The organism is Methylophilus sp. 'Pure River' (assembly GCF_046765995.1).
In the GTDB taxonomy this organism is placed as follows: Bacteria; Pseudomonadota; Gammaproteobacteria; order Burkholderiales; family Methylophilaceae; genus Methylophilus.
Genome location: NZ_JBKOUE010000007.1, coordinates 114,823 through 172,493, shown reverse-complemented (window position 1 = coordinate 172,493; position 57,671 = coordinate 114,823). Strand labels below are relative to the sequence as shown.

The following is a 57,671-nucleotide window of genomic DNA, read 5'->3' as shown; positions in this document are numbered from 1 at the left end:
GTTGCGAGATGCGCTCATCAGCTTCTGGCGCCAGGTGGTAGATACGGCCTTGGTGGTCAGCGCCGCCATGGGCTTTTTATTCTGGTATGACTTCTGGCTGGGCCTGGTGCCGCTGCTGTTGTGCTTGATTGGTTTTGGTATTTTACTATTGCAAACCGAACACCTGGTGAAACTCGATCGGGCAGTGGGCGAGGCCTACGATGCCGTGAACCAGGACCTGACCGAAGGCGTCAATGGCGTACGCGTGATCAAGGCCTTTGCGCTGGAAGCCAGCCGTATCAAACGTTTTGAGCAGCAGGTGCAGGGGTTTATGACACAGGCGTTTGCCGCCCTGTCGTTTTATACGTCACGTATTCCCTTGCCGCAATTTGTGGTCGCGCTAGGGCAAGTCTGGGTGCTGGGGTTTGGCTGTCACCTGGTCTATACGCACGCGCTCAATCTTGGTCAGTTGATTGCTGCTTTACTCATGGTGAATACCCTGGTGTTTCGGGTAGAAGGTGTGGGGCGGGTCATGCAGGTGTTCGCCGATGCACGCTCTTCGGCAGCCCGCATCTGGGATCTGCTGGATGCTGAGCCAGATATCACATCTGGTACGCAGGCCTTACCGGCCGGGCCATTGTCACTACGCTTTGAACAGGTATCGGTGTTGCCGCCAGAAGGCGGTAATCCGGTACTCAGTGATTGCACATTTGATATCGAAGCCGGTGAAATTGTGGCGCTGGTGGGCACCACCGGATCGGGAAAAAGTACGCTGGCCGGTCTGGTGCCCAGGCTGGCAGAAGTCAGTCATGGCCGGGTCGAAATTGCGGGAAGTGATGGCCAATGGCTGGACGTCAAAGACCTGCAACTGGCCGAATTGCGCAAACAGGTCCATACCGTACCGCAGGAGGCTTTTTTGTTCTCCGATACGCTGGCGGCCAATATGCGGCTGGCGGCGCCTGAAGCCACTGACGACGACCTGGAATGGGCACTGCAAATGGCGAGTGCATCAGAGTTGCTGCTGAGTTTGAGTGACGGCCTGGAAACCCGCATTGGTGACCGTGGCGTGACTTTGTCTGGTGGTCAGCGGCAACGTGTCTGCCTGGCGCGCGCCTTGCTCGGGCAGCCGCGTATCCTGGTGCTGGATGACGCCACCAGTGCGCTGGATGCGGTGACTGAGCGCAATGTATTAAACAATATCCGCGCCCTGAAAACACAAGGGCGTGCGACGACGGTACTGGTGATTGCCAGCAAGTTGTCTACCATTTTGCTGGCAGATAAAGTGTTATTCCTGGCAGGTGGCAGCATTATCGCTGCGGATACACACCAGGCGCTGGTGAAAAATAATGCACGTTATCGTGCACTGATGGGGTTGGATGATGGCCGCTGAACGTAACCCGAATATTAAGGCCATGTCTGATATCGAACTCGAAGAAACCCTGGCCAAGCAGCAACTGAACCGCAATATGTTCTGGCGCCTGCTGCCGCTACTCAAGCCGGTGCGCAAGTATATTGTGAGTGCCATGCTGCTCGAACTGGCCCTGGTTTGCTTTGTGTTCTTGCGCCCTTATTTTATTCAGCAGGCCATTGATTTTGGGTTACTGTATGAATCACAGGCTACGGCTGACCGTGGTGCCGTGGTTGGCTTGAACTGGCAGGTGATTAATGTCGCCATGCTTGGCCTTGCCGGTATGTGGGCCGCACGTTTTGTGCTGGCAGGCTTGTCACAATATTTTTCCGGCACGGCAGCTATCCGCATTTTGAACCAGTTGCGCATAGACCTGTTTAGCCACGTACAGCAATTAAGCGTGGCTTACTTTGACCGCACCAAATCTGGCCGCATCATTTCCAGAGTCGATCGGGATATTGATGCCCTGGAACCCCTGCTGATTCAAGGGCCGCCGGAGATATTTTCTGCCTTGCTCAGGTTCGTCATGGCCGCTGGCATATTGTTGTGGGTATCGCCGACGCTGTTTTATCACCTGGCGCTGGTGATTCCCTTGCTCATCCTTTCCAGCACGCTATTCCGGAAATTATCCAGCCAGCATTTTGCGCGTGTGGCTGAAAACCGTACCCGTTTTACCGCGCACCTGGTCGAGACCGTGGCAGGCGTGCGCATTATCAAACAAACCGTGCAGGAAGAGAGCAACTTGCAGCGCTACCGCGCGCTGGTCAATGCCTTTATTCATTCACTGGTGCGCAGCAATATTGCCTCGGGCTGGTTTACGCATTTCACTGGCGTGTTGACGATATTGGGCCTGATGCTGCTGTTAGTTGCCGGTGGTGAAGAGGTCACGCTGGGCCATCTCACTCTAGGCCAATTTGCCGCCAGCCTGTTTTATGTCTATATGTTTTTGGGGCCGTTGCAAGAATTGGGTGACCTGGTTGAGCGCTATACCAATGGGGTTGCCTCGGCACAGCGCGTGTTTCTATTGCTGGATACCAAGCCGGAAATTGTAGACCACGTAGATGCTATTGCCTTGCCGACGATTCAGGGCGAGGTAGCGTTTAAAGACGTGAGTTTTTCTTATTTACCAGACCAGTCCAAACCTGTTATCAAGCATCTCAATTTAACGGTCCCGGCTGGGCAGGTGCTGGCCATTGTTGGCCCCACTGGTCATGGCAAAAGCACCCTCATCCAGTTATTGACGCGCTTTTATGATGTGCAGCAAGGGCAAGTGCTCATCGACCAGGTCGATATTCGCCAGCTGAGCCAGCGCAACCTGCGCCAGCATGTAGGCGTGGTGCTGCAAGATAACGTGCTGTTCAGCGGTAGCATTATAGATAACCTGCATCTGGCCAAACCAGAGACCACGCTCGCCGATTTTGAGCAGGCCGCGGCTGAGCTGGGCATCGATGATTTAATCCGCCGCCTGCCGCACGGATACCACACCGAAGTTGGCGCATTAGGCTCACATCTCAGTCATGGCCAGCGCCAACTGGTGTGTTTGCTACGTGCCTATCTGGCCAATCCCACTATCCTGATTCTCGATGAAGCCACGTCGGCCGTCGACATACAAACCGAACGCCGTATCCAGCACGCGTTGCGGCGTTTATGCGAAGGACGCACTGCGATCATTATTGCGCACCGACTGGCCACTATACGCGATGCTGACCTGATCGCTGTCATTCACCATGGTGAATTGGCCGAGCTAGGCCCACACCGGCAACTCATACAGCAACAAGGCAAATATGCCGAGCTCTATCACGCGTATGAGGCAGGTGAGCAGCTTTAATCACGTTGACGATGACGATCAAATCCGGGAGAGAAGATGAAAAAACTATGCCTTGCCATGTTATGCCTGTTTGGGGCAGCGGTTGGTCATGGCGCAGATGAGGTGAAAGCCGCCTGGATTAGTGATGACGATGACTGCAAAGCCTATAGCTGGTTACCGCAGCCTTTAGAATCCATAGAGTGGACAGGTGGTTGTAAAGATGGCTATCTGGATGGTAACGGTACCCTGAACTGGTTTCACGATGGTATTCATAAATATGCATACACCGGCCGTTTTGAGCAGGGGAAACTACAGGGCAAGGGAGTCATGGAACAGTTTAACAATATTAATCATGGCTCTCGAACGGAGGTTGATTTTGTGGATAGTATTCCACACGGTCAAGGTATCCAAACCTGGCCAGATGGCAGACGCTATGAAGGAGAATTTCAGGAAGGCTATAAAACGGGTAAGGGTGCCAAAGTATGGCCTAATGGAGCTCGCTATGAAGGAAGCTTCAAATTGGGGAGTCCCGTAGGGGAGGGGTTTCAACCGGTAAAAGTCAATATTCCAGAGCAGACTTCCTATCCTAATGAGCTAGTCAGGTATGGCAATAGCGGTACCTTTCTTGCCCAGATGCAAGTGTCCGAAAAAGCCAGCGTAGGCGCTATCGAGGTGCTCAGAAGTAATCATCCAGCTTTTGAAAAGGCCGCAATACGTGCATTGAGAAGTGCAAAGGTGACGCCTGCGCTGGTATATGGCGCACCGGTTCCTGAGCGGGCTTTTGCACAGTTTAGTTTTATATTGTCAGACAGAAGCCTACGCAGAGTGTTGCCGTTTACTTATCCTGCCAAAGCCAGTAGTCAATTGCCTCAAGAGTTTCAATACGATAAACCGCCGGCCGATCAAGTGGTGGCACCATTAGTCTATCCATTGGACTTATTGCGGCAACGGGTAAAAGGTTACGCGAAAGTGGCCGTGGTCATTGATCCGCAAGGATTACCTACCCAAGTGCAATTACTTGAAAGCAGCGCGCCTGCATTTGGTGAAGCACTTAAAGCAAGCGTTGCTTCCTCGAGTTTTTCCCCCGCGCGTAAAAATAAACAACCTTCCTGGTCGGCTTTTACCATCTCGCGCGAGTTTTCTGAATATGAAAGCCGGGAGACTGTCATTGACGAAAATGGCCGTCGAATTCTCAATAAATTGAAAGACGCTCAGCCAAAAATCTTCACGGCTGCGCAACTGGATGCTGCGCCAAAACGGTTCTATGCGCCATCGCCAGTCTATCCGCCAGAGCTGGCCGATCAAGGTGTCACGGGAAGTGTATTGGTCGAGTTTTATATCGATCGCGAAGGCGCGGTGCAGTTTCCGCATACGCTTAAAACAGACAATGAGGCGTTGGCCTGGCTGGCCTTGACGGCAGTCTCGCGCTGGCAGTTCTACCCGCCAACTGTGAAGGGTGAACCTGTCGATGCAGTCGTCACTGTGCCCATCGCATTTAACCTGAAGAATTAACCGGCATTAGCAACACAAATGGGGCCTGAACAGGCAATGGAGAAAATAAACATACAACTGTTGAAATTAAATCAGTCGGCTGTTTAATAGCGGTCACCGGTAGGTCTTGAGGTGTTGCTGGTGACTTATAACTCATTGAATTATATTGGATATTTAAGTTTATTTGCATTTGGCATATTTTGTGCAAAAGACTGCTTGAACTGCTCAACAAGTGTACCGCTGGATAAGACATGCTTCTCAGCAGCGATGATCCAGATGGCGTATGAGGCTTGTTTGCAGAGGGTAATCATGTGCGACCTGCTGACAGGTTAAATACAAGTATTTGGCCGGCCATGAAAACAATTTAATTCACTAAAGGAATGTATTATGAGTAACCAACAACAACTCCCAGACAATACGCTTTGGTTTACGCGTTGCGCTGGTAATGGTCAAGGTGGCGTACCGACGGCTTCCGGCATTGCGTTTAAGCTGGGCTGGCTGCAAGAAGAGTTTGCTGCGGACAATATTCGCCTGCGTGCCTTGCAGGACGAGGACAGTGCTGATTTCAGGCATCACCATTACGACCACGGTCTGCAAACATTGATTCGCGAAGGCGGCAACCTGTTTGCCATCCCGGCCAAGGCGCAGGGCGCTGAAACCCGTTTAATCGGCTTGACCTGGATCGAAGAATCGCAATCCATTATTGTGCGCCCAGATTCCAATATCCGCCGCCCGGAAGACCTCAAGGGCAAGCGCCTGGGGTTGCCTGCCTATAACCCCAAAGATGTGATTGAGAACAAGCGCGGCCGGACCATCACACGTCATAGCAGCCTGCATGGTTACAAAGGCGCACTGGATTCCGTTGGCCTGACACTGGATGATATTCAGCTGGTCGAGGTTGGTCAAAACGAAGTGACCGCGTCTGGCCGTCGTTATGGCGGCTGGCAGTCCAGTTTTAATGCCTTGCTTGAAGGCAAAGTAGATGCGGTGTACGTGAAAGGTGCTGCGGCACAAGATGGTGCCCGTGACCAGGGTCTGCTGGTGGGCATTGATCTCGATGCCTTGCCGGAAAAGCGTTTCCGCGTGAATAACGGTACGCCACGCCCGATCACAGTCCACCGCTACCTGTTGGAAAATCACTACGATTATGTCGTGCGCTTTTTAACGCAAACCTTGCGCGCGGCAGAGTGGGCCAAAACCAACTTGGCCGGTGTGCATGAAATCCTGCAAAGCGAAACAGGCGGCACCGCTGAGGGCGTAGCTGCCGCTTACCGTAACGGCTTCCACCTGTCACTGGCACCTGATTTGTCCGCTGAGCGCATCGAACTGTTCCGTCAGCAGAAAAACTTCCTGCTCACCTATGGCATTCTGGACCGCGACTTTGATTTTGATGCCTGGATAGACACCAGACCGCTGGCCGATGCGCAGCAGGCGTTACAACAACTGTTGGCTAACGAACAGGGTGGCAAACTGGCTGCTTAACACAATGATGGCGCGTGTCTTGCACGTGCCATCTTTCTTTTTCAGGAGCAAGCATGGCTTTTACAATTGATTCTGTCGCGCAGCAGGTGCGCACTTTTTTGCTGGAAGATAACGGTCCAGCCGGACGTGAGCGTGTACGTGTCTATCTGCAAGACGTGGTGTCTGACCAGGCGTTTGCAAGTGCATATCTGGATGATACCCAGCCACAGCGGCGTGTGTTGTATGAAGACACGGACTTAGGCTTTGCAATTTTGGGCCACGTGTTTAAAGAGGCCAGAAGAACGCAACCGCATGACCACGGTGTCTCCTGGGCGATTTATGGCCAGGTCGCAGGGGTCACCACCATGGATGGATGGGATGTGATTGAGCCAGCCGAACCTGGCGGCAAGCCCGGCACCGTCAAACTGCGGGATTCTATTGAACTCAAGCCTGGCAATGTCCGCGTCTACAACGAAAACGAAATTCACTCACCACGACGCGATGGCCCGGCCAAGCTGATCCGCATTGAAGGTAATCCCAACCAGAGTGCCCCCGGCCGTGTCTGGCAAGCAGTATAATCAAATGGCAGTTAAGCAAATCCTTCAACCACATAAAGGATAAAAATCATGTCAGAGCATATTTATAAAGTTGTTGAGCTGGTCGGATCCTCACCCATCAGCAGTGATGATGCCATTAAAAATGCCATCGAACGTGCAGCAAAAACGCTGCACCACCTGAACTGGTTTGAGGTCGTAGAAACACGGGGCCACATAACCGATGGCAAAGTCGCGCATTTTCAGGTCACGCTTAAAGTTGGCTTTAGGATCGAAGAATAATAATACCCAAGCGATGTATTTTGATAACGGCCTGAGTCTGTAGCTCAGGCCGTTTTTCTCGAAAGTGTTGGTTGAGTATTGACTGCAAGAGTTGTTAGCTGCTTTATTTATTTGAGCCAGACATTGAGAGGTTGAACTTATGGTCATATGGCTAACACTGTTAGGCATCGGGTTTTAAATGGATAGGCTCTGCGTCATTTTTGATTTGGATGGTACGCTCGTCGACAGCGAGGGGCTATGCAACCAAGCTTTTCTCAATTTACTACCGCAACTCAATGATACGTTAGACACTTTGATTCAGGGCTACCGGGGCAAGAAACTGGCGCCTATTTTGACGGATATTGAGCACCGTCTTGGGCACACATTACCAAATACATTTGAGCCGGATTATCGCCAACATGTGGCTGATCTTTTTTCACGGGAATTGAAACCTATACCTGGAGTGTTAGAGATGCTAAATGCTATCCATGTCCCGAAATGTATTGCCTCAAGCGGGCCACTTCTTAAAATTCGCCAAGCGTTACAAGTAAGTGGTCTCGCCTCTTACTTTGATGACAACCTCTTCAGTTCATATGACGTTGGCTCCTGGAAACCAGAGCCGCACCTATTCTTGCATGCAGCACATGCGATGGGGTTTAAGCCTCACCAGTGTGTGGTTGTAGAGGACAGTGATGTTGGAGTTGAGGCCGCAACAGCCGCAGGGATTAAGGTATTGCAATACTCAAAGCATGGTGAATCGCGCTTATATCCAACCAAAGCCCATCTATGTTTTGACGATATGCTAAAGCTGCCTGCGCTACTTACAGACTTGGCGAATATGCCCGCAACCCTATCCTACACTCGTGACTAAGCGCGACTCCAGTATTGGTGGCAGGTAATGCTTACGATATGAGTGAATTCTTTTTTTCAGCACTTTCGTTTGGGTTGGCTGCCGGGCTCAAGCCTGGTCCGCTTGGAGTTATTGTTATTCAGCAAACACTTGCAAAAGGGCTACTCAGTGGATTTCGAGCGAGCTTAGCGCCACTTATCACGGACGGTCCAATTATCATTGCAGCTTTGTGCTTACTATCAAACTTCAAAAGCATTCATCTATTTGTGGCCTTGTTGAGTTTGGTTGGCGGGGTATATTTGATTTGGTTAGCCAGGAAGATACTAGCAATTAAAGAGATACTTTTGGCAGGAAAGCTTTCAACAGAAAGCTCAATCCTCCAAGCGGTAAAGGTTAACTTGCTAAATCCGAGCCCCTACTTGTTTTGGTTCACCGTTGGTGGAGCTTACATACTCAGAGGTAGTGCGCTGGAAAGTACAGTGTTTGTGAGTACTGCCATATTGACACTCATTGCATCAAAATTTGCTATGGCATTGCTTGCTGCTTTCTTCAGGCCAGTGCTTGAAAGTCGAGGCTATCTGTTAGTGATGAAAGCGTTGGGATTATCTATGGTATTTTTTGGCATGGCGTCGATTTGTCAGGCTTATGTGCTTTTACAGACTAGTGGTTCAAGCTTCTAATATGATGTGGTTTTTACGGCAAACCAGTCGGTATTTCGTAGATAGTTACGACCTCTGCGGGCTAGTTTTTGCAACGATGGTGCGCTTTGGTGGCTAGAGTATTGATATACAACGGGTCGCATCAAGGATCTATCTTTGCTTTTATTCGATCTATAAAGTGCGCCCAAGCCCGAGTAACACTCTATCTTTTACAGCAAGCAGCTCGGTTTTAAAGTTATCCAGATCAGTGTCAAAACGACAGCTTGGAGTGACGATTGCAATGACGTAATTTCCCATAAAGGTTTCTAGTGCTATACCTATTGCGCTGATGCCTATAATGTATTCATTGCGGTCAATCGCAAATCCTGTCTCCCTGGTTTGTTTCAAGTCTTCAAGAAGGCTTTGCAAGTCCTTAGTATGTTCTGTGTGTTTGGGGTATTTTTTTCCAATTCTCTGAACCACTTCTTTGTCAGATAGGCTTGCAAGAAGAAGCTTGCCATCTACTGCCGTATAAAGTGTATGTACCGCTCCCAGTGCGGCAACTACGCGTAACTCCCTTTCAGCGACTATACGATCAATTACATTCGTCTGTTGCGATGAAAAAGAAGATAAGACAACTGTCTCGTTGACCTTTTTTGATAGTTGCTCCAGATGAGGGCGCATCACAGAGATGATATCAATTTGCGTCTCATGAATGAGTTGGCCAAAAGTCATGCCCAATTTGAATCCTCTGCCGCCATCCATCATGGCTACCAGCCCTTCATGCTCTAACGCTTTAACAATTCGTTGGACTGTTGAGCGGGGAAGATCAACCAGCTCTGAGATTTTCCCAAGACTAAGCCCGGCTGGATTTTTTGCCAATACCCGAAGAATGGTTGAGGCGCGGTTGATTACTTGGATGCCATTAGCAGATTCACTATTCATTTTTATGATTTTTACGAAAACAATAGTCCGAATTATCCGCCTATCTAGTGCGCTATGCCACCTCTAAATATAACCGTATGTTGGTGTGTTGTATTGCTATGTGGTACATAATTTGCAATCAGTAATTTTGATGGATATTTTATTTATCGCTTCTGGCCGTGAGCATGTATAAAAAAGTACAGGATGTTTGATGCGCAACTTTTACTGTTTGCTGGCAAACATTTTTGTCAGATCTGCAGAGGCAATTTTTGGTGATTTTTCCAATTCATGAGTATGAAACCAACACGAGAACTGATAAAAGTTTCTGACAAATCCCAGGATAGTTTTTTAAGGGCTGTACAAATTGCCCGTAAAACAAAAGATTTATCTCAACTAAGGCAGGCACAAGCATTTTTGTTGACCTGTGTTCATGGGATGACAGTAAGTGAGGCCGCCTCCTTATTAGGAATATCAGTCAATTGGGTCTATAAACTTCGTCAGGATTTCCTGAAAGGTAATCTGGTACTTAGTCGGAAAGCTTCTTCATCGGGTGGTAGGCGCCGCGAAAATATGACCTTAGCGCAGGAAAATAGGTTTTTGCATCCATATTTCCAAGCTGCTAAGAATGGCGAGGCTATCAGAGTATCTGAGATTAAGGTGGCCTTAGAAGAATACTTAGGCCGGAAAGTAGCATTGTCCTCAGTATATAACCTTTTAAAACGTCACAAGCTAATGCAGATAGCTTCGAAAGTTACCAAATAGTTTTTGAGCAATCTCTAAATTTCTTCGATGTTCTTTTATTAATGAAATAGAAATTGGCGCTAACGGGCGCTTAGGCATGTATGTTGCCATTTGAAGCCCACAGAAATTAATAAAACATTAGTTTCGATTTTTTCATTAATTTTAAGGGTGAAGAAGGAATGTCTCACAACATTATTAAGAAACCTGCCATTAAAAAGCTCACACTGGCAGTCTACGGTGCCATGTTTCTCTCTGGGGCGGGAGTTGCTCTGGCGGAAGACAATCAGGGTAACAGTGAAGAGTCGGCAGATTTGGGGGCTGTCGTTGTTCAAGGCAAGACTCAGCCGCTTGTCGGAGATACACCTAAAGAAACCATCGCAGAATCAAGGGCAACTTTAAGTAAGTCCCAGCTTGAGAAGTTCGTCGGCCTAGATTCAGCTGTCACAGGCGCGTTGAAGTATTTGCCCGGCATCCATTTTAGTGGTGGTGATACATCAGGTATCAGTGAGGGTAATTTATCTATTAGAGGGTTTTCTCAAGATCAAATTGGTGTGACCAGAAATGGTATTCCTTTGAATGACCCACTATACCTGACCCCTCACAGCGATTTCTTCGGAGACCCAGAGAATTACGAATCCATTAGCGTCATATACGGTGGTCAGTCGATTAATGCACCTACACTTACGGCTAGTGGCGGCAGTATAGAAATTCAAACTGTCAAACCTACCAAAGAGGCAGGTTTACTCGTCAAGCAAGGCTTCGGTAGTAATAATACTCGTCGTTCATTTGTACGAGCGAATCTCGGCGAAAAGAATGGTTTCTCTGCTTGGGTATCGGCCTCCAGAACAACGGCTGACTTATGGACTAGTGGCACCGGTGCCGTCGAATCGAACCGTTTCGAGGGGAACCTGCAATACGAATGGGGAAATAACAATAGCATCAATGCTATCTTCTCTATATTTAGTATGAGAAGTAACAGTTACTTTCACCCAACCCTTGCTCAATATAACTCTCAGCCATACGACACAAACTATTCAAGCGCCGTTAACTCCACCTATGGTGGAACAAACGGCGTTGCTGATATTTCTGCGGCAACATCCAATAGTGCGAAGTTACAGCGAGCAGACTTCAAGATTCAGACCTACGGCCTTAATGGGTTATTCAACCTGACTGATAATGTGCATCTACATGTCGACCCATACTTCGTTCGAGTAACAGACGGTACGGCAACAGTGTTCGCATCAGCGATTCCCGAGTCCGTGCTGAATGCTGATGTGAACGGGGACGGCGATCTTCTTGATATCAGGCCATTTGCTGGCGGAGTATTCCCAACGCAATATCGCGTTGGTTCATCTCAAAAGATCGACTTTGATCTGACTGATACCAATGTATTACAGGTTGGTGCCTGGTTTGATTACACCCATGCGACTAACCAAATGGCGGCGATTCCTTTAAGAAGCGATGGTAAGCCTGTTGCTATTGATGGAAGCAAGATCATTCGAGATGTGAATGGCAAAGAGATCTTCTTCACCGATCAGAGAAGCAGGATGACAACCCAAAAACTCTGGGTACAGGACTCTTGGAACTTTGCTTCGCAATGGAATGCGAAAGGTGCGCTTGCGTGGCAGCATACTGAGTATGAAGGTGAGAACATCGCTGGTGTATTAAGTGGGTCAGCTTTCAAACGATCGGCTGATTACTATAAGCTCCTCCCGAGTTTCAGCCTTGATTATCAGTATGATCAAAATAATCAGATTTACTACAACGCGACCACCAATATTCGTGTACCGGCTGTTGCTTCTATCTATGGTAACAACACGGGTGGTGATCAGAAGGCTGAAACTACCTTCAATCAGGAAATCGGCTGGCGCTACAGTACGCCTGATGTATTAGTGAGTGCTGCACTTTTCTACGATCAATTTAAGAATCGTCAGGTTTCATACACGTCGTTGGGAACTACGTCCTATATCAATGCTGGTGCCGTGACGACTAAAGGCCTTGAGTTGGCACTGAATGGTAAGTTGCCACACAACTTTAACTATCGTGGCTCCTGGACATACGTAAAAGCAGAACAGGAAGACAACTATGCTGCTGGAGGCCTGGAAGAAAATACCAAAGGTAATCAGCTATTCAACACGCCTAAGAATCTTTTATCCCTTGGTGTGGGATATGACGATGGTCGCTTATATAGCAATTTGCTAGCGCGCTACACCGGTAGCTTTTATGGCGATTTGGCGAATACAGAAAAGTTGAGTGGGTATACCGTTGTCGATCTTAATCTTGGTTACAAGTTTGATCTCGGTAGCAAGATCGTCAAGAAAAGTACCATTAGCCTGAACGTGAATAATCTGTTTGATAAAGAGGCACTTTCAGGGCTGTATGCAGGCACTGTTTCTGCTAATGCATCAAGCGCATTCTTTGCAGCCCCTACCTATAACAGACTTCAACCACGAAGTGTGTTCGCTAATCTGACGTTGGAATTCTAAAAGAATAGAAAACACAGTTAGTGAAATCTCTGATGACATTGGGGATTTGACGTAGGTGATACCTGTCAGTTGGGAGCGTTTTCCTGACTGGCAGGCCTGACAAGGAAAGTGATGATGACAGTACAAACATATGATTATGTGATCGTTGGTGGCGGCACAGCTGGCAGTGTATTAGCCAACAGACTATCAAAAGATCCATCAACCACGGTGCTATTGATAGAAGCAGGTATTGATACACCTGAAGACAGCATTCCGCCCGAGATTAATAATGGTTTGCAACCATGGTTGCCAAGGCTATCTGGAGATCGATTCTTTTGGCCAGGGCTGAACGTATATAGAACCGCTCTGCATCCTGATATTGATCGTGAATTACAGTTTATCGAACAAGGCCGGATTCTGGGCGGCGGCTCTAGCGTCAATATGGTCGTTTCGAATCGTGGATTGCCGCGGGATTATGATGAGTGGGAGGCGCTTGGGGCTGAAGGATGGGGCTGGGATGGTGTATTGCCTTATTTTAAGAAAGCGGAAACCGATAAAACCTATGGTTCGCATGAGCTACATGGCGACGATGGTCCTATCCCGATTGACCGGGTAGATCCCGATCATTGGACCGACTTCACGCTATCTGTGACAGAGGCTTTACAAAGTGTCGGTCTCACAAATATTCATGATCAGAATGCAAATTTTGAGGACGGTTATTTCCCTCCTGCATTCACCTTGAAAGGTGACGAACGATTCTCTGCTGCGCGTGGCTACCTTAGTCAGGATGTGAGAGCACGCAGGAATCTGACATTATGGACTGACTCTCAAGCCCTAGACCTGATATTGGATGCAGGGACAGTCAAAGGTGTAACGGTCGATCGTGGCGGCAAGGTAGAAAAAGTTTTTGCTTCTGAAGTGATTCTGGCTGCCGGGGCATTGCAGTCCCCAGCATTTCTTTTAAGGGCTGGGATAGGGCCGGCGGAGGACCTGAATAAACTTGGTATCGAGGTTGTTGCAGATCGAGATGGCGTTGGACAGAACCTTTGGGAGCACTCTTCTATCGGGGTCGTTGCTGAGTTATCTGATAAAGCCAAAGCTGCAGCAAGAAACGAGTTCTCTACTGGTCGTCATCAATTAGGAATCAGAATCTCATCGGGGATTGATCCAAATACGCCTTCTGATCTTTTTCTGCATATAGGCGCAGATGCTAACTCTGGACTTGCGTCTGCAGTCTTTTGGGTTAATAAACCTGATTCGATCGGTCATTTGAAACTGAAAGATAAAGACGCCAGGACTTATCCTGAAGTCGACTTTAATCTTCTTTCCGATGAGCGTGACCTTGAAAGAGTAAAAGCAGGATTACGACTAATTGATCAATTATTCAAGCACCCATCCTTGGCCAAGTATGAACTGTCTTTGACGTTATCACGCTTTGCCGCCCCTCAATCTGGAGGGCCTTTGTTATCCGAGCTTCTGAATGATAGCACTGCATTGGAGCGTTACATTCGCGTCAATATTGGCGGGGTATGGCATCCAAGTGGCACGGCAAAAATCGGTTCTGAAGATGATCCACTAGCGGTAGTTGATTCACATGGAAGAGTCTACGGCGTTTCGGGTCTTCGAATCGCTGACGCGTCAATCATGCCGGTCGTGCCAACTGCCAATACCAATCTACCAACACTCATGGTTGCCGAAAAAATAGCTGATTCCATCTTAAGTGGAAATTAAGGAACATATATGTCTGAATATTCGTTGTACATCGATGGTGATCTTGTTTCTTCTGATCGCTATTACGATGTGATTAACCCTGCAACAGAAGAAGTTGTTGCTCAGGCGCCTTACGCCAGCAGCGCCCAAATAGACGCAGCTATTCAAGCTGCACATAAAGCATTCCCTAGCTGGACCAAAGACGAAAGCTCACGAAGCGTCGCGCTTAAACTGGCGGCTGAGGCGATTCGGAAACGCAGTGAGGATATTGCAAAGCTCATCACGCTTGAGCAAGGACGGCCAATTCACTTCTCGATTGGTGAAGTCGCTGGGGCCGCTGCTACGTTAGAGCACTATGCGAGTTTCGATGCACCGCCACCTTTACCACTACGTTCTGATAACGACAAATTTGTTGCTATTGAGCGTAGGGCATTGGGCGTAGTGGCTGCGATAACACCTTGGAACGTGCCAATTATCCTGCTCATTCTGAAGGTTGCACCAGCACTCAAAGCGGGTAACACAGTGGTGATCAAACCATCAGAGTTTACCCCGCTATCAACATTACTGTTGGGCGAAGTCCTGAATGGAATATTCCCTGCTGGTGTGTTGAATATCATCTCCGGAGATGGTGAGGTGGGGGCACAGTTAAGCCAGCATCCCTTGGTAAAGAAGATCACATTTACAGGTAGTGTTGCTACCGGTAAAAAGCTCTATGCAGGTGCAGCATCAGATGTTAAGCGGCTGACGCTTGAGCTTGGTGGTAATGACGCAGCAATTGTGCTTGATGATGCCGATCCTAAAGCGATCGTGGAAAAGATCTTCTGGGGAGCATTCTGGAACAGTGGGCAAATTTGTTTCGCCATCAAGCGTGTGTATGTGCATGAGCGGATCTTCCCGCAATTGCTGGAAGCATTGATTGAGCGAGCCAAAGCAGCAAAGGTAGGAAATGGGTTTGAAAAAGGTGTTGAACTTGGACCTATCACCAATGCTATCCAATTCGAGAAACTGAAATATTTTGTAGCAGATGCATTAAAGCATGGTGCAAAAATCCACACTGGTGGAGCTGCACTCGCCGGCCCGGGCTACTTCTATCCCCCAACCATCGTCACCGGTGTGGGTGAAGGGGTTGCTCTGGTTGATGAGGAGCAGTTCGGTCCGGTTCTCCCTATCATTCCATTCGCTGATGAAAAAGATGCTATCCGGCAGGCTAATGCAAGCCCTTTTGGCCTTGGCGCTTCTGTGTGGACTGCGGATCCCCAACGTGGGCTTGCTGTTGTGCGCCAGTTAGATGTTGGACTGGCTTGGGTGAATCAACATGGCGATATTCATCCTGGAGCACCAAAAGGCGGGTTCAAATGGAGCGGACTTGGCTATGAAGGTGGACTCAGAGGCTATGAAGAGTTCAGTGAGCTGCAAGTGGTAAATGCCGCGCTTAACTAATCAGAAAATTATTCAATAAGGAAATAAAAATGCGTGCTGGAAGTTGGCCATCTATCGCTTTAACACTCGCTTTTGCAGTCATCATTGCCGCTTGTCACGGCAAAACCATTGTCTTGGTCGGTGATATTGCACATGCTTTCTCAGTGACCCCTGCCCATGCCAGTTGGGTAGTCTCAGCAGTAGCGTTGGTTGCTGCTTTAGCTTCTCCTATCGTGAACTGGGCAATTGCACATGTTGGTGAGCGCAGATCCATTATTCTTGGGTTGGTGATTGCTGGGACATTCAGTTATCTGGATAGCCTAGCCACGACTTTTCAAGGTCTTTTAATCTTAAGGGTTCTTGAGGGGTTGGGTTATATCCTCGTTGTATTAGCTGCTTTGGCGTTGATTCTGCATACGACTGACGGCAAACGTAGAACCTCGGCGCTTGCGTTCTGGTCAGTTGCATCTCCACTAGGTGGCGCCATCGCTATTTTCTCGGTTTCACCATATGTTGGAGTAGATTGGAGAATCGTTTTTTCTGGCCATGCGTACATCTTGTTCGGACTTTTATTGCTGACGCCATTACTTCCAGGCGGTAACCTAGTTCATAAAACAGAGCGAAAACCGTTGTCCAAAGTTTTTGACATTTATTCTGATCCTTCATTGATCAGACTGGCTGCAGCGGTAGGTGCGCCACTAACCTTGGCATTAGGCCTGGTTGCAATTGTGCCGGTATATTTCATTACAAAGCTGCATGTTGCTCCCACAACGATTGGTGTCATCTCTACTGTGGGCATTCTCTCTAGTGTATTGGCTGGGATTTTTGCTGGATTTATCTTGAATATAAAACGGCTGGGCCCTTGGGTTGTGGTGTCGAGTGCTGTAATCGGTCTTGCGTTGGAATTTGTAGTATTTCTTCCTGGGACCAGTCCATCAGTGGCTATCGTGGCAAAAATAGCGCAGGGATTCTTTGGGAGTTTCGTTGTTGCGTGGATATTTACCAGTATCCCCAAAATGTCTACCCATGGAGATGTCATGGGTGCGGGAGGTATCGCAGAACAATTTCTGTATATTTCCATGTTCTTGGGGCCGGTTATTTTATTTCCGCTGTTCGTGCTGCCTACATTGATTCCGTTCTTTATTGTTGTGGCAATTGCACATTTGCTCCCACTCTTTTTGCTCCCACTGGATATACCAATTCGGAGATTACTGAGATTGGGCGCTAAAGCCGCGTGACATTTTCATCCTAGGCATTCTTTTTTCAGGAGTGATGGTTACTTAATGAGTTCCTGGTAATCATTCAAACAGCAAGGCATCGGACTTCTAAATAAGACAACGAAGTATTGCGAGTTCTGTTTTGTAAATCCAAGCGATTCCTTGCTGCCTGAATCTGTCAGTAGAAAATTCAATTTTTGAAGTATCGAGCATGTTGAAGATGCTTGATGACATAGACGTTGAGTGTTTCAGCTTAACGATGTATCCCGCATCAGCCCCAAGCGACCTTGTGATGATGCGCTAACAACCTGTATTTAGCTTGTATCAAAGTAAGTGTTTTCATTGAAAAGATAAAATGACCATGTCTAATCTTACTAATTACCCAGTTTCTGAGCCACTGCAGAATATCGAAGAGGGTCTGAATCCAGTAAAAGATGTTGATTCAAAGGCAGCTACCGACAGTGGCGAGCAATTTGATTTTTTTCAGAAGAGTGCTCGTCAACAATTCGATAGGCCAAGTAGGTGGATCAGCCGCCGTAATCTCAGTATTGTTCTGCTTGTGATCGGATCACATGTCGTTGCATTTGCTGCATACTTATATGCGCAGCATGACCCGGTTGTGATTCCCAAGAAAAAGGAAGTCTTGATTGAGTTTGTTAGGCCTGTGGTGCCAGAGAAGAAAACAGAGCCACCACCACCTCTCCCTTCCAAAGTGGAGCATAAGCCGCAACCAGCGAAATCAACTCCTGCGCTAAAGACTCAACTTGCGCAGCAAGATATTCGCCCTGATGATATTACCGTGCAAGAAAATACCACGGCCCAGACTACACCAGGGCCTGTAGCTGCAGCACCAACAACATCGACTGAGCCTGTGGCAGCAGGTCCGGTAGTGCAGCCACCGCCAGTACCTAAGGAAGAGCCTGTGACTGAGGCTACTGGCTATGCAGGATATTTAAATAATCCTGCACCTGAATATCCTTTATTTGCACAGCGTCAAGGTTGGGGGGGGCGAGTAATTTTACGTGTTCGTGTGCTTGCCAATGGTAAGGCCGGTTCAGTTGAGGTAAAACAGTCAAGTGGACGAAAAATTCTTGATGAAGCGGCTCAAGAAGTTGTGAAGACATGGATGTTTGCACCAGCTAAACGAGGTAATACGCCTATTGATGGATGGGCCACTGTTCCGATTGAATTCAGGGTATGAAAATAACTTGTGTAGGGAGTGAGTGTCTATTCTGCCTCATTCCATTTCATGAATTGCGATCGGAGGGGGTTGTGTACGTTCAGGATCGTGTACTGGAAAGTAAAGTATTTGTGATCACAGCGATCTTGACGCTTATTACATCAACGTTTACCTTGGTATTAGTTACTGATTTCTTCAAGCCAGCGTTTGAAAGTCACGCCCTTGTGTTAATGATAAAAGTGTTGGCTATTTGATGGTTTGGATATTGACCTCAATTTTCTTCAGGCCTATGTGTGCGTGCAGATTAGTGTTTTTTAGATGATGGCTAACGTAGTTTATTCAAGGCGAAAATAAATTGAGTACTATTGCTGAGTTATGGCGTTATCCCGTGAAATCCATGCTGGGGGAACAGTGTGAGGCACTTTGTTTAGAGTCTAGAGGAGTTGTTGGTGATCGCCAGTACGCGATCCGAGATGCCTTTGGCAAGTTGGGAAGTGGCAAAAATACAAGGCGATTCAGAAAAATTGATGGGCTCTTAGCATTTTCTGCCCGCTATTCTGGGGATGTTCCTGAGCTTTTTTTCCCTTCGGGGGGAATGATGCGAGGGGATGCTCCTGCACTGAATGAATCTCTCTCGGCGACGCTGGGGCAACACGTGATGTTGTCAAAAGAGTCGGATATTTCACATCTTGATGCGGGGCCTGTGCACCTCATAACATCAGCCTCTTTGCATTGGCTACAGGCTGCACTCCCAGATGAGATGATTACTGCTAGACGGTTTCGTCCCAATATAGTCATTCAATGGCCTGGCGCCGAACGAGTGGAAGAGCGATGGATTGGCAAAGAAATCCGATTAGGTCGTGAGGTGCGTTTGCTGATTAACGCTCAAACTGAACGCTGCGGCATGGTTGCTTTTGCTCAAGGGGCGTTACCGGAGCAACCTGGCATATTACGAAAAATCAGTCAGCTTGCCGATCTGAAGTTTGGTATTTATGCTCAAGTAATCACACCTGGTATCGTTCGAGTAGGAGATGAGGTGAGTTTGCATGCGTGACACATGCTGTAGTGAGCCTTTTCGATCTTCGCTGGTGCCGCCAAACAACACAACAATTTTTAATTTGCGCATGGCATATATTTCTTTATTTGATTGCCGCTGATATGAAGTCGGCAGACAGTTGTGCTGTCAGTTGGCTGGTCGGTCCTGTTGCCAGACCATGATCGCCAATCACAATCGCAGCCCTGGCAGGGCCTCCGGCGCGCGCGAGCAAGCTATAAAGTGTTTTCGGGTTGCATGCGGAATCTGCATCGCCAGCGATCCAAAGTGAGGGTCTGCGCTCGTTGGCAATGTCTGGGTGTAGTTGGTCGGCAGTAAAGCCTTCTTTGCTGCAAACTGGTGTCAGTTGCAAGATGCCTTTGAGCGTTGGGTCGTTGCGCAGAATCTGCCAGGCGATGACCGTCCCGCGGGATTTTCCGCCGACAATGATGGCGTTGGGATCCACGCGTTTGTCGGCTTTGGCGAGCGCGACGACGGTCGTAAAGTCTTCAATCTCTGGTGAGCGGTCAGTATCTGAGGGCTTGCCGTTTTTGTCTTTCACATAGAATGCCCACTCGAAACGGAACACGGCAATGTTGTGCTTTAGCAGTTCGCGTTCCACCACTTCATTGATTTTTTGCTTCATGGTACCGGTGCCTGGCCCCAGAATCACTGCTTGAAAAGGGCCTTTCCCTTCAGGGAAATTCACAACCACACTGATTGGTGCGCCACGTGGGGTATCGACGTTCACTGCATCGGCTGCTTGCACTGGTAGGCTGAGTAAGCATAAAACGGCGATCAATAATGGTGTTAATCGTGTCATGAATAGGTTCTCGGCAATACGTGTGGGTGGGGAGGGCCGGAGGTAACACCGGCCCGTTGTATCTACCGCTTATTTATTCGGTTGTGGTGTCAGGCGTAAGTAGGGCTTGACGGTTTTGTAGCCTTTGGGGAATTTGGTTTCAAGCACCACAGGGTCGGTGATCGACGGCAAAATCACGACATCCTGGCCGTCTTCCCAGTTGGCCGGGGTGGCGACGCTGTGGTATTCAGTCAGTTGCAATGAGTCGATGACGCGTAATAGCTCGTTAAAGTTACGCCCGGTGCTGGCCGGGTAAGTCAGCGTCAGGCGGATTTTTTTGTGCGGGTCGATGATAAATACAGATCGCACGGTGGCCGTGGTGCTGGCATTGGGGTGGATCAGGTCATACAAGGTCGAAACCTTGCGGTCGGCGTCGGCAATGATGGGGAACTGCACATCCGTGGATTGTGTTTCATTGATGTCCTTGATCCAGCCATGATGTGATTCAACCGGGTCTACCGAAAGGGCAATGGCTTTGACATTACGCTTTTTAAACGCTTCAGCAAGCTTGGCGGTGGCACCGAGCTCGGTGGTGCACACGGGCGTGTAGTCAGCCGGATGTGAAAACAGGATGGCCCAACTGTCGCCCAGCCATTCGTGGAAAGAAATCGGGCCCTGGCTGGATTGCTGTGTAAAGTCCGGGGCGATGTCACCTAGTCTGAGGGTCATGATAAAACTCCTTTTGCTTGATATGGTTGTTCGGTTGTGAGGGCTGGTGTTGGCATCAACTCGCAGCCTTAATGACAGTGAGCACGGTGCAGTGCCATGCCTGCTTTCTCCAGAATCAGTTCTATATGGTTAAAGCCAGCTTCTGCCAAAGATGATTGTTGTTCCAGGATGGACATGTATAGCTCGGTGTTGTTCATACCGCCTGTATCCGTATGATGATCGCAGAATAGGTAATTGCCATGCGGGTTGAGCAGCCTTTTGGCTTGAGTGTGCAGGGTGCTGGCGCGCGACTTATGGCGCAGTTCATGCACGGCTTGCATGGTCACGATCAGGTCGAATTGGCCTAGGCCTTGTACCCAGTTCGGGTCAAGAAAATCCCGTTCTAAAAACTGGATTGTTTTATTTGTTGAGCCCAGTCGCTGCCTGGCTAATGTGTGCATGGCTGGAGAAAAATCCAGCGCGATATATTGGCACTGTGGAAAGGTGTGTAACAGATGCTCGGCCAGAAAACCTGGGCCGGAGCCTAACTCCAGGATACGTATGTTTTTTTGTGTTGCCAGTTGTGTCGCAATGCACGCGAATGTTTCAATAAATTCGGTCCGCGCCGGGCGTTTGATGAAGGCCGTGCGTGCCCATTCCTCGGCATCGGCGGTTTGTTTTAAGTCAATGGGGCTGGGAATCTCGGCAATCATGTGTTATGTCAATTATTGGGGGGCGCAACAGGTACTGCCATCTGGCAATACCTGTTGCCATGCACTAATGCATTAAGCGGCTTTTTTCTTCAGGCGGAACACTTCTGCCAATGGTGCCGGGTCGATCCAGGCGTTAACATCGAAGTCACCCTTGAGGAAGCCCCATTCCAGCAGGAAGTTTTTGTAGCCTTCCAGCGCAGCAATTGCTTCAGCATCCAGGTTGGTACCTTGGTGCAGGTGTACATCATTGCCATAAGCCTTGCGTACCCATTCATCGGTAGAGCCTGACTCTTTGGCGATATAAGCCACGGTGTCGGCTTCGTGTTTGGCAGCCCATTCAGCCACATCAACTACACGGCTCAAAAAACGGACGACCAGGTCAGGGCGGTCGCGCAACAAGGCGGCATCCACTGTGATCGGGCGTGGGGCGCTGTTGTTGGCTCTGACTTTCGGGTCCGGATGGTTACGCACATCGTAAATGATGGTCACACCATGCTTGTCTACGCTTTCGTAGCCGCGCGCGCCTTTGACATAGATAGCATCGACTTCGCCACTTTTTAAGGCTTCATATTCTGGCGCGTAAGCCACGCGTGTGCCAGATGACCAGCCTATTGTTGGCGCTTGTTTTGGCACGGCAATATCGACCAGCTCTACGTCTTTTGGCGTCAAACCGGCGACTTCCAGCGTCACGACAATGCCACGCAAAGCGCTGGCGCGCTGGTGGTCGATGCTGATGTCATTTTTAGGCAAGGCGATACGTTTGCCTTTGAGGTCTTCTGGTTTGCTAATACCTGAGTTTGGCAACGTGACGATCAGTTGTGCTTCGTCTACCCAGTTGAGGCCGATGACTTTAGTATCTGTGCCCCTGGCTTTGGCCCAGATGGCTGGTACATTGCCGCCCTGGCGGAAAGAGTGCGGCAAGCGGTGGTCGTAGTGTGACTCCAGCAACTCTGGATCCTGGGTTTCCTGCAAGGTATTGATGGCGATGCCATCTTGCACAAATTCGCTGCTGATCCAGCCTTCGCGTGCGGCGAGGCCAAGTGGGGTGGGCACCGGGCAGCGGGTGTACCAAATGCTATCAATTTTGTTATCTGCGGACATGCTTGTCTCCTGATTGTGAGTGAATACGACTTGGGAACTCAATCAATTGCAGGAAGCGTGCCAGCAGGTAATTCTATTAATAATCAATGAGATAATGGTTTTTGTGTTGCGCGGGAACGGACACTTTGTTGCCTGTGCAACATCCGCTCCCGGCTAACTGTTGGTTTGACAGCATCAAGCGGCCAGGGTGGCTTCTGAGGCTTGTTGGTAGGCTTTGTATAGTCCTGAATAATGACCGTCCAGTGCAATCAGCTGGCCATGCGAACCTTTTTCTACCACCTGTCCATCGCGAATCACGGCGATGGCATCGGCATCACGGATGGTTGATAAACGGTGCGCGATGATGATGGCCGTGCGGCCCTCGCATAAGCGCCTGAAAGCAGTCTGGATTTTGCGTTCTGTTTGCAGGTCGACAGCTGACGTGGCTTCGTCCAGCACCAGGATGGCCGGGTTGGCCAGGTAGGCCCTGACTATGCACACCAGTTGCCGCTGGCCATGACTGAGGAATGCACCCAATGGCCCGACTTGCGTGGCATAGCTTTGTGGCAGGCGTTCCAGAATCTCGTCAGCACCTAGCTCTTTCACCGCGTGTATCAGTTCCGCATCACTGGCCTCGGGCGCGGCCAGGCGTAAATTCTCCAGCACGGTGCCGCTGAACAGGACATTATCCTGCAACACCAGGCCGACCTTGCGCCGCAGGCTGGTTTGCGCATAGTCTTTGACATTGACACCGTCGACCAGTACTTCGCCTGCATTCACTTCATAAAAGCGCGTCAGCAGTTGCACGATGGTGCTCTTGCCGTGGCCGGTCGGGCCAACAATGGCCAGTACTTGCCCGGCCGGGATGTCCAGGTTCAGGCCCTGAATCACGTAGTTAGGTGCCTGCGGATTGTATTTGAAATGCACATGGTTAAAAGCAACATGGCCACGTGCTGCAGGTAGTTGTGGAGTTGCCGGATCGACAATTTCCGGCTCGGTATCCAGCAACAGAAAAATACGTTGCGCTGAAGATGCGCCCGTAGAATAACGTTCAAACAGGTCATTCAATTCTTGTAATGGGCCTAGAAACAGTTGTACGTAAAACAGGCTCTGTGCAATTTGTCCAACCGTCATCTCGTGTTCGACAATGCCCAGGCTGCCGGTGGCCAGCAGAAACGCCATGCCCACGGTGCTCAGCACTTGTGTCAGCGGTAAAAACCAGCTGGACTTAAGGTTGCCTTTGATCAAAATGGTATTGAAGTCGTGCAACAACGCGCGGTAGCGGGTGGCGTTATCATCCTCAATCACGGTTTGCTTGATAATGCGTACGCCAGACACGGTTTCTACCAGATGGGTCGTGAAGCGCGCCCTGGCTTCGGCCACTTTGGCCCAGTTTTTTTCCGAAATACGCTTGAATAACCAGGTGGCGGCAAACAGCACGGGCACAATGCTGGCCAGGGCCAATAGCAACTTAGGTGAAATCACCCACAAGGCGACGCTGGCGACGACAAAGCGCAACAATGCTGACAGCAGTTCTGGCGGCCCTTGAATCAGTAGCGGCTCCAGTGCATCAATATCACGATCAGCACGCGAGATAATGCGCCCGGCTTTGGTCTGGTCGAAGTAGCGCATGCTCAGTTGTTGCAAGTGTGCGAACACCTGCACGCGCAAACTGTTGAGGATATGCACAGCCGCGCTGCCGGACTGGTATTGCGACAAGCCGGAAACGCCAAAACGCACGATCCAGCTGAGGCCCATGCCTATGCTCATCCACACTAGCAATGGTGTATTGAGGACGATGCCTTGCGCCGATTGAATGAAACCGTGGTCAATCACCTCGCGTAAAAACCAGGGGCGGATGAAAATCACGCCTACCAGCAAGGCCTCGAGCAAAATCACGGCGGTGACTTTACCTGAAACCTGTTTCAGTAATGGCAGCAGGCGCCAGAACATATTGCGGTCCAGGCTTTTTTTTGCCAGCGCCTGTTCCAGTTCAATGTCATTGAGGGCACGCTCTTGTCTTAATTTTTCAGCCATGTTGCACTCCAACTAAGTCGCGGTAAGCGACATGTGTTTGTATCAGGTCTTCATGTGTACCTTCGGCGATAATGCGTCCTTCTGCCAGCATGGCGACACGATCTGCCAGTAAAATAGTCGATAGCTTGCTGGCAATAATCAGCACGGTGATATTTTTGCCTGTGCTGTGGCGCAGGTTGCGGATGTTGTCTAGCACTTTGCGCTCGGTAATCGCATCCAGTGCGCTGGTTGAGTCATCCAGGACCAGTATTGATGGCGCCGATAAAAAGGCGCGTGCCAGGCTGATGCGCTGGCGTTGACCGCCAGACAGTGTGATGCCACGATCACCGATTTTGGTGTGCAGGCCATCGCTGAGTTTTTCTAGCACCCCATCGGCAGCGGCCAGATGCAACGCTTGCAACAACTCTTCATCGGTCGCATCCGGTTTAGCCAGGCGTAAGTTGGCCGCCAGCGTGTCAGAGAACAAGAAACTCTCTTGCGGCACGACATGCACAGATTTACGCAGCTGTTGCAGTTGTAAGGTTTTCACGTCATGCCAACCTGCCCAGGCCGAGCCGACCTCTACACTGCCGTGCTTGGCATCCAGCAGTCGCGGCAATAATCCGGCCAGTGAGCTTTTACCGGCACCGGTGGCGCCGACAATGGCCACGGTTTCGCCTGGGCTGACCTCCAGGCTGCAATGATGCAAAATCGCCTGGTCACTGTTGGGCGCCTGCGTGGTGACATTGCTTAAACGGAAGCCTAGCGCCTGCGTCGCCAGTGTGTGGGGGCCAGATAGGATACGTGGTTCTTCATCCAGCAGCTCCCAGATGCGGGTGGCCGATGAGCGGGCGTCAGCAAACACCTGCATCACGCGGCCTATGCCTTCGACGCGGAACACCAGGGCATTGGCGATCAGCAAGGCGGCCACCAATTGACCAATATTCAAAGCCCCTTGGCTGACCAGGTATGCGCCAAAAGCCAGAATCCATACCTGGCTGAAACCAATCACAATCTGCGGTAAAGGAATTTTTTTGGCGGCAAATGCCAGTGCGGTATGCGCATGGCTGACAAAGGTGTCGACCAGGCTGGCAAAGTGTTTGGTACGGGGAGATTCCAGCCCGAACGCCTTAATCACACGGATGCCATTGACGCCCTCACTGAGCTCCTGATTGACCTGGTCGTAGGCATTGCCGACTTCGCGGTCGAGAATCACCAGGGTGTTGGTGTGCTTGACGAACAACCACATGCCAGCCACCACCAGTAATAGTGTGCCCAGGCCGATCAATGGGTGATAAACACTGAGGACAGTCACAGAGATCAGTACCCAGATGCTAGCTTCGAATACCTGTCGCCAGAAGTTAATCAGGGCATCACGCACTTTGTCGGCATCGCGTGTGGTGCGCGTCACGATTTCACCAATGCCATGTTGCCAGTGATAGGCCAGGTCTAACCGTTGTACTTGGTGCAAAATGCGTTCGCGCAGGATGTATAGCAGCTCCTGGCCAATGATCAGTGACATCACGCCGCCCACATATTGCAAGACCGCGCGGCCAACCGCCACACCAATCAATAACGTCAGCCAGTGACGGGCATGGGAAAAGTCCAGCAGGCCCTGGGCATTGCGCGTGACGAATTCGCCGAGATGGATGGACTGCACAATCTGGCCGACCAGCCAGAGTTGCCATGCCATGCCCGCATTGACCAGGATAAACAGCAGGGCGGTGAAGCTGAATTGCCACGGCATGTAGGCGTACAAAGCCAGGCAGCGCAGCAAGGGTTGTTTGAATTGAAAAAAGGATGCACGCGCCAATGGCGCCTGAAAACCGTTTTCCTGTGTCTCGATATAGGACTTCAAGCAGTCCTCCTTTGTGGAATATCAATCAAAAAACGCCAGAACACACGAAGTGCCCTGGCGCTGACAAAGGTGCTACCAATGTTTAAAACGCGGCTGCGAAAGAAACACCAACGGTTCTCACTGCACCTTGATAGAGGTTGTCGCCAAAAACGCCCTGTGCCGCACTATATGAAGGGGTAGAGTGTTGCAGATAGTGCTTGTCGAACAGGTTGTTGGCATAGGCGGTCACCGTATATTTGTTACCCGGTGTCACATATGAAATACGTGCATTCACAATGGTGAAAGCCCCTTGTTCCAGCGCAGAACGATAGACGCCATTGGAGTCCACGCCCTGTGGTGTCACAAAGTAGTATTGTTTGGACAGGAAGCGTGCATCGCCACCGACCACCACTTTTGCACCGTTGTCGACATGGAAGGTGTAGGTCGTTAGCAGGTTGGCGGTGACGTTAGGTGCACGTACCAGGCGGTTGCCATTAAAGTTGCCACCATTATTGAGAATTTCGGCATCTTCATATTTTGTGCTTAATAGGCCGACGCTGCCATTAATAAACCAGTCGTTGGTTGGCAGTGCTTGTAATTCCAGTTCCAAACCGTATGTCTTGGCCTTGTTCACATTTTGCAAGTAAGAGACGGTTGCGCCCGCTAATGCGTTAAAGCCTACTACGTTCACCTGAACATCTTGATAGTCGTAGTAGAACGCAGTGGCATTGAAATTCAGGCGGCCTGCCAGCCATTCGGATTTATAACCTAACTCGTAAGAGTCCAGTTGTTCTGGTTTGACCTGATTCACCGCCGCCAGATTGGTTGCTGCCGTGTTAAAACCACCAGACTTGATGCCGTGCGCATACTTAAAGAATACGCGGTCTGTCGGGCTCAGCTTGAGTTCCGGTGTAAAGTCGTAACTCCAGCGATCCCAGGTGGCTGAGTCGCTGACACTGAAGGTGCCGGAGGTGAGTGTCCCTGCTGGAGAGAATGCCCCCGTATATGATTCCCACCAGCGGCCGAGGCTACTGTATGAACCAACGCCAGTCGAGCCTCTACGATTTAAATCATATTCTTTACGCTCGCGACTCCAGCTTAAGCCGGCAGATGTGGCGAAATCTTCTGTCCAGTTGTATGTGGTGTTACCAAACAATGAAAAGCTGGTCGTTTCATGCTTGAGAACGCTGTCATTGTAGGTAACGCTGGCACCTGAGCCTGCCGTACTGGCGTTTGCAACCTGAGCGGCTGGCAGTTTACCGGTTTGTGTCGCGCTATCAATATTTTCTCTAAACAGATGTACGCCAGCCAGCCAGTTCCATTGGTCTTCGCGTGGTGAGGTGATGCGGAACTCTTGCGATACCTGGCGTGTTTCACTGTCCACATGTTGGCGGGAAAGCTCCAGCGGTGTGTTGTCGTTATCGCTTAAGGATTCGTTTTTATAGCCTTCAAACCCGGTAATGGAGGTGAGTGCCAATTTGCCTACATTCCATTTGAAGTTCAGGCTGGCACCCGTTTGTGAGGTGTTGCTCCAGTTGTCTGCGTTAGTGCTGACATCGTTATAACCGGTGCTTGGTGCATAGCCACCACGTAATACGCCATTCGCGGCATAACTGTTGGTGTTGAGAATGGTGCCATCCGTTTTGTATTTGCGGTAATGCACATTCAACAAGGCTTCGGCATCGTCAGAAATCTTGCCCAATAATTGGCCGCGAATCGCACCGTCTTGCAGGCCACCATCTTTGGTGCCGTTAAAAATATTATTAAAACGGCCATCAATATCTTCCTGGTAGACCGAAATACGTGCGCCCAAACGGTCTTCAATCAACGGCACATTAAAACCACCTTGCAGTACTTTATCGTTAAATGTACCGTAATCGGCCTTGATATAGTCGTCGTTTTTGCCTTCTTTCAATGAAGGTTTTTGCGAGATGATATTCACTGCACCGCCTGTCGTATTCTTGCCGTATTTGGTGCCTTGCGGGCCGCGCAGTACCTCTACGCGCTCCAGGTCAAACAGCGGGAAGCCAGTCGCAGAGGCATTGCTGATATATACTTCGTCCTGGTAAAAACCAATCGGGCTGGCAAGATCGAGCTGTTGCTGGCCTGCACCAATACCGCGGATCCACCAGCGTGGACGGCCATGTTGCTGGCCAACAGCAGTGGCGTTAGGTACATAGTTAAAGACCTCTTGTGCAGAGCGGCCTACGCCCTGGTCCAGCAGGTCTTTGCCTTTAAGCACGGTGATCGGCGTAGCGATTTTTTGTGCGTTTTCTTTACGTCTGTTGGCTGTCACTGTGACGCTACCCAAGGAGGACTCTTGTGCCTGGGTTTCTTCAGGCTTTTTGTTCTCGGCAGTTTCTGACGTTTGGGCTTCTTGGCTTTCCACTACTTTTTCTTCTTCTGCCGCCCAGGCTGGATTCAATGCTAACGAGCCGGCAAAAGCACTTAATACAGCGGCTTTGACAGTTCTTTGTTTCCATACATTGCTCGGCTGTTGTCCGCCGATGGTGTCTTTAATTCTTTTCATAATGTTCCCTTGAGTTGAGATAGTGCACTTAAACAAGTGTTGTAACCTCAATGGCATGAATCATGCCAGTCATGCTTGTGGTTGTTAGTCTCATGATTTTTAAAGGAAAATTGTTTTTTTATGCATGGTGGACAAACGTGGCAATTGTTTTGTTAGCAACAATCCAGTCAAACAATTGTGGTCGCGAATGTTGCTGATGGAACACTTCTCGTGCCTGTCAGTGCTCTGTTTTCTTATGTCGCCAGAGGTGTTTTTTCGCGGCGATAAACGGTGGTGAAATATGTCATTACATCGTGTTGTGAGGTGACTGGCGGATTTGTTGTATCAGCAACAAAATATGGCCATTCTGTTGCCTGGCAAACAGAATGATGTTGATTGTGGCGTGGTGAAAGTTTTTAGATCTGGCAGCTAAGGTGATCATCTAATGATTAAAAATCAATGACCTACAGCATCGCTGCCCTGGTTCGATAGCGCGATACCTGCGTTGGCATGTTGTTTGCAGCGGGATAGTCGGCAAAACCATCTAAAACAGGAGACTAAACCATGAGCGACATCGTCACAGAAGCAGATTTAATTAAATATGTAGAACAGGCCAAGGCTGACGCTTTGCATTCGTTCAACTTTCTGAAAGAAACCGGTACCTTGTCGGCGACCTGGACTTACCATATCACGCACAAAATTCCTGGCCAGGATAAGTTGCTGAATATCCGCTTTCCATGGCCATGGGAGCGTTCGCGTGATCCGGTCGTGAGCATTGATACGTTCTCTGAAAAGAAAGATCATATCCTGCACGAGTCGCGCATTGATGCCGACACTGTGATTCACGCACACACGCCTTACCTGGCCGCATGGTCACTGGCACAAATCAACTTCCCGATTTTGTATGTCGCCGCGCAACGTTATTTGCTGGCACGTGAGATTCCTAACCACCTCGACCGCACACGCAGCGTGTTGTCGATTATTTCCGAGCGCCTGGATCAACATCCTGAGCTGGCACCCCCCCCTGCTTTGCTGGAATCCAACGGCGGCGCCAATATCTGGGGCAAAGGCATTATCGGTACTTCGCAATTGGTTCTGCTGATTGAAGAAGCTGCACGCTTCCAGTCACTGGCCGAGCAAATTGGTGGTGCCAAAGAGTACACCCCAGGCGCACTTGAGGTGCAGTGGAAGCGCACCGGCCTGGTAGAGAAAGCCAAGCAATATTCAGGTCGTTTTATTGCCGATCTGCTCAAGCAAAAAGCAGCTTAACTTCATTCACCTGTGAGTCGGGAGCAAGGTCAGCTTGCGCCCGACTTTTTATTGAAAGCGCACAATCGTGAGTCAACCCAAAAACAGACAACTGGTTTTAAATGTATTTTTACTGCGTTATGGGCACCATCCGGCAGGCTGGTTGCACCCGACCTGGACCGAGAATGGCCGTCCGGATTTGCAGTGGTGGATACGCGCAGCCCAGATCGCCGAGGCCGCCAAGTTTGATACTTTTTTTGTGGCTGACTTTATTGGTCGCTCGGGCTTGATAGACAAACAGGCAGTCAAAAACCCGAACAACTTTCACTTCGAGCCATTCACCTTGTTATCCGCGATTGCCGCACACACCAAAAATATCGGGTTGGTTGCGACAGTGAATACTAACTTCTCTGACCCCTACAATGTCGCGCGCCAGTTTACTTCGCTTGATCACCTGAGCGGTGGCCGTGCGGGCTGGAACGTGGTATCGTCATTGAACCCGGTCACGGCCAAAAACTTTGGCATAGAAGCACCGATTACCCATGAGGAGCGCTATGCGCGCGCCAGTGAGTTTATCCAGTTAACCAAGGCCTTGTGGGATAGCTGGGACGACGATGCCTTTGACCACCCTAACCGCCAGAGCGGGCAATTTTATGATCCGGCTTCGGGCCATCCGGTCAATTTTAACGGCCAGTATTTCAAGTCAGAAGGCCTGCTGGATTTCCCACGACCGATTCAAGGCTACCCGGTATTTGTGCAAGCAGGTAATTCTGACACTGGCCGTGAGTTTGCAGCACGCGAAGCGGAGATGACCTATAGCTCTGCGACCTCTTTGGAAGTCGCCAAGGCCTATTATGCTGACGTGAAATCACGCATGGCCAAATATGGCCGCGCTGAAGACCAGCTCAAAATTACGCCTGGCCTGAATGTTGTCGTCGCTGAAACTGACCAGGAGGCGCAAGACAAATATGGTGAGTTGCAGGCACTGGTTGATTTCTCTGACCTCGAATTCGGCGGCCAGGATTTATCTCAATATCCACTCGATGGCCCATTGCCAGATTTACCTTATGACCCAGGTGAAAATGGCCGTGGCCGTTTCCAGCAGCAACTCGAATTAGCCAGGCGTGAGAACCTGACGATTCGTCAACTGGTGCTGAAATTCCGCGTGGCGCGTGGCCATTTGCAAGCCATCGGCTCGGTTAAAACCGTGGCAGACACCATAGAGCAATGGTTTGTCGAAAAAGGGGCCGATGGCTTTAATGTGGTGCCGCCATATTCAATCAAAGGCCTGGAAGATTTTACGCGTCTGGTGGTGCCAGAGTTGCAACGCCGTGGCATCTTCCGCAAGGAGTATGAAGGCAAAACCTATCGCGAAAACCTGAGCTTGAACCGGCCACACAATCCGCATACAAAATAAGGGGTTATATGCATACACTCGTTCCCAAACGATATAACAACACTGCCATTGTGTTGCATTGGCTAGTTGCCGTATTGATTATCGGCCTGCTCGTGGTTGGCTTTTTTATGCCAGAGCTGCCTAAAACCCCGTTACGCAAACTGATTTACAACTATCACAAATCATTCGGGCTCATTGTGTTTGCGCTGGTGCTGTTCAGGATTTACTGGCGGCTCACGCATGCTGTGCCAGAGCATGTGCCCGGTAGCCGCTGGCAGGTGCAATTGGCGCATTACGCCCATATTGTTATTTATGCGCTGATCCTGATTGTGCCTGGCGTAGGGTTGCTTGCCAGTGCATTCAATCACGGTTTTAACCTGTTTGTATTTCACTGGGAGCCACTGTTTCCAGTCGATAAGGATCTGGCGCACCAGATCATGGGCTGGCATGGTGTGACGGCCTATGTGCTGGCTGGATTGTTGAGCCTGCACCTGGCCGCGTTTGTCTGGCACCAGTTCGTGCAAAAAGATGGCCTGATCCGCCGCATCTGGTTTACCACGCCTAATCACTGATTCAGTGTTTCTTTAAATGTATTTCCTGCAACAGCTGCCATCCGCAGCTGTTGGCAGCGCATCACACGTCCTGTTCCACTTCTCTTGTGCTCTTATCTTTAGATGTCTTTAACCTTTTGATTTTAAATAAATAAGTTTAATTTAGTTGTCGCCTGAGAAAGAAATCAACAGTTGGTACGGAAACTGCAATACCTCATCGATCTGATGTAGTCATCAACCTTGATCTCTTAGAAAATAATATGTGGCATTACCTGTTAAAACGTTTGCTGATGATGATCCCCACCCTGATCGGGGTGATGACACTCACTTTTCTGGTGACCCAGTTTGTGCCCGGTGGCCCGGTCGATAGTGCCATTGCGCAAATCAATGCACAAGACACACACTCAGGTGCTGATGGTTCTGCCAGCACAGGTGGCTGGAGTTACAGTGGCAGGCAGGGCATTGATACGCAGCAGGTTGAACAACTCACTGCTTTGTATGGGTTTGATAAGCCTGTGCTGGAACGTTACTGGCAGATGCTGGTGAATTATGCCCGCTTTGACCTGGGTGAGAGTTATTTCCGTAATCAGAGTGTCTGGGATCTGATTAAGGATAAATTAGGTGTTTCAGTGGCACTGGGCATCTGGACGTTTACGCTGACCTACCTGATTGCCGTGCCATTAGGCGTCGCCAAAGCGGTCAGGGCTGGGAGCAGTTTTGACTTTATCACCAGTTTCCTGGTGCTGTTTGGTTATGCTATCCCTGGTTTTGTATTAGGCGTGCTGTTGATTGTACTGTTTGGCGGGGGGTCGTTCTGGGACGTGTTTCCGCTGCGTGGTTTAACTTCGGATAACTGGGCGGAACTCGGCCCGTTGGCCAAAACCACCGATTACTTGTGGCATATCACTTTGCCGGTGACGGCTTCCGTCGTCAGCACGTTTGCGTTCAAAACACTGCTGACGAAAAACACCTTTCTTGAAGAAATCCGCCGCCAGTATGTGCTGACCGCACGCGCTAAAGGTTTGTCCGAGCGCCAGGTGTTGTGGAAGCATGTGTTCAGAAATGCTTTACTGCCCTTGATCACGGGCTTCCCTGCTACGTTCATCATGGCTTTTTTTACCGGCAGCCTGCTGATTGAGACGTTGTTCTCGCTGGATGGCCTGGGCCTGCTTTCATTTGAATCCATCAATAGCCGTGATTACCCGGTGGTACTGGGCACGCTATATCTGTTTACCTTGGTGGGATTGTTCATCAAGTTGCTGGGCGATTTTGCTTACGTATTGGTGGATCCCCGCATCAAGTTTGATCGTCAAGATTCGTAAGGCCGGAGTCATCATGAGTCAAGTTATTCCCCATCTTTCTCCTGCCCGTCGTAATTGGCAGCGTTTCAAACGCAATCGCCTGGGATACTGGAGCCTGATTGTATTTGTGGCACTGTATGTGCTCAGCCTGGCCGGGGAGGTGATCTCCAATGACCGTCCGCTGGTGGTGCATTATGAGCAGCAATGGTATTTCCCTTTGCTCAATGAGTATCCGGAATCTGTCTTCGGCGGCAATTTACCTATTAAGGCCGACTACCATGACCCGTTTATCAAGGCGCAACTGAGCAAAGCGGGCAATTTTGCTATTTACCCGCTCAACCCTTATTACTACGACACGCTCAACTATTTTTCCAAGGCCGAGCATTATCCTGGCAAGCCGGATGATGAAAACCTGCTAGGTACCGATATTGCCGGTTATGACATCCTGGCCAGGCTTATTTATGGCTTCCGCGTCTCAGTCACGTTTGCGCTAGGCCTGACTGCGGTGGGTGTTGTGCTGGGGATCTTTTTTGGTGCCGTGCAAGGCTATTTTGCTGGCAAGACCGACTTGGTGATACAGCGCCTGATTGATATCTGGGGCTCCATGCCAGAGCTGTATCTGCTGATTATTTTTGCCTCGATTTTTGATCACAGCTTGCTGTTGCTGTTTGGATTGTTGTCGCTGTTCGGCTGGATCACTTTGTCTGATTATGTGCGCGCCGAGTTTTTGCGTAATCGCCAGCTTGAGTATGTGAAGTCTGCCAGGGCGCTGGGCTTATCCAACACACAGATTATCTGGCGCCATATTCTGCCTAACAGCCTGACACCGGTGATCACCTTTTTACCGTTTCGTATGAGCGCCGCCATTATGGCGCTGGCCAGCCTGGATTTTCTTGGCCTGGGCGTGACCGCACCGGCGCCCAGCCTGGGGCAGCTGCTGCTACAAGGCAAGGAAAACCTCGACGCCTGGTGGATTGCATTGTCTTCTTTTAGTGTGCTGGTACTGACCTTGCTGTTACTGACTTTTACCGGCGAGGCGCTACGTAATGCGCTGGATACCCGCATTTCTGATGCCAGACAAGGTGGGGCGTTGTAATGACACAGCCATTATTATCCATAGAGAATTTCTCGGCCCGTTTTGACCAGAAAACCGTGGTTGAACAACTGAACCTGAGCATACAAGGCGGCGAGCGGCTCGCATTGGTAGGTGAGTCTGGCTCGGGTAAAACCGTGACGGCACTCTCGATTTTAAAGCTGGTCGAAGCGGCGCAGTTGAGCGGCAAGATCGTGTTTAACGGCGAAAACCTGCTGCAAAAATCCGCGCGTGACATCCAGCGTGTACGTGGCGCCGATATTGCCATGATTTTCCAGGAACCGATGACGGCGCTCAATCCGTTGTTCACCATTGGCGAACAGATTGTGGAAACCATCGTTGCGCATCAGGCCTTGTCACGTGCTGAAGCAACGCAGAAAACGCTGGAATTGCTCACACGCACCGGCATCCGCCAGTCGGAAAAAAACATCAACAGTTATCCGCACCAGTTATCGGGCGGCCAGCGCCAACGCGCCATGATCGCCATGGCCTTGTCTTGCAAACCCAAACTGCTGATTGCCGACGAGCCGACCACCGCACTGGATATGACCATCCGCGCACGCATCGTCAAATTACTGATTGATATTCAGGAAGAGGACGTACGTGAGAATGGCGAGCAGGCGATGGCGATTCTGCTGATTACGCATGACCTCAACCTGGTGCGTAAATTTGCGCACAGGGTGGCGGTGATGGAGCGTGGCCGCCTGGTGGAAACCGCCGATACGCAAACCTTGTTTGCGCAGCCGCAACATCCTTACACCATTAAGCTGATCAACAGCATCCCTGAACGTAATGTGTTACCCGTGGCCAGTGATGCTAAAACCTTGTTGGAGGCACGCAAACTGCGCGTGGAGTACCCCTTGCCCCGCAAAGGTTGGCGTGGTTTGTTGCAATCACACAGTTTTACTGCCTTGCATGGCGCAGATGTGACGCTGCGTGAAGGTGAAACTGTAGGCATCGTTGGTGAGTCCGGTTCAGGCAAATCGACACTGGCGCAGGCTGTGCTCAACCTGATCAAGGTCAAGTCGGGCACCATCGAAGTTGATGGCGCACCGCTGTATCAACTGAGCAAGCGTTTGCAGCGCGAAATGCGCGCCAGGTTGCAAGTGGTATTCCAGGATCCGTTTGGCTCATTGTCACCGCGGCAGACCGTCCGCCAGATTGTCGGCGAGGGGCTGGAGTTGCATTTCCCAGCGCTGACTGCCGAAGAGCGTTACACACGCATTGTGCAGGTGCTGTCCGAAGTGGGCCTCAGTGCACAGGTACTGGATTCTTACCCACATGAGTTTTCTGGCGGCCAGCGCCAGCGTATCGCGATTGCGCGCGCATTTGTGCTGTCGCCCAAAGTCGTCATTCTCGATGAGCCGACTTCAGCGCTGGATGTGTCGATCCAGAAACAGGTGCTGGAATTGCTGGTGAGCCTGCAGAAGAAGTTTGGGCTGAGTTATTTGCTCATCAGCCATGACCTGGCCGTGATCCAGGCGCTCGCGCACCGCGTGTATGTGCTCAAGGATGGCGAAATCATTGAGTCCGGCGATACCGAGAAAATCATACACACGCCACAGCATCCTTATACACAGTCACTGGTGCAAGCCTCGCTTTAATCAAGATAAAAACAATATGCATATTCGATCCAATCACTCTTTATTGCCCTGGGCCTTGCTGATGGCGTTGTCTTTTGTGACAGGGGTTATGCTGCCTATGGATAGTGCTTTGTCTGCGCACGCCGTGGCCCAGTTTGGCGAGCCAAAATATCCAGCCGATTTCAAACATTTTGACTATGTCAATCCTGACGCCCCTAAAGGCGGCCAGATTCGTTTTGCCGTGATCAGCCAGAACAGCGGCTTTGATAAATTCAATCCATTCAGCCTTAAAGGCAAGCCCGCCCCCGGCCTGATTGAACAGATGTTTGAAACACTGACGGTATACAGCCTGGATGAGATCAATACGCAATATGGCTTGCTGGCCGACGACATCAAGCTGGCGCCGGATTTCAGTGCCGTGACGTTTCATATCAATCCGTCTGCCAAGTTCTCCAACGGTGACCCGGTCACGGCCAAAGAGGTCAAATATTCGTTTGATACCTTGACCAATAAAGAAGGCAATCCACGCTTTAAAGCCTATTTTGCCGAGATCAAGTCACTGACAGTGATTGATGCACAAACCGTGCATTTTGAATTCAAGCGCAAAGGCCGGGACCTGTCATTTGTCGCCGGCAGCCTGCCAATTTTCTCACCCAAGTGGGGGTTGAAAGCGGATGGTAGCCGTGTGCCATTTAACAAGATCGGCCTGGAAATTCCCGTCGCTTCCGGCCCCTATTTAATCGAGCGTGCCGTCAGTGGTCAGGGCGTGACGTATAAACGCAATCCTGCCTACTGGGGGGGGCAGGTGCCTGCACGCGTTGGCAGCTATAACTTTGAACGTGTCATTTACCGCATCTATAAAGACACTGACACCATGGTGGCTGCCTTGCGCGCCGGGGATTTTGACTTCCTGAGTGAAAACAAGATGCGCTATTGGTGCTGCCAGTATATTGGTAAACGCTTTGATGAAGGCGAACTGGTCAAAGAACTGGTGCCGCACCAGAACCCGGTTGCCATGAATGGCTGGATTGTGAATCTGCGCCGTGAAAAGTTCCAGGACCCGCGCGTGCGGCTGGCCTTGAATTACGCCATGGATTTTGAGTTCATGAACCAGAAAATTTTTGATAATGAATTCAAGCGTGTGAATAGTTATTTTGCCTATAGCCCCTTGGCGGCCAAGGGCGTGCCTAGCGCGGAAGAGTTGGCGATTCTGGAACCTTACCGTGCACAGTTGCCGGCAGAGGTGTTCGGCCCCATGCTGGAACAGCCCAATACCAAACCACCCGGCAGTATCCGCCAAAGCCTGACCAAGGCGCTGGAATTACTTGGCCAGGCCGGTTGGCATAACCGCGATGGTGTGTTGCGCAACGCCAAAGGCGAACCGTTTGTGATTGAGGTAACTTTTGCTAACCGCGGGCAGACGCCTTATATGGATCCCGTATGCTTGAATATGACCAAGCTGGGAATGATAGTCGTCAAACGGGTGGCGGATGCGGCTACCGCGCGCAGCCAGATGAATAAGTTTGATTATGATTACACGACCATTGCATTACGCGAGGCCAGAATGCCGGGCGCTGAACTTTGGCGTAACTTCAATAGCCAGGATGCTGATGTCCCAGGCTCGGAAAACGTGATCGGCGTGAAATCGCCGGTGCTGGACGCGCTGATCCAGAAGTTGCTGAATGCAGATAGCCAGCATGAGCTGGAGATTGCCGCGCATGCGCTCGACCGCGTCTTGGTGCACAGCCATTACGTGATTCCCTGGCGCTACCTGACCAAGCACTATCTTATTTACCACCACCGCCTGCAACGCCCACAGCAACTCCCTAAGTATTATGGTGCTCAAGAGTGGGTGCTTGCCTACTGGTGGGATAGTCATGCAGCCATACCAACGTCCTCGCATTAAAAGCAAACATTCTGTGATTGCTCACATTTTCATGGGATGCACGAGTGATGCAATTTGACCTATTTTGAGATGACATCCGGAGAGTCATATGACACAACAATCTAATCGACATGCGCCACATCCAGTGGATTCAATCTTTATTGACCGCTGGTCACCGCGTGCCTACACAGGTGAGGCGATTGATGACGCCAGCTTGCTGAGCCTGTTTGAAGCCGCGCGCTGGGCACCTTCAGCCAATAATTCCCAGCCCTGGCGCTTTATTTATGCCAAAAATGGCTCGGCACATTGGGGGGATTTGTTTGCATTACTCAACGAAAACAATCAGCGCTGGGTCAATCGTGCCGCCGTGCTGATTGCACTGGTTTCCAAAAAGACGCATGTACGCCCGGGCGAGACTGCAGCCTCGCCGTTAAAAAACCATTCTTTAGATGCCGGCGCAGCCTGGGCAAGCCTGGCTTTTCAGGCCTATCAACTGGGCTGGCGCACACGGGCAATTGGTGGCTTTAACCGTGACGCTGCGCCAGAAGTATTAGGCGTGCCAGAAGGCTACCAGGTAGAAATCCTCATTGCGGTAGGTAAGCAAGCGGATAAGTCGGTATTGCCTGAAGACTTTCATGAGCGCGAACAACCTACACCGAGAAAACCTGTCGAAAAGTTTATTGCTGAAGGCAAGTTTAGCTTCGCTGAATAATCATTTCACGGGAGCATCATTGTTGTGTCCTCATTCTGCGAATATTTTATGCACCATGCCTTGCGGGTAGGCCGTCAGGCATGGCCTGCCTGCAGACCCGCCTCGCCTGTTGGCTGCATACTGGTGAAAGAGGGTAGGGTGGTCGCCAGCGGCTATACCCAGCCACCTGGCAAACCGCATGCGGAAGTCATGGCGCTTGCCAGATTTACAGGTGATTTGTCTGAGGTCACTGTCTATATGACCCAGGAACCATGTGTATTGCATGGCAAAACGCCATCGTCTGCACAAGTGCTGGCGTCCAGCGGCATCAAGCGTGTGGTGATTGCCATGCTTGATCCGGATCCGCGTCATGCCGGTGCGGGCGTTGGAGTTCTCAGGGCGGCAGGGGTTGAGGTGATTGTTGGTGTGCTTGAGCCGCAAGTACGTAAGGAGTTTGCGGTCGCCTTTGCTGGGAGCGTCTCCAAGTTGGTATAACAACACTTGCGACATGCAAGGTGTTGCTTTACCAACAATGCTGTTTCGTTTGACGAAGGTCTAGCGTTGGTGAACGCTGCTCATTAAGACTAAATTTAATTCATATTCAAGGAGATAGGGCAGTTTTTATTCATTTTTAACTGTGCGCTGACAGTTGGCACGGAACATGCCAATAACCCTTTGTAGAGACCTATTTGCAATAGGCAGGCGCAGAGCCTGCGAAACAAAGGAGACACTTATGGCGAATCAATTTTATTGGCAACTACCCACATCTGGGGATGCGCGCTATGGCAATGCCACCAAACAGCGTCGTGGTGAAGCCTCGGATCCACACTATCCTGTGTTCGGCAATGGGATTACTGACCCGCGCCGCAATGCCTTCAGCTATTTCGATTACATTCACCAAGTGACCAAAGCGGCGGATCTCGCCGGTTTTCAGGGCGTGTTTATTCCCGATAACCCTGATGGTGAAGAGCCATGGATTGTGGCTGGCTATGTGGCACGCAGTACGCAACGCCTGAAATTACTCACCCAGTTTGATGCCTCACGCGGCTCAGCTGTCTATGCCGCCAAAAATGCCGTGAGTTTCCAGCGGTATACCGGTGGCCGTTTTGCCTGGCATATCACCGAAGGTAGCAGCGACGAACATACGCGTAAGCAATTGGGCGACTTTGTGCCTAAAGCCGATATTCTGGCGCGCATTGACGAGTTTATTACGGTGGCTAAAGGGGTGCTGACGACGTTCCCATTTAATTTTGTGGGCCGCTTTTTTGAGGTGCAAGATGGTGGTTTTCAAGGGCCGTTATCCGACCGTGAAGTGCCCAGCATTTATTTAGGCGGCAACAGTGCAGAACAGCTTGAGTTGTCTGCCAGGCACGCAGATGTACATGTCTTGGATGCGGCGAGTCATGAAGCGATTGCGCAGCAAATCGCCGCCTATCACAAGCTGGCACAAGGCCGCGCAGTTGCGTTTTCGTTGCGCATTGATGTGCTGGCGCGTGAAACACGCGAAGAGGCGTTAGAAGATGCCAAACGATTTTTGACCCAAACGGGCGCAACGATTCCTGCCGATGATTCCGCATTGTTATGGCCTGGGTTTGCTGAGCAGCATACAGGCGCCAAGGCTTCGTTGATTGGTAGTTACGATGAAGTGGCCGCTGCATTGGCCGCTTACGCGCATGTGGGCGTGACGCAATTTGTGCTGGCAGCAGTGCCGCATTTTGAAGAGGCTTACCGTGTCGGTACCCATGTGTTACCACTGGTACGCCAGTTAACCAATCCTGCGCACAAGCAAGCTGCTTAAGTATTGATAAGGAGAAAAGAATGAGCATAGATGTTTTTTGGAGAATACCTACGCATGGCGAACCCGGTTCACATCGGGCAAGAGATCCATTCCGCGGTGACTGGTTTCCCGGCAACGACAACAAAACCCTGAGTGGGTTGGGTGGTGGCGGTGACGATGGTTTTACCTACATCGACTATCTGGCAGAAATTGCCCGTGCCGCTGAAATTTCCGGCTTTCAGGGTGGCTTGATTCCTTCTTTCCCTAATACAGATGAGCCCTGGGTGATTTCTGCTTTCCTGGCGCGTGAAACTAAAAACTTCCGCTTCATGATTCCGTTCCAGCCAGGCTTCCTCAACCCGGTGGTAGCCGCGCGCATGACGGCCAGTTTGCAACGTGCCACCGGCGGCCGTGCGCTGTATAACGTCATTACCGGTGGTGGTGGTCCGTCACAATTGTGGTGGGGTGACCCGGTGAAACATGATGACCGTTATGGCCGCACCACTGAGTTTTTGGATGTGCTTAAAGGTATCTGGGCAGGTGGTCCATTCTCTTACAATGGCCAGTTTTACCAGGTTGAAGATGCAGGCCTGCCTGACCCGTTATCTAAAGAAGAGTACCCAGAGATTTACTTCTCCGGCTCTTCTGATGCAGCGCTGGCGTCGGCCTCTAAACATGCGGATTACTATTTGTCATGGCTGGAACCTTTGGATTTAATCAAAGAAAAATTTGCCCGTGTCAAAGAGCGAACTGATCATCTGGGACGCAAGATCAAGTGCTCCATTCGTGTCGATATCGTTGCGCGTCCAACTGAGGAAGAAGCTTGGCGCGAAGTCAGCCGTGGCTTCGATAATATCCCCAAAGAGGTGCTGGACCGCTATATAGCACAAAACGCTGGTGATTCTGTCGGTGCCAACCGTCAGCGCGGCCTGCGTCCACAAACCATTAACAGCTATAAGGACTTTATCCTGTCACCTAATATCTGGACCGGTTTCAGCCTGCTGCGCGGTGGCCAAACCCTGGGCATTGTCGGTAGCTATGAAAACGTGGCGGCCAGATTGGACGAGCTGGTGCAGTTAGGTACGGATGCCTTTATCCTGGCCAGCACGCCGCATCTGGAAGAAGCGTATCGTGTCGGCGAAGAGGTGTTGCCGCTGGTACGTGGAAAATCCGGCGCAAGCAATTTGCGCGCAGTCGCCTAGCACCGGCAATAGGTTGTTTAAAGCCCTCATGATGTTTGTCATGAGGGCTTTGTTCTTTTGAGGCGTGGATTTATGCGCCAGGCAGAAGCGCGGGTGAAGGTTATGCCAATTTTTACTAACTCAAGCGCTTGTTATGGCGGATGATTGCAGCAACCATCTATGAACACATAACAGGGGATTTGACATGGGAAGTTTTAGTATTTGGCATTGGGTCATTGTGTTGGCCGTCGTGACCATGGTGTTTGGCACCAAGCGGTTGCGTAACCTGGGGGGCGATGTGGGTGGCGCGGTGAAAAGCTTTAAAGAAGCCATGAACGAGCAACCCGCTGCCATCGAGGATCAATCCAAGCATGTTTGAGGTCGGGTTTTCTGAAATCATCGTCATCGTCGTGGTGGCGTTGATTGTGATCGGCCCCGACAAACTGCCGAAGCTGGCCAGGACTTATGGCTTGCTGTATGGCCGTGTGCAACGCTATATCTCTGGCGTGAAGCAGGATATTGACCGCCAGGTGGCGCTGGATACCATGAAGAAAGCCACGGCTGATGCGCAGCAGAAGCTGCTGTCTATGCAATCTACCTTGATTGATGTGCATACAGAAATTGAGGATATGGTGCTGCCGCCAGCCGCCACCAAACCCGCACCACCGGTGCCAGTTGCAGAGCCAGTCGCTTTAAAGTAAAACCAAGATGGAACACACCGATACTCTCAGCCATTTTTACGAGTTACGCACGCGCTTTATCCGCATCTTGCTTGGCCTGGTGCTGGCCGCATGCATTACCGTGCCATTCGCCAATGAGTTGCATCAGTTTTTTGTGGCGCCTTTGCTGAGCCAGTTGCCAGCAGGGGGCAGGATGATTGCCACTTCTGTCACGTCTCCATTCATGATTCCGCTGAAGATTGCCTTGTATGTGGCGTTTGTATTGAGCCTGCCGCACACTTTGTACCAACTGTGGAAGTTTGTGCAGCCAGGGCTGTATCCAAAAGAAAGGTTCATGAGCGTGCTGGGCGTATTGGCCAGTTTGTCGCTATTTATGCTTGGCGCCTGTTTTGCCTTTTATGTGGTGATCCCGGTGGTGTTTAAGTTTATTATCGGTAGCGCGCCAGCAGGGGTGGCAGTGATGACGGAAATCGGTAATTACCTGGATTTTCTCATCTCCATCACACTGGCATTTGGGGTGTCTTTTCAAACACCGATTATCGTCGTGGCGATTGCCTACATGGGACTTGTCGAATTACAGACTTTGAAAGAAAGTCGCGGTTATATGATTGTCGGCGCATTTGTCGTGGGGGCTATTTTTACCCCGCCAGATATCATTTCGCAATGCATGCTGGCAATTCCGCTGTGGTTGTTATATGAGCTGGGTTTGCTGGTGGCGCGTGTATTGATTTACCGTCGCAATCGTGCAGAAATGGCGATGCTGCCAAACCATTAAGAGTGATGGACAGTGTAAAAAAGAGGCCTACTTCAGGCCTCTTGCTCTTTGCAGGGTGTCTATCGGGCATTCCCCAAACAGTTCACGGTAATAGCGCGAGAACAGGCTCATATGCCAGAAGCCCCACTTGCTGGCGACGTGGGCGATGCTGGAAACATCTTTTGAAGCATTGAGCAATTCGATGCGGATGCGTTGCAGGCGCACATTGCGCATATAGGTGACGGGGGTGATTCCCAGCACCCGGATAAACGCATGGTTCAGGGTTCTACGGCTGACTTTTAAAGCCTTGCACAGCTCTTCAATGGTGAGCGGAAAGCTCGGGTTGGTTAAGGTTGAGCTCCTGACGCGATTCACAATATAACGCGGAATGCGGTGATCAAAGTGCGGATGCGTATTTTCACTGGCGTGGAACAGTGCATGCAAACAGGCCGACATCAGGTCTTCTTCAAAGCTTTCCCATTTTTGCCGGTTATCCAGCTGTTGCTCCTGCTCGGCGCCAAATTGCAAACCATATTGCAGTGCGCTAAGTAATAGCCTGGCGACATTCGCTGGCAGTAACTCTACCGGTTTGATCGCCCCCATCACCTGGCTGAAGTTCATCCAGTCTATCTTCTCTGCATAGGCTTCGAGTCGTTTGGCCGGGATGACCGCCACGGTAATTTCTGAAATGGTCGATGTCCTGAAATACAGCTCCGCATTTTTATCCAGGGTAATCAGCGAGTTGACCCGCACGGGTAGCAATCCCCAACTGGCTTCGCCTTCGACCACTGTAGTGAGCCCGATGACATAAGAGTCTTGCGGCGCACTGGCAATCTGGTCCACGGCCCGGTTCATGGTTTCAGTGAAGATTTGGATGCCGTTGCAGCTCACACTATTCACGGCCCCTGAAAAAACACCTTTACTCAACTGCGTATAGTCCTGTGACCAAAACGGCAAAGCATCTGCCTGTTCCAGCACATCGCCGGTGTTGCGTTTCACCAAGTGAAAGTCAGGGCTGACCAGCTGGTCCAGCCCCAGTATTGTTTCTCTAAACCCCATTTTAATCGCTCCTGATATTCACCGCTTTAGAGAGTGCGGTGGGGATATCCATGAAAGTCCATTTATATAAATATTCGGACTAAATTCATTGTTTTTTATTATTTTTATTGCTTTTTAGGCCTTAAACACCCTGTTTTATTATTTTTTATGACAGAAAAACTGCCTGTAAGTGCCACTTTAGAGCGGAAATGTCCAGATGGATAGCAATAAACGGCAAAACACGCAGGCTTTTTCTGCATTTTTCCGCAGCTTTGCCAATTCTTGCTACATCGCTTCCTGCATCGTCGCTATTGTCACATCGCTTCAAATTGAAACGAATCAACTAGCCGCTAGTGCCAGGCAGGGGGTAACCATGGGTGACCGCGGTGTTTGCATCATGACAAACAATGTTGCAAAACACCAGTCATGACATGTGGTTGTATGTCTGAATTTCCCTGCCTTTCTTTCTAGCCCGGTTGATGCATCAACACTAAAAAATTAAAGAGCGATGAGAGAGGAAATCTATGCACGAGGAAAGAAAGCGCCTGTTTGGCGCGTGGTTTTTATTTGCCCTGCTGGCCAGCCCGGCGCACGCAGAAGAGGGGATTAGCCTGGATAAAGGGAGGCCGGCTGAGCCAGTTGCATCCCCGCATCATCTCAATGGCAATGTGGGCATTTATAGCGATTATTTGTTCAGAGGCATTTCGTATGGCCGTGGCCGTGGCGCGTTTCAGGCGGCCGTGGATTATTCTCATGATAGTGGCTGGTTCCTGGGGCTGGGTTATACCAATGTGAATAAAGATGCGATTTATGGCAACACCTACGAGATCGATCTGTATGGCGGCTTTAAAAAAACGTTTGCTAACGATGCCACAGTGACAGCAGGTTTTATTGAGTATTACTACCCGCAAAACCGGCACTATGTTGGCCAGCATCCGCATGTGGCAGAAGCCAATATCGCGGTGGATTACCATCAGTTCAATCTTAAATACTCACATTCACTGACAGACTGGTTTGGAGTGAACACGGTGTCCATGGGGCACGCCATGATAGGCAATCACGAGATGGGCGAGGGCGGCTCCAAAGGCAGTCACTATGTCGAGGCCAGTTACACCACGCCATTAGCCAATACCGGCATCAACTGTGTGTTCCATGTTGGCCACCAGGTGGTTAAAAACTATTACATCGGCAATTACACCGATTACTCGGTTGGCCTCAATAAGGACTTCAGTATCGGTAGTTTGAAAGGCTGGAACGCAGGGGTCAGTTATGTGGCGATTGATGCCAACGATGATTGGTACACAGCTGCAGATGGCTATAAAACGGCCCAGAACAAGTTCTTTGGCTATATCCGCCTGAATATGTAGTCGCGGATTTTTCGCCTGCCAGCTGGCTCGCCGGGCCAGCTGTTCCCGGTTTATAGCCCCTTCCAGATATCTCCAACATGTCCTTCACAAAGAAGGGGCTTTATTTCAATAGTAAAAACTGGCATGACTTGGCCTTCATAAATCGTTCATAAAGGGGATATGCCGATTTTTGCTAAAGCCCGTGAATCAAGGCCGCTATATTCATGCTTCATTTAAAACAAAGCTTAGGCCAGCAGGCCAAAGGAGGAAATATGAGTATGAACATGGGGGCCACTGCCATCAGCCGTTCGTCCCAACCTTACGCAGCCGAGACCTGTGTCCCCGATGCGTATCATTTTTCAAAATCACAATCGACCGGCACCCGCTTCATCATGATGCTCACCGCGATTGCCGCCGGTGTGTTTGCCGGTCGCGTCATGCATAGCGCGATGTCGGTGGAGATGGCACTCACTGGCTTGTTTGTGTTGCTGGCTTTTGTCGGCGGCTTGCTGTCTACCTGGTCTCCTTGCGGTTATTCAAGTTTAAGTTTATTGAGACCGGCAGGCCGCTACTCATTCGGCTCGGTTGCCCGTTGGGCGCCTACCTTTTTCACGCATGCCGTGGGCTATGCCATCGGTGCTGCGGTACTCGGTGGCGCGCTGGGTGGTATCAGCTGGCTGCTGTTTGCCGAAGTGCCATTGCAGTACTCGGTGATCGGCCTGGCAGCGCTGGCGATTGGTTACGGTTTGCACCAGTTCGGCTTTTTGAAAATGCCTTATCCGCAACGCCGTGCGCAAGTACCACATGATGCACGCTTCCGCTTCCGTTCCTCTGTGATTGGCCTGCTGTATGGTTTCTCGCTGGGCATGAACTACCTGACTTATGTGCAAACGCCGATGCTGTACATCGTCACTGGCGTGGCTTTGCTGAGTGGGGGTGTCAAGGCGGGCATTGCCGTGATTGCCGTATTCAATATCGGTCGCTGCTTGCCAGTGGCGGTTAACTTCTTACCTGTTAAGGATCAGTCGGTTCAAGCCTGGTTGGCCCGTTGGCAGGAAAGTGCAGTTGAAGTTGATGGTTTCCTGTTATTGGCGATCGCTTCAGCAGCTTTAATGCTGGTGATGCTGTAAGCCGGTAGCAACACCAGACGCAATAGCAAGTTCTATCCATTTAAAAATATTAGGAGGATTTATGACAACATTCGATCATCCATCGATGATTCGTCAAGCTAAGCCGACAGGCTTGGCGGGGGGGCTGGTTTTGGCAGCACTCATGCTATCCAGCAGCCTGGCCATGGCGGATGCAACGCCAAACCAGCTCGGTTCAGAGATCACTGCCAAGTTGCAGGATGAAACATCTATCGCAGTGGCACCACCTAGCGATTCCAAACGTGTTTACGTGATGGATCCAGGTAACTTCCATATGACATCTACTGTTTATTCAATAGATGGCAAATCCAGCAAGCTGCTCGGCATGACCGATGCCGGTAAATTGCCTAACGTCATGGTGGCGTCAGATGGCAAGTTTTTAGCCATCGCCAATACCATGTACTCTCGCGTGGCCCGTGGCAAGCGTGATGATTATCTGGAGTTAATTGATACCAGAACGCATGAGCCGATTGCCGATATCGATATTCCAGAAGGCCGCTTCCTGACCGGTGTGTTCGAGCGTACGGCGGGCTTGAGTGTGGATGACAAGCACTTGCTGTTCCAGCAGTTCTCACCTTCACCTGGTGTAGGTTTGGTTGATCTGGAGAAAAAAGCCTTCGTGAAAATCATGAACGTGCCTGATTGTTACCATATTTTTCCAACCGCAAACCAGAACTTCTTCATGCACTGTCGTGATGGTTCTTTGATGCAGTTCACCTATGACAACAAGGGCAATACCAAGCAGAAGCCAACCAAGGTATTCCATACTGAAAAAGAGTATCTGCTGAATAACCCTTACTATTCAAACTCAAATAATCACCTGGCCTGGCCGACGTACGAAGGCAAGATTTTTCAGGCGAAATTATCTGAGAGCGGTGCCGAGTTCCTCAAACCAATTGAAGTGTTCACCGACAAGGAAAAAGCGGACAAATGGCGTCCAGGTGGCTGGCAAACCCTGACTTACCACAAAGCACGTAATGAGCTGTATTTGCTGGCAGACCAACGCGAAAAATGGACGCACAAATTGCCTAGCCGCTATGTGTTTGTGGTTGACGCGACCTCCGGCAAACGCCTGCGTCGTATCGAGTTGAAGCATGAAATCAACTCTATCGCTGTGAGCCAGGATGAGAAGCCGTACTTGTACGCGGTGTCTGAAGAAGCGAAAACACTGTTCACTTTTGATGCTGTGAGCGGCAAGGCCTTATCCAGTATCGATGAACTGGGCCGTGCTCCTTCCATGATTTACATTGCGGATAAGTGAGATCGATATGGACTCGATGGTGAATGATCCTACCGTTGCGATATTTGCGTCACTGTTTGTGGCGCTGATTCTCGCAGCAGCAGCAATTCCCAAGCTTCGCAGTCAGGATGAGTTCCTGGGCGTAGTGGCGAACTACAAACTTTTGCCTAACTTTCTGGTTGCACCTTTTGCCAAGTTATTGCCATGGGTAGAACTGGGATGTGCAATCGCCTTGCTGGTGCCTTCACTACGCACCACGGCCGCCTGTGTGGCTGCCGGGCTGTTCATGGTGTTCTCTTTCGCCATTGCGGTGAATGTCGGCCGTGGCCGCACCCACATTGATTGTGGTTGTGTGCGCCGCCCGACCAGCATGAGCCGTATCGGCATGTTTCACGTGCTGAGAGCCCTGGCCCTGGCTGGAATGAGCTTGTATGTCGCTGCAGTGCCGTTGGAGATATCTGGCATTAGCATCGAATCAGCCCTGACTGCATTGGCTTCGGCCGTCATGCTGTCACTGATTTACATGGCGGCAGACCTGATGGTTGGCTTTCCAGCGACCAAACATAAATTAGAAATCTATAAAGGAAATTCAAATGACTAGTGGAATCTTGATTGCATCAAATGTGCTGTTGTGGGGAGCATTTTTGGCATTGGCAGCATTAATGCTGGGCGTGATCCGTCAAATTGGCTTGTTACATGAACGTTCAGCACCGCTGGGCGCCATGATGATAGACCACGGCCCGGATGTCGGCGAACGTTCACCGATTTTCAACGTGAACACCTTCGACGGCGAGCCTGTCCTGGTTGGCCGCTCCATTAATCCAGGCCGTCCTAGCCTGCTGATGTTTACCGGCCCATCCTGCCCGATCTGCCAGAAACTGTTGCCTATCATTCGCTCAGTGGCAGCGATTGAAGAGACTGACGTGATCCTGATCAGTGACGGTACCCAGGCTGAGCATCGCCAGTTCCTCAAGGATCACCCGTTGGATGGTGAGTTGTATGTGGTTTCTGCCGAGATTGGCATGCGCTACCAGGTATCAAAAGTACCTTACGGCGTGTTGCTGGATCAGGACGGCAAAATCCTGGCTAAAGGCCTGTGCAATACCCGTGAGCATGTAGAAAGCCTGTTTGAGACTATCCGTCATGGCCACTCAACCTTGCAGAACTACCTCAAGGATGAAAACACTGCACCTAAATTTAAACAAGTGACCGCGAACAAAGTGCATTAAGCGCTGGTTCACGTCTTGATTACGGAGAGAGTAAACGAAATGAAAAAAGAAACTGGGTTTGACTCAAAAATTGAGAAGCTGGCACGGACCACCGCCAGCAAAACCGGCCGCCGTGGCTTTATCGGCCGCCTGGGTGGCTTCCTGGTCGGTTCTGCCTTGTTACCATTGTTGCCGGTAGACCGCCGCTCACGCCTGGGTGGTGAAGTGCAGGCAGCTACCACCGGTAACCTGACCAGAAGCGGCTTCAAGCCGCAGGACAAAGACCCCAAGGCTTGTGATTACTGGCGTCATTGTACGATCGACGGCAATCTGTGTGACTGCTGCGGCGGTACTTTGACGTCTTGCCCACCAGGCAGCAGCCTGTCACCAAGCTCATGGGTGGCCAGTTGTTACAACCCGGGTGATCAGCAGACTTACCTGATTGCCTACCGTGACTGCTGTGGTAAGCAAACTTGCGGCCGTTGTAACTGCGTGAATACACAAGGTGAATTGCCGGTGTACCGCCCTGAGTTCAACAACGATATCGTCTGGTGCTTCGGTGCTGACAATGATGCCATGACGTATCACTGCACCATTTCACCGATTGTGGGTAAAGCAAGCTAACGCTTGTTGTCAAAGAAAAATCAGTATGTGGTTTAGAAGCTTAATCTTGTTTAGAAATTGGGTTCTAATCGTAAGCACGCTGATGGTGGCGAATACTGCCTGGTCCGCAAATCTTCCTCCGAGGGAAAAGTTCAAGCGGCCAGACAGTATTCCGGCACCCCTGTCTAACCCCCTGACCCTGGAAAAAGCCACACTGGGAAAAACCCTGTTTTTCGACCAGCGCCTTTCCAGGTCAGGCGGGATGGCTTGTGCTACGTGTCACTCCCCAGACCAGCGCTGGAGTGATGGCCGCACGTTGCCATTGCAGGCAGAAGGCGTCAGCAATGCCCGTCGCACGCCGACAGTATTAAACAGTGCATGGTTGAGTGCACTCATGTGGGATGGCCGCGCCAGCACCCTTGAAGCACAGGCCGTCTTGCCAATCACCACCGCACACGAAATGAATTTTGACCTCGCCAGCCTGGTGAGTCGTTTACAGCAAATTCAGGGCTATCGCCCCTTGTTTACCCAGGCCTTTGGCGATGACAGTATTAGCCAGCAGCGGATCACGCAGGCCCTGGCCAGTTTCCAGCGTACGCTGGTGTCCAATATTGCCCCGTTTGACCGCTGGGTAGCAGGCGACGAAGAGGCCATCAGCGAATCCGCCAAACGTGGCTTTGCTGTGTTTAACGATAAAAATAAAGCCAATTGTGTGGCTTGCCATAGTTCATGGCGGTTTACCGACGATAGCTTTCATGACATTGGCCTGCCGAGCAAAGATCTAGGCCGGGGCGCCAAAGTACCTGCACAAGTGACCTTGATGCAGCATGCGTTTAAAACCCCCTCTTTGCGCGACCTGTCGATTGAAGGGCCTTATATGCATGATGGCTCCATCCGTGGCCTGAAAACCGTGATCAAGCATTACAAAAGTGAGGCCATCCAGCGCGAGAGCCTTTCCAAGGATATGCAAAAGTTTGAACTGTCAGACTTGGAAGAAAGTGACCTGATCGCTTTTATCCAAAGTCTGGACGGTGGTGCCCTGAAGGTGCAGGCACCAGTGATGCCTGAATAGCAATCGTTGAATGGTCGTGAGGGTGGTGGGTAGATGAAAACGTTTTTGCCTGGATTAATGAGCGCATCGCGCAAACTGTCCGCCTGGATAGGCCTGTATGCCTTGCTGGTGTTGCTGGCACTGTATCTCGCCAGCTGTAGCGCGGCGAGTCACGCGCCGTTGAAACAGACTGCTAGTGATCCTGCGCATAGTCATCGCATGACGCTGTCTGACCATGAGTTTGCGCCTGTGGATTTTGAGCCGCAACCGGGCGACACCATCACCATCCGCAACCGTTCGGATATTTCGCACAGCATTTATGTGACTTACCCGGACGGCACCATGGTGAATCTGGGGGTGCAAACCCCGGGCACCACTGTCCATTGGCAAGTGCCCGCCGATGCCAAAGGCGAGTTTGTAATGCAATGCTGGATACATCCGATTATTCGTGCCAATTTGCTGGTAAATACTGTGAACGTGTCGTCTTCTGTTTCTAAGTATGATTTACCCAGGCTCACCCGTCAGGAGGTCCTAGATGGCCGACAAAACATCTGTAGCAGCAGAAATCGCTGAGCCTGAGCGGCGTAAGGTTTTTCGCAAGATTTTTCGCCAGTTAGGCGCGGCGACCGTCATTACCATGTTTGGTAAAGCGGTGCTCGATTCACGTCCGGCACGTGCGGCCAGCGTACTTAGGCCGCCAGGTGCCTTGCCTGAGCCGGAGTTTAATGCCGCCTGTATCCGCTGTGGCTTGTGCGTAGAAGCCTGTCCCTATGATATTTTGCACCTGGCCAGTTGGAGTGATCCGGCGCCCACCGGCACACCTTATTTTGTTGGCCGCACGGACCCTTGCCGCATGTGTCCGGATATCCCGTGCGCACGTGCCTGCCCGACAGGGGCATTGAGCCCATTGCTGACCGATATTAAAAAAGCCGATATGGGCGTGGCGGTATTGGTTGGGCATGAGACCTGCCTTAATTACAAAGGCCTCACTTGCAGTATTTGTGTGCGCGTATGCCCGATTATTGGGGAAGCTATCTCGCTCAAGCCGATTAAAAATGAACGCGGCGTATTGCAGATTCCCACCGTTGATAGCAGCAAATGCACCGGTTGCGGAACCTGTGAAAAACACTGTGTGCTCTCGGAAGCGGCTATCCGCGTGCTGCCACGTGAGCTGGGCTTAGGTGTTGAAGGCGCACAATCGGTAGGTCGTTGGTAAGCCTATGCGCCGCCTGCACGCCATGCTCTATCGCAATCGCTGGCTGTTCAGCCGGCGTATCGTGCAGTTGCTGATTATTGCAGCCTTTGCCGTTGAGTTACCTGCGGGCGGTTATTTTGCGCAAGGTAATTTGTCTTCCAGTGTCTGGTTCGGCATTGGCCTCACTGACCCTTATATCTGGCTACAATCGTTGTTTGCCGGGGCGCCGTTGGGCAGAGCTGCCCTGATTGGTGTGGTCATTGTGGCCGTGTTTTACCTGTTGTTGGGTGGCCGTATTTATTGCAGTTGGGTGTGCCCGATTAACCTGGTGACTGACCTTTCTTATTGGCTGCGGCAAAAGCTCAATATCAAAAGCAATTACACCTTGTCGAAGAACCTGCGGGTGGCGATTTTGGTGTTATCGCTACTGCTGTCGCTGCTTTCCGGCACCCTGGCCTGGGAGACGATTAACCCGATTACCTTGTTTCAGCGCGAACTGATGTGGGGTTCCGTCGCCGGTGCCACCGTGTTGGCCAGTATTTTCCTGTTCGATATTTTTGTCACGCGCCGTGGCTGGTGCAGCCATATTTGTCCGGTAGGTGCGTTTTACTCCGTGCTGGGCCGGGTAGGCCGTTTACGCGTCAAAGCCACACAGGCAGGCGCCTGCCACGGCTGTGCCGAGTGCATCAAAGTCTGCCCTGAGCCGCATGTGCTGGCGCCAGTGGTTTCTAAAAAAGCAGCGTATGTCACGCATGGCGATTGTACCCGCTGCGGGGCTTGCCTGGACCAGTGTTCCACCGGCGCACTCGCCATGAACCTGAGTTTTAAAAAAACAAGTGCCTTTAAAGGGATCCCCGTCGTCAGCAGTGACTAACAGCTTGTTTCAGGCGCATGGCAATGCTGGTAGGTGATGCCGATTTTTGCCATCAGACACCGGCATTGACCATTAGAATTCTCTTACCCAATACACTGGATTTCATGATGAACACTCAATCAAAATATGCATGGGTAGCCATGCCTGGCCTTACCAGCTTACTGTTTATTGCTGCGCTGGGTTTAACCTCACAAGCCGCCTGGGCTGATGGCACAGCACTGGCCGACAAAGGCGGTTGCCTGGCTTGTCATAACGTTGATAGCCGTAAAGTTGGCCCGGCATTTAAAGACGTGGCTGCCAAATATAAAGGCCAGGATGTACAGGCCACATTAATCGAAAAAATTAAAACTGGCGGCCGTGGTAACTGGGGTGTGTTGCCTATGCCACCTAACGCGGGCAAGTTGAGCGATGACGAATTCAAAGAAGTGGTGCAGTGGATTACTTCTTTATAAGAAAATGGTTGATCTCCATTCTGACGGGGCTTTTGCCCCGTTTTTTTATGCCTGTGGCGGACGCGAGTCTGTTTTTCAGTCAATAAACTATGACTTTTAGCTAAGAAGCGTTAATTTTTTCGTTTCTGTGACGTTATTTCAGGTATTGAATACCGAACAAGATGTGAATGCAAAAATGTTGAATGATGAACAGCGGCGATTGGAAAAACTCTACGCGTTAGGGTTGCTCGACTCTGAGCCTGAAGATTTTTTCGATACCATTACCCGGGTTGCCTCAACGATTCTTGAGACGCCGATCTCTTTGATTTCATTGGTGGATGAACATCGGCAATGGTTTAAATCCAGGCATGGGGTTGAGGTGTCAGAAACCGCGCGCGACATTTCTTTTTGCACGCATGCCGTTGAAAGTGGTGAGCAGCTGATTGTAGAGAATGCGCTGACTGATGAACGCTTTGCCAATAATCCGCTGGTATTGAATGCGCCCAATATCCGTTTTTATGCGGGTATCCCGATCAAAAGCCTGGAAGGTTATGCACTAGGCACGCTCTGTGTCATTGATGAAAAGCCCAAAAAACTCACTGAAAGAGAGTTGGCGGCACTGAATGACCTGGCGCATCTTGCCACAAGGGAGCTGCAGTTCCGTGAGCGTATGCTGGAAGCCAAGCAATCGATTCAAAGCTCCGAAAGCAAGTTTAAAACCCTGTTTGAAAATGCGGCCATCGGCATTGCCATGGTCAAGCCAAACGGCAGCTGGCTAGAAGTGAACGAGGAGTTGTGCCGCATTGTTGGTTATTCCAGGGCGGATTTATTGACTCTGACGTTTCAGGACATTACTTTGCCTGAGGATTTAAACACTGATTTAAACCTGCTGGATCAATTAGTCGCTGGCAAGTTAGACTGTTATCAGCTCGAAAAAAGATATATTAAACAAGATGGCACCGTGGTTTGGGTGGAGCTGACCGTGACCAAGCAGCTCACCGCTACTGGTGAGTTGGATTACTTTGTGGCGATTGTCAGAGATATTCAAAGCGCCAAAGAGACAGAAATCGCGCTGACATTGCTGCGTAAAACGCTGGAGGATAAAGTGAGCCAGCGTACCGAAGAGCTCAAGCAGGCAAACAAGGCCATGCTGGCAGCCTATCAGGAAAAAACGGCCTCGGAGCAGTTGTTGCAAAACGCAGAGCTAGAGCTGCGCACCATTTTGGATAATGCCAACGATGCTTATGTATGCATGGATGCTGACGGGATTGTCAAAGCCTGGAATAAGCAGGCTGAGCATATTTTCGGTTGGGGCGATGAAGAGGCGATCGGCCGCAAGCTGGATAAACTGATTATCCCGAATGAGTTGCAGCAGGCGCATCGTGCAGGCATGCGGCGGTTCGCGCTGGAAAAGAAATCAGACATGATGGGCAAGCGCATCGAACTGGAGGCGATCAGGAAGGATGGCGTACGTATCCCGATTGAGCTGCAAGTGAACGTGCTGGAGATCAATGAGCAAGTCCTGTTCACCTCGTTTTTGCGCGATATTACCGATAGAAAACAACTCGAAAGCTTGCTCAAAAATGAGGCTCGCAATGACCCATTAACCGGCCTGCCCAACCGGCGCAAGTTGGAAGAAATTCTGCCTATTGCCGTGCAGCGCGCTAAAGCTAATCAAACCACGCTGTCTATTTTATTTGTTGACCTGGATGGCTTTAAATCAGTCAATGATACCTATGGCCACAACGTCGGCGACATGCTGTTGCGCGAAGTTGCCAACAGGATAGACAAGTCTACGCGTCAATCTGACACGGTGGCCCGCTATGCTGGTGATGAATTCATCATTGTGCTGGAGGGGGTGGGCCAGGTCGCCGACGCGAGCAGGATTGCAGAAAAAGTGCTGCGTGCGATTTCTGAGCCGTTCCACTTTAACCAGATCACCTTAAATATTACCGTCAGTATCGGTATCGCCTATTACACCAGTGAGCATTCTCAAGAGACGCAACCGACCGAATTGATCCGGCAAGCGGACAAAGCCATGTACACAGCCAAGAAAAACGGCAAAAATGGCGTGTTTATGGTTGAAACGGTGTAGGTCATTATTGAGGCAGGTTCGACTTGCCACTGCCAGTGATCTTAACGTATGAAAATAATATACATGGCGTCCTGCATGGGCGTATAGTTAATCCAAACCCTCTCGGAAACCCCCTTTACCTTCTCCTCTTTGTGGTTGTTTGAGGTCTTCTCACTTAAGTCATTGTTTTTAGTTGTCGTTTTAAGCCTCTTTCTCGTGCTTCCCTGGTAGCGCTTTTACTTCAGTGGCATGTGTTTGTAGTCGTATAGATTCACAACGTAACACGCAGTGTGCGTGGGTGTCTTCGTGATTGCTGTTCTTTTATCCCTGACTCGCCCCCGTCTAGATAGCTCTAAAGGAGCACGCCATGGATAGAAAAGTATTTTTCAGTGATGGTGGTGTCATCATCAGCGACAGCCGCTTTATCGCCAGCGGCTATATATACAACATACGTGACATTATTTCAGTGCAGCTGGGTGTGGTTGAGCCGCCGCGAAGTCTCGCGGTTTTCATTCTCTCTATCGGATTATTATTTCTGCTGACCGAAGGCGCGCTATTTGTCGTGGGCGGTTGTTTAATTGCGCTTGGTGCGATGACTTGGCTATTTGTCAAAACGAACTATGTTGTGGTGATAAAGACTGCCACGGGCGAGCATAAGGTATTGAAAGATAACAATAGCCGCTATATTGAGCAGGTCATTCGGGCGCTGGATGCTGCGTTGATTAATCGAGGCGTGTCTGCGGTGAGTGGCGCTGTGCCTGTGCGAGGGACATCTCACGTCACGCATACGGATTTTCCGCCGATGTCACCGCCACTTATTGAGTGAGGCGGTACTTGCTACTCGTCTTCACTGAAGGCGCCGTGAAAATCGATCAGTTCGATCACGCCTTTGGCGCGCATATGGCCAATAAAGCCGCTGCCTTCTTTTGTTAGCTGGCTTTCTTGCGATTGCCTACCTTCCCGAATGTCGCCATTGGCCCTTAACGGACGGCGGAAAACGGCTTGATGAAACCTGAGTGACGCCTCGCCTATGCCTTTGCGTTTACACTTTTCCAGGTCCAGCACGGTGATCAGGTAGCTCTCGGCACCTTGTATGCCCTTGCTAAACTGAAAATCAATCACACCAACCTGCTCGCGATTGAGTAAGACAACCATTTCCTCGCCTGTTTCGTTGAGATTGAGGGTGTAAGTCTGGCCATCTTTTGCCAGAAACGTTTTTTGATGCATATCGGTATCCTTTATGTCTGTGCCAGCACAGGGTTTGCACCTTATTCAAGGTCAGTATAGCGGTTACTCGTCACCAAAAATCCTTACTTAATTGTTATTAATGGTTAATTATTGACATTTTAGTGTTAAAATTTTATTCATCGATAACAATGGAGATGCGCTATGGAAGAAGCAATCTATTTCAGCCATCAAGGCGTAAGCGTCAGTAACAGTCGCTTTATTGTTAACGGTAAAACCATCGCCATTAAAAGCGTGACCACCATAGAGCGCAGAATCCTCAAGCCCCAACTCGGCTTCGCCCGCGTCTGTCTATTCGGTGGCCTGGCGCTGTTGTTTGGTAGCGGCAGCCTGCCGCTCGTTGGTATCTTCTCCATTATTTATGGAGGTGTGCTATGGTTCCTGGCCACTCCCAGATATTCAATCGTTATCCACACGCCAGCAGGTGAGCACCAGGCACTAGTCAGTGAAAGCAGTCTGGATGCAGAAAACGTGCTCACAGCTTTGAATGTGGCGATTGCTTTAAGAGGCGATGCCAGCTAGGCACTATTTGAGATTGTTGAATGGCTGCGTTTTCCGCAGCCATTCAATCATGAAGCACAGGCCGATGCAAAACGGACACTTATCACCCCGAGAGTTTCTGCTCTAACTCTTTCAGTCGTGCCTCCAAGGCGGCAATCTTTTGATCACGCGCCTGAATCGCGGGCATGACATCCTCTACTTTTAAAAGCTTGGGGATATGTTTAGGACAATTCGCATCCCAGGCCTTGATCGTAAACACAATCACACGCTCCGCCCTGGCCGGGTAATCCGGCGAAGAGACGCGGGCCGCCAGGTCATGGTCGCCAGTCACAACTTTGGCTTCTCCCCAGATTTTGATGCGTTGCCCATTGGCATAATCCATCAAAAATAGCTGTGCTTTCGGGTTTTCATCCAGATTGCCTGCGGTGATGTATTGCTTGTTACCGGCATAATCCGCAAAGGCCAGTGTTTGTTCGTCGAGCACATGTAAAAAACCACGCGGGCCGCCGCGATGCTGCATATAAGGTTGCCCCTGGGCATTGGCAGTCGCCATATACATGCTGGTTTGCTCAGCAATAAACTCGGCAAGCACAGGCGTCACGCGAGACTCCCAGCCACGTGTGCTCTCGAATTTCGCATAACCTGCTCTTGAGCCATTTTCTTCTTGTCTGGCTTTCACCGCCGGGGTGAACACGATATCGCTGGGTGATACTAAATCTGCAACCAAATGTGTCGTCATGATTTTCTCCTGGCTTTGTTTACGCATGGCCAAAT

54 protein-coding genes (1 of these 54 running past the window's edge) are annotated in these 57,671 nt (G+C 50.4%); 43 read left to right on the top strand and 11 right to left on the bottom strand.

Going from position 1 to position 57,671, the window contains the following annotated elements; translation table 11 throughout:
- From ACIDE9_RS10245 to ACIDE9_RS10210, 8 genes are all read left to right on the top strand, one after another.
- Positions 1 to 1,369 carry the 3' portion of an ABC transporter ATP-binding protein gene (locus tag ACIDE9_RS10245; RefSeq protein WP_411994609.1) on the top strand. The gene continues 500 nt to the left of window position 1, outside the view, so 1,369 of the gene's 1,869 nt are visible here — the last part of the coding sequence; its start codon lies off the left edge, out of view; the stop codon is at positions 1,367 to 1,369.
- A complete protein-coding gene (locus ACIDE9_RS10240) occupies positions 1,356 to 3,215 on the top strand; it encodes an ABC transporter ATP-binding protein (RefSeq protein WP_411994607.1) in 1,860 nt (619 codons plus the stop codon). The genes ACIDE9_RS10245 and ACIDE9_RS10240 overlap by 14 nt, the downstream gene beginning before the upstream one ends.
- A 36-nt stretch (positions 3,216 to 3,251) precedes the next feature.
- On the top strand, positions 3,252 to 4,706 hold the full coding sequence (locus ACIDE9_RS10235; protein WP_411994605.1) for a TonB family protein: 1,455 nt from the start codon (positions 3,252 to 3,254) through the stop codon (positions 4,704 to 4,706).
- Positions 4,707 to 5,072: 366 nt separating this feature from the next.
- Positions 5,073 to 6,167 (top strand): ABC transporter substrate-binding protein, encoded by a 1,095-nt coding sequence (locus ACIDE9_RS10230; protein WP_411994604.1) that lies wholly within the window; start codon positions 5,073 to 5,075, stop codon positions 6,165 to 6,167.
- A 53-nt stretch (positions 6,168 to 6,220) separates the two neighbouring features.
- Positions 6,221 to 6,724, top strand: a complete 504-nt coding sequence (locus tag ACIDE9_RS10225) for a hypothetical protein (RefSeq protein WP_411994602.1) — start codon at positions 6,221 to 6,223, stop codon at positions 6,722 to 6,724.
- Positions 6,725 to 6,772: 48 nt separating this feature from the next.
- Entirely contained in the window at positions 6,773 to 6,982 is a 210-nt protein-coding gene (locus ACIDE9_RS10220; RefSeq protein ID WP_194754701.1) for a dodecin, read from the top strand.
- Between the two features lie 178 nt (positions 6,983 to 7,160).
- Positions 7,161 to 7,832 carry an HAD-IA family hydrolase gene (locus tag ACIDE9_RS10215; RefSeq protein WP_411994600.1) on the top strand — a complete coding sequence of 224 codons (672 nt, stop codon included), beginning with the start codon at positions 7,161 to 7,163 and terminating at the stop codon, positions 7,830 to 7,832.
- A 38-nt stretch (positions 7,833 to 7,870) separates the two neighbouring features.
- Complete coding sequence (locus tag ACIDE9_RS10210; protein ID WP_411994598.1) at positions 7,871 to 8,491, top strand: LysE family translocator; 621 nt, start codon at positions 7,871 to 7,873, stop codon at positions 8,489 to 8,491.
- A 150-nt stretch (positions 8,492 to 8,641) separates the two neighbouring features.
- On the opposite strand, the gene ACIDE9_RS10205 is transcribed toward ACIDE9_RS10210, so the two are convergent.
- Positions 8,642 to 9,394, bottom strand: coding sequence for an IclR family transcriptional regulator (locus ACIDE9_RS10205; RefSeq protein WP_411994596.1), 753 nt, complete (start codon positions 9,392 to 9,394; stop codon positions 8,642 to 8,644).
- 267 nt (positions 9,395 to 9,661) lie between these two features.
- Between ACIDE9_RS10205 and ACIDE9_RS10200 the strand changes: the two genes are divergently transcribed.
- The 7 genes from ACIDE9_RS10200 (at position 9,662) to ACIDE9_RS10170 (ending at position 19,159) form a co-directional block, all read left to right on the top strand.
- Positions 9,662 to 10,135 carry a helix-turn-helix domain-containing protein gene (locus ACIDE9_RS10200; RefSeq protein ID WP_411994594.1) on the top strand — a complete coding sequence of 158 codons (474 nt, stop codon included), beginning with the start codon at positions 9,662 to 9,664 and terminating at the stop codon, positions 10,133 to 10,135.
- A gap of 158 nt (positions 10,136 to 10,293) precedes the next feature.
- A complete protein-coding gene (locus ACIDE9_RS10195) occupies positions 10,294 to 12,600 on the top strand; it encodes a TonB-dependent receptor family protein (protein WP_411994592.1) in 2,307 nt (768 codons plus the stop codon).
- Positions 12,601 to 12,711: 111 nt separating this feature from the next.
- Positions 12,712 to 14,310 (top strand): GMC family oxidoreductase, encoded by a 1,599-nt coding sequence (locus ACIDE9_RS10190; protein ID WP_411994590.1) that lies wholly within the window; start codon positions 12,712 to 12,714, stop codon positions 14,308 to 14,310.
- 9 nt (positions 14,311 to 14,319) lie between these two features.
- Positions 14,320 to 15,729 (top strand): aldehyde dehydrogenase family protein, encoded by a 1,410-nt coding sequence (locus tag ACIDE9_RS10185; RefSeq protein WP_411994588.1) that lies wholly within the window; start codon positions 14,320 to 14,322, stop codon positions 15,727 to 15,729.
- A gap of 29 nt (positions 15,730 to 15,758) precedes the next feature.
- The gene (locus tag ACIDE9_RS10180) at positions 15,759 to 16,946 is read left to right on the top strand and encodes an MFS transporter (protein ID WP_411994586.1); all 1,188 of its coding nucleotides are present in this window, start codon (positions 15,759 to 15,761) and stop codon (positions 16,944 to 16,946) included.
- 334 nt (positions 16,947 to 17,280) lie between these two features.
- On the top strand, positions 17,281 to 18,126 hold the full coding sequence (locus tag ACIDE9_RS10175; protein WP_411994584.1) for an energy transducer TonB: 846 nt from the start codon (positions 17,281 to 17,283) through the stop codon (positions 18,124 to 18,126).
- 334 nt (positions 18,127 to 18,460) lie between these two features.
- Positions 18,461 to 19,159 carry an MOSC domain-containing protein gene (locus ACIDE9_RS10170; protein ID WP_411994582.1) on the top strand — a complete coding sequence of 233 codons (699 nt, stop codon included), beginning with the start codon at positions 18,461 to 18,463 and terminating at the stop codon, positions 19,157 to 19,159.
- Between the two features lie 85 nt (positions 19,160 to 19,244).
- Here the strand turns inward: ACIDE9_RS10170 and ACIDE9_RS10165 are convergent, their stop codons facing one another.
- The 7 genes from ACIDE9_RS10165 to ACIDE9_RS10135 form a co-directional block, all read right to left on the bottom strand.
- Entirely contained in the window at positions 19,245 to 19,961 is a 717-nt protein-coding gene (locus tag ACIDE9_RS10165) for an alpha/beta hydrolase family protein (RefSeq protein ID WP_411994580.1), read from the bottom strand.
- Positions 19,962 to 20,030: 69 nt separating this feature from the next.
- Positions 20,031 to 20,669, bottom strand: coding sequence for a peroxiredoxin (locus tag ACIDE9_RS10160; RefSeq protein WP_411994578.1), 639 nt, complete (start codon positions 20,667 to 20,669; stop codon positions 20,031 to 20,033).
- Positions 20,670 to 20,737: 68 nt separating this feature from the next.
- Positions 20,738 to 21,361, bottom strand: coding sequence for a class I SAM-dependent methyltransferase (locus tag ACIDE9_RS10155; protein WP_411994576.1), 624 nt, complete (start codon positions 21,359 to 21,361; stop codon positions 20,738 to 20,740).
- A 72-nt stretch (positions 21,362 to 21,433) separates the two neighbouring features.
- A complete protein-coding gene (locus tag ACIDE9_RS10150) occupies positions 21,434 to 22,462 on the bottom strand; it encodes an ABC transporter substrate-binding protein (protein ID WP_411994574.1) in 1,029 nt (342 codons plus the stop codon).
- Between the two features lie 174 nt (positions 22,463 to 22,636).
- The gene (locus ACIDE9_RS10145; RefSeq protein ID WP_411994572.1) at positions 22,637 to 24,478 is read right to left on the bottom strand and encodes an ABC transporter ATP-binding protein; all 1,842 of its coding nucleotides are present in this window, start codon (positions 24,476 to 24,478) and stop codon (positions 22,637 to 22,639) included.
- The gene (locus ACIDE9_RS10140; protein ID WP_411994570.1) at positions 24,471 to 26,315 is read right to left on the bottom strand and encodes an ABC transporter ATP-binding protein; all 1,845 of its coding nucleotides are present in this window, start codon (positions 26,313 to 26,315) and stop codon (positions 24,471 to 24,473) included. The genes ACIDE9_RS10145 and ACIDE9_RS10140 overlap by 8 nt, the downstream gene beginning before the upstream one ends.
- Positions 26,316 to 26,397: 82 nt before the next feature.
- Positions 26,398 to 28,824 carry a TonB-dependent receptor gene (locus tag ACIDE9_RS10135; RefSeq protein ID WP_411994568.1) on the bottom strand — a complete coding sequence of 809 codons (2,427 nt, stop codon included), beginning with the start codon at positions 28,822 to 28,824 and terminating at the stop codon, positions 26,398 to 26,400.
- A 543-nt stretch (positions 28,825 to 29,367) separates the two neighbouring features.
- Between ACIDE9_RS10135 and ACIDE9_RS10130 the strand changes: the two genes are divergently transcribed.
- From ACIDE9_RS10130 to tatC, 14 genes are all read left to right on the top strand, one after another.
- A complete protein-coding gene (locus tag ACIDE9_RS10130) occupies positions 29,368 to 30,072 on the top strand; it encodes a class II aldolase/adducin family protein (protein WP_194754695.1) in 705 nt (234 codons plus the stop codon).
- A 67-nt stretch (positions 30,073 to 30,139) separates the two neighbouring features.
- The gene (locus tag ACIDE9_RS10125) at positions 30,140 to 31,468 is read left to right on the top strand and encodes an LLM class flavin-dependent oxidoreductase (protein WP_411994565.1); all 1,329 of its coding nucleotides are present in this window, start codon (positions 30,140 to 30,142) and stop codon (positions 31,466 to 31,468) included.
- Between the two features lie 8 nt (positions 31,469 to 31,476).
- Entirely contained in the window at positions 31,477 to 32,019 is a 543-nt protein-coding gene (locus ACIDE9_RS10120) for a cytochrome b (protein ID WP_411994563.1), read from the top strand.
- Positions 32,020 to 32,258: 239 nt separating this feature from the next.
- Positions 32,259 to 33,320, top strand: a complete 1,062-nt coding sequence (locus ACIDE9_RS10115) for a microcin C ABC transporter permease YejB (protein ID WP_411994561.1) — start codon at positions 32,259 to 32,261, stop codon at positions 33,318 to 33,320.
- A gap of 13 nt (positions 33,321 to 33,333) precedes the next feature.
- Positions 33,334 to 34,395, top strand: coding sequence for an ABC transporter permease (locus ACIDE9_RS10110; protein WP_411994559.1), 1,062 nt, complete (start codon positions 33,334 to 33,336; stop codon positions 34,393 to 34,395).
- Positions 34,395 to 35,996, top strand: a complete 1,602-nt coding sequence (locus ACIDE9_RS10105; protein WP_411994557.1) for an ABC transporter ATP-binding protein — start codon at positions 34,395 to 34,397, stop codon at positions 35,994 to 35,996. Before ACIDE9_RS10110 ends, ACIDE9_RS10105 begins: the two co-directional genes overlap by 1 nt.
- A gap of 16 nt (positions 35,997 to 36,012) precedes the next feature.
- Complete coding sequence (locus tag ACIDE9_RS10100; RefSeq protein ID WP_411994555.1) at positions 36,013 to 37,881, top strand: extracellular solute-binding protein; 1,869 nt, start codon at positions 36,013 to 36,015, stop codon at positions 37,879 to 37,881.
- Positions 37,882 to 37,969: 88 nt separating this feature from the next.
- Positions 37,970 to 38,572, top strand: coding sequence for a nitroreductase family protein (locus ACIDE9_RS10095; protein ID WP_411994553.1), 603 nt, complete (start codon positions 37,970 to 37,972; stop codon positions 38,570 to 38,572).
- Between the two features lie 48 nt (positions 38,573 to 38,620).
- Positions 38,621 to 39,046: a bifunctional diaminohydroxyphosphoribosylaminopyrimidine deaminase/5-amino-6-(5-phosphoribosylamino)uracil reductase RibD gene (locus ACIDE9_RS10090; RefSeq protein WP_411994551.1), complete on the top strand. Its 426-nt coding sequence runs from the start codon at positions 38,621 to 38,623 to the stop codon at positions 39,044 to 39,046.
- Between the two features lie 238 nt (positions 39,047 to 39,284).
- Positions 39,285 to 40,349: an LLM class flavin-dependent oxidoreductase gene (locus ACIDE9_RS10085; protein ID WP_411994550.1), complete on the top strand. Its 1,065-nt coding sequence runs from the start codon at positions 39,285 to 39,287 to the stop codon at positions 40,347 to 40,349.
- A gap of 20 nt (positions 40,350 to 40,369) precedes the next feature.
- The gene (locus ACIDE9_RS10080; RefSeq protein ID WP_411994548.1) at positions 40,370 to 41,530 is read left to right on the top strand and encodes an LLM class flavin-dependent oxidoreductase; all 1,161 of its coding nucleotides are present in this window, start codon (positions 40,370 to 40,372) and stop codon (positions 41,528 to 41,530) included.
- Positions 41,531 to 41,714: 184 nt separating this feature from the next.
- Entirely contained in the window at positions 41,715 to 41,888 is a 174-nt protein-coding gene (gene tatA, locus ACIDE9_RS10075) for a Sec-independent protein translocase subunit TatA (protein ID WP_047516589.1), read from the top strand.
- A complete protein-coding gene (gene tatB, locus ACIDE9_RS10070) occupies positions 41,881 to 42,210 on the top strand; it encodes a Sec-independent protein translocase protein TatB (protein WP_194754690.1) in 330 nt (109 codons plus the stop codon). Before tatA ends, tatB begins: the two co-directional genes overlap by 8 nt.
- A gap of 7 nt (positions 42,211 to 42,217) precedes the next feature.
- Positions 42,218 to 42,964 carry a twin-arginine translocase subunit TatC gene (tatC, locus tag ACIDE9_RS10065; protein WP_411994545.1) on the top strand — a complete coding sequence of 249 codons (747 nt, stop codon included), beginning with the start codon at positions 42,218 to 42,220 and terminating at the stop codon, positions 42,962 to 42,964.
- A 27-nt stretch (positions 42,965 to 42,991) separates the two neighbouring features.
- Here the strand turns inward: tatC and ACIDE9_RS10060 are convergent, their stop codons facing one another.
- Positions 42,992 to 44,002 carry a helix-turn-helix domain-containing protein gene (locus ACIDE9_RS10060; protein ID WP_411994544.1) on the bottom strand — a complete coding sequence of 337 codons (1,011 nt, stop codon included), beginning with the start codon at positions 44,000 to 44,002 and terminating at the stop codon, positions 42,992 to 42,994.
- Positions 44,003 to 44,505: 503 nt separating this feature from the next.
- Between ACIDE9_RS10060 and ACIDE9_RS10055 the strand changes: the two genes are divergently transcribed.
- The 13 genes from ACIDE9_RS10055 to ACIDE9_RS09995 all read left to right on the top strand — a co-directional run bounded on the left by ACIDE9_RS10055 (position 44,506) and on the right by ACIDE9_RS09995 (position 55,977).
- Positions 44,506 to 45,348, top strand: coding sequence for a TorF family putative porin (locus ACIDE9_RS10055; RefSeq protein ID WP_411994542.1), 843 nt, complete (start codon positions 44,506 to 44,508; stop codon positions 45,346 to 45,348).
- A 251-nt stretch (positions 45,349 to 45,599) separates the two neighbouring features.
- Entirely contained in the window at positions 45,600 to 46,457 is an 858-nt protein-coding gene (locus tag ACIDE9_RS10050) for a methylamine utilization protein MauF (protein WP_411994540.1), read from the top strand.
- Positions 46,458 to 46,518: 61 nt separating this feature from the next.
- Positions 46,519 to 47,736: a methylamine dehydrogenase (amicyanin) large subunit gene (mauB, locus tag ACIDE9_RS10045; RefSeq protein WP_411994538.1), complete on the top strand. Its 1,218-nt coding sequence runs from the start codon at positions 46,519 to 46,521 to the stop codon at positions 47,734 to 47,736.
- Between the two features lie 7 nt (positions 47,737 to 47,743).
- Positions 47,744 to 48,316 (top strand): MauE/DoxX family redox-associated membrane protein, encoded by a 573-nt coding sequence (locus ACIDE9_RS10040; protein ID WP_411994536.1) that lies wholly within the window; start codon positions 47,744 to 47,746, stop codon positions 48,314 to 48,316.
- Positions 48,309 to 48,944: a methylamine dehydrogenase accessory protein MauD gene (mauD, locus tag ACIDE9_RS10035; RefSeq protein ID WP_411994534.1), complete on the top strand. Its 636-nt coding sequence runs from the start codon at positions 48,309 to 48,311 to the stop codon at positions 48,942 to 48,944. Before ACIDE9_RS10040 ends, mauD begins: the two co-directional genes overlap by 8 nt.
- Before the next feature lie 39 nt (positions 48,945 to 48,983).
- Positions 48,984 to 49,547, top strand: a complete 564-nt coding sequence (gene mauA, locus ACIDE9_RS10030) for a methylamine dehydrogenase (amicyanin) small subunit (protein WP_019883212.1) — start codon at positions 48,984 to 48,986, stop codon at positions 49,545 to 49,547.
- A 46-nt stretch (positions 49,548 to 49,593) separates the two neighbouring features.
- The gene (gene mauG, locus ACIDE9_RS10025; RefSeq protein WP_411994531.1) at positions 49,594 to 50,598 is read left to right on the top strand and encodes a tryptophan tryptophylquinone biosynthesis enzyme MauG; all 1,005 of its coding nucleotides are present in this window, start codon (positions 49,594 to 49,596) and stop codon (positions 50,596 to 50,598) included.
- A gap of 33 nt (positions 50,599 to 50,631) precedes the next feature.
- Positions 50,632 to 51,150, top strand: coding sequence for a methylamine utilization protein (locus ACIDE9_RS10020; protein WP_411994529.1), 519 nt, complete (start codon positions 50,632 to 50,634; stop codon positions 51,148 to 51,150).
- Complete coding sequence (napG, locus tag ACIDE9_RS10015; RefSeq protein WP_411994527.1) at positions 51,113 to 51,793, top strand: ferredoxin-type protein NapG; 681 nt, start codon at positions 51,113 to 51,115, stop codon at positions 51,791 to 51,793. Before ACIDE9_RS10020 ends, napG begins: the two co-directional genes overlap by 38 nt.
- 4 nt (positions 51,794 to 51,797) lie before the next feature.
- Positions 51,798 to 52,646 carry a quinol dehydrogenase ferredoxin subunit NapH gene (gene napH, locus ACIDE9_RS10010; RefSeq protein WP_411994525.1) on the top strand — a complete coding sequence of 283 codons (849 nt, stop codon included), beginning with the start codon at positions 51,798 to 51,800 and terminating at the stop codon, positions 52,644 to 52,646.
- Between the two features lie 17 nt (positions 52,647 to 52,663).
- Complete coding sequence (locus ACIDE9_RS10005) at positions 52,664 to 53,098, top strand: c-type cytochrome (RefSeq protein ID WP_411994523.1); 435 nt, start codon at positions 52,664 to 52,666, stop codon at positions 53,096 to 53,098.
- 175 nt (positions 53,099 to 53,273) lie between these two features.
- Positions 53,274 to 55,172 (top strand): PAS domain S-box protein, encoded by a 1,899-nt coding sequence (locus ACIDE9_RS10000; protein WP_411994521.1) that lies wholly within the window; start codon positions 53,274 to 53,276, stop codon positions 55,170 to 55,172.
- Between the two features lie 346 nt (positions 55,173 to 55,518).
- Positions 55,519 to 55,977 (top strand): DUF6232 family protein, encoded by a 459-nt coding sequence (locus ACIDE9_RS09995; protein ID WP_411994519.1) that lies wholly within the window; start codon positions 55,519 to 55,521, stop codon positions 55,975 to 55,977.
- An 11-nt stretch (positions 55,978 to 55,988) separates the two neighbouring features.
- Here ACIDE9_RS09995 and ACIDE9_RS09990 read toward each other — a convergent pair whose 3' ends face one another.
- Positions 55,989 to 56,378, bottom strand: a complete 390-nt coding sequence (locus tag ACIDE9_RS09990) for a hypothetical protein (protein ID WP_411994517.1) — start codon at positions 56,376 to 56,378, stop codon at positions 55,989 to 55,991.
- Between the two features lie 162 nt (positions 56,379 to 56,540).
- Between ACIDE9_RS09990 and ACIDE9_RS09985 the strand changes: the two genes are divergently transcribed.
- Positions 56,541 to 56,918: a DUF6232 family protein gene (locus ACIDE9_RS09985; protein WP_194754678.1), complete on the top strand. Its 378-nt coding sequence runs from the start codon at positions 56,541 to 56,543 to the stop codon at positions 56,916 to 56,918.
- Positions 56,919 to 57,000: 82 nt separating this feature from the next.
- Here the strand turns inward: ACIDE9_RS09985 and ACIDE9_RS09980 are convergent, their stop codons facing one another.
- Complete coding sequence (locus ACIDE9_RS09980) at positions 57,001 to 57,636, bottom strand: pyridoxamine 5'-phosphate oxidase family protein (RefSeq protein ID WP_411994515.1); 636 nt, start codon at positions 57,634 to 57,636, stop codon at positions 57,001 to 57,003.
- Positions 57,637 to 57,671: the final 35 nt, after the last annotated feature.

Excerpts from the sequence above, each read along its gene's own strand:
- ACIDE9_RS10240 (WP_411994607.1), top strand. The coding sequence starts at position 1,356 with ATGATGGCCGCTGAACGTAACCCGAATATTAAGGCCATGTCTGATATC.
- ACIDE9_RS10235 (WP_411994605.1), top strand. The coding sequence starts at position 3,252 with ATGAAAAAACTATGCCTTGCCATGTTATGCCTGTTTGGGGCAGCGGTT.
- ACIDE9_RS10230 (WP_411994604.1), top strand. The coding sequence starts at position 5,073 with ATGAGTAACCAACAACAACTCCCAGACAATACGCTTTGGTTTACGCGT.
- ACIDE9_RS10225 (WP_411994602.1), top strand. The coding sequence starts at position 6,221 with ATGGCTTTTACAATTGATTCTGTCGCGCAGCAGGTGCGCACTTTTTTG.
- ACIDE9_RS10220 (WP_194754701.1), top strand. The coding sequence starts at position 6,773 with ATGTCAGAGCATATTTATAAAGTTGTTGAGCTGGTCGGATCCTCACCC.
- ACIDE9_RS10215 (WP_411994600.1), top strand. The coding sequence starts at position 7,161 with ATGGATAGGCTCTGCGTCATTTTTGATTTGGATGGTACGCTCGTCGAC.
- ACIDE9_RS10210 (WP_411994598.1), top strand. The coding sequence starts at position 7,871 with ATGAGTGAATTCTTTTTTTCAGCACTTTCGTTTGGGTTGGCTGCCGGG.
- ACIDE9_RS10205 (WP_411994596.1), bottom strand. The coding sequence starts at position 9,394 with ATGAATAGTGAATCTGCTAATGGCATCCAAGTAATCAACCGCGCCTCA.
- ACIDE9_RS10200 (WP_411994594.1), top strand. The coding sequence starts at position 9,662 with ATGAGTATGAAACCAACACGAGAACTGATAAAAGTTTCTGACAAATCC.
- ACIDE9_RS10195 (WP_411994592.1), top strand. The coding sequence starts at position 10,294 with ATGTCTCACAACATTATTAAGAAACCTGCCATTAAAAAGCTCACACTG.
- ACIDE9_RS10190 (WP_411994590.1), top strand. The coding sequence starts at position 12,712 with ATGATGACAGTACAAACATATGATTATGTGATCGTTGGTGGCGGCACA.
- ACIDE9_RS10185 (WP_411994588.1), top strand. The coding sequence starts at position 14,320 with ATGTCTGAATATTCGTTGTACATCGATGGTGATCTTGTTTCTTCTGAT.
- ACIDE9_RS10180 (WP_411994586.1), top strand. The coding sequence starts at position 15,759 with ATGCGTGCTGGAAGTTGGCCATCTATCGCTTTAACACTCGCTTTTGCA.
- ACIDE9_RS10175 (WP_411994584.1), top strand. The coding sequence starts at position 17,281 with ATGACCATGTCTAATCTTACTAATTACCCAGTTTCTGAGCCACTGCAG.
- ACIDE9_RS10165 (WP_411994580.1), bottom strand. The coding sequence starts at position 19,961 with ATGACACGATTAACACCATTATTGATCGCCGTTTTATGCTTACTCAGC.
- ACIDE9_RS10160 (WP_411994578.1), bottom strand. The coding sequence starts at position 20,669 with ATGACCCTCAGACTAGGTGACATCGCCCCGGACTTTACACAGCAATCC.
- ACIDE9_RS10155 (WP_411994576.1), bottom strand. The coding sequence starts at position 21,361 with ATGATTGCCGAGATTCCCAGCCCCATTGACTTAAAACAAACCGCCGAT.
- ACIDE9_RS10150 (WP_411994574.1), bottom strand. The coding sequence starts at position 22,462 with ATGTCCGCAGATAACAAAATTGATAGCATTTGGTACACCCGCTGCCCG.
- ACIDE9_RS10145 (WP_411994572.1), bottom strand. The coding sequence starts at position 24,478 with ATGGCTGAAAAATTAAGACAAGAGCGTGCCCTCAATGACATTGAACTG.
- ACIDE9_RS10135 (WP_411994568.1), bottom strand. The coding sequence starts at position 28,824 with ATGAAAAGAATTAAAGACACCATCGGCGGACAACAGCCGAGCAATGTA.
- ACIDE9_RS10130 (WP_194754695.1), top strand. The coding sequence starts at position 29,368 with ATGAGCGACATCGTCACAGAAGCAGATTTAATTAAATATGTAGAACAG.
- ACIDE9_RS10120 (WP_411994563.1), top strand. The coding sequence starts at position 31,477 with ATGCATACACTCGTTCCCAAACGATATAACAACACTGCCATTGTGTTG.
- ACIDE9_RS10115 (WP_411994561.1), top strand. The coding sequence starts at position 32,259 with ATGTGGCATTACCTGTTAAAACGTTTGCTGATGATGATCCCCACCCTG.
- ACIDE9_RS10110 (WP_411994559.1), top strand. The coding sequence starts at position 33,334 with ATGAGTCAAGTTATTCCCCATCTTTCTCCTGCCCGTCGTAATTGGCAG.
- ACIDE9_RS10105 (WP_411994557.1), top strand. The coding sequence starts at position 34,395 with ATGACACAGCCATTATTATCCATAGAGAATTTCTCGGCCCGTTTTGAC.
- ACIDE9_RS10100 (WP_411994555.1), top strand. The coding sequence starts at position 36,013 with ATGCATATTCGATCCAATCACTCTTTATTGCCCTGGGCCTTGCTGATG.
- ACIDE9_RS10095 (WP_411994553.1), top strand. The coding sequence starts at position 37,970 with ATGACACAACAATCTAATCGACATGCGCCACATCCAGTGGATTCAATC.
- ACIDE9_RS10090 (WP_411994551.1), top strand. The coding sequence starts at position 38,621 with ATGCACCATGCCTTGCGGGTAGGCCGTCAGGCATGGCCTGCCTGCAGA.
- ACIDE9_RS10085 (WP_411994550.1), top strand. The coding sequence starts at position 39,285 with ATGGCGAATCAATTTTATTGGCAACTACCCACATCTGGGGATGCGCGC.
- ACIDE9_RS10080 (WP_411994548.1), top strand. The coding sequence starts at position 40,370 with ATGAGCATAGATGTTTTTTGGAGAATACCTACGCATGGCGAACCCGGT.
- tatA (WP_047516589.1), top strand. The coding sequence starts at position 41,715 with ATGGGAAGTTTTAGTATTTGGCATTGGGTCATTGTGTTGGCCGTCGTG.
- tatB (WP_194754690.1), top strand. The coding sequence starts at position 41,881 with ATGTTTGAGGTCGGGTTTTCTGAAATCATCGTCATCGTCGTGGTGGCG.
- tatC (WP_411994545.1), top strand. The coding sequence starts at position 42,218 with ATGGAACACACCGATACTCTCAGCCATTTTTACGAGTTACGCACGCGC.
- ACIDE9_RS10060 (WP_411994544.1), bottom strand. The coding sequence starts at position 44,002 with ATGGGGTTTAGAGAAACAATACTGGGGCTGGACCAGCTGGTCAGCCCT.
- ACIDE9_RS10055 (WP_411994542.1), top strand. The coding sequence starts at position 44,506 with ATGCACGAGGAAAGAAAGCGCCTGTTTGGCGCGTGGTTTTTATTTGCC.
- ACIDE9_RS10050 (WP_411994540.1), top strand. The coding sequence starts at position 45,600 with ATGAGTATGAACATGGGGGCCACTGCCATCAGCCGTTCGTCCCAACCT.
- mauB (WP_411994538.1), top strand. The coding sequence starts at position 46,519 with ATGACAACATTCGATCATCCATCGATGATTCGTCAAGCTAAGCCGACA.
- ACIDE9_RS10040 (WP_411994536.1), top strand. The coding sequence starts at position 47,744 with ATGGACTCGATGGTGAATGATCCTACCGTTGCGATATTTGCGTCACTG.
- mauD (WP_411994534.1), top strand. The coding sequence starts at position 48,309 with ATGACTAGTGGAATCTTGATTGCATCAAATGTGCTGTTGTGGGGAGCA.
- mauA (WP_019883212.1), top strand. The coding sequence starts at position 48,984 with ATGAAAAAAGAAACTGGGTTTGACTCAAAAATTGAGAAGCTGGCACGG.
- ACIDE9_RS10020 (WP_411994529.1), top strand. The coding sequence starts at position 50,632 with ATGAAAACGTTTTTGCCTGGATTAATGAGCGCATCGCGCAAACTGTCC.
- napG (WP_411994527.1), top strand. The coding sequence starts at position 51,113 with ATGGCCGACAAAACATCTGTAGCAGCAGAAATCGCTGAGCCTGAGCGG.
- napH (WP_411994525.1), top strand. The coding sequence starts at position 51,798 with ATGCGCCGCCTGCACGCCATGCTCTATCGCAATCGCTGGCTGTTCAGC.
- ACIDE9_RS10005 (WP_411994523.1), top strand. The coding sequence starts at position 52,664 with ATGGCAATGCTGGTAGGTGATGCCGATTTTTGCCATCAGACACCGGCA.
- ACIDE9_RS10000 (WP_411994521.1), top strand. The coding sequence starts at position 53,274 with ATGTTGAATGATGAACAGCGGCGATTGGAAAAACTCTACGCGTTAGGG.
- ACIDE9_RS09995 (WP_411994519.1), top strand. The coding sequence starts at position 55,519 with ATGGATAGAAAAGTATTTTTCAGTGATGGTGGTGTCATCATCAGCGAC.
- ACIDE9_RS09990 (WP_411994517.1), bottom strand. The coding sequence starts at position 56,378 with ATGCATCAAAAAACGTTTCTGGCAAAAGATGGCCAGACTTACACCCTC.
- ACIDE9_RS09985 (WP_194754678.1), top strand. The coding sequence starts at position 56,541 with ATGGAAGAAGCAATCTATTTCAGCCATCAAGGCGTAAGCGTCAGTAAC.
- ACIDE9_RS09980 (WP_411994515.1), bottom strand. The coding sequence starts at position 57,636 with ATGACGACACATTTGGTTGCAGATTTAGTATCACCCAGCGATATCGTG.